At 65.0% G+C, this 50,293-nt stretch carries 49 protein-coding genes and 1 pseudogene; 25 read left to right on the top strand and 25 right to left on the bottom strand.

From position 1 onward, the window contains the following. Positions 1 to 137: carboxylesterase family protein (locus CH256_RS27985; protein WP_179272017.1), on the bottom strand; the 137-nt coding region annotated here is incomplete at its 3' end. A 51-nt stretch (positions 138 to 188) separates the two neighbouring features. Then, complete coding sequence (locus CH256_RS06315) at positions 189 to 1,193, bottom strand: aldo/keto reductase family protein (protein ID WP_094669121.1); 1,005 nt, start codon at positions 1,191 to 1,193, stop codon at positions 189 to 191. Between the two features lie 143 nt (positions 1,194 to 1,336). On the opposite strand from CH256_RS06315, the gene CH256_RS06310 reads away from it, so the two are divergent. After that, positions 1,337 to 1,858 (top strand): dihydrofolate reductase family protein, encoded by a 522-nt coding sequence (locus CH256_RS06310; RefSeq protein WP_256989384.1) that lies wholly within the window; start codon positions 1,337 to 1,339, stop codon positions 1,856 to 1,858. On the opposite strand, the gene CH256_RS06305 is transcribed toward CH256_RS06310, so the two are convergent. The 3 genes from CH256_RS06305 to CH256_RS06295 are packed head-to-tail and all read right to left on the bottom strand — an operon-like array spanning position 1,840 to position 4,143. Continuing rightward, entirely contained in the window at positions 1,840 to 3,075 is a 1,236-nt protein-coding gene (locus tag CH256_RS06305) for a hypothetical protein (RefSeq protein WP_094669120.1), read from the bottom strand. The two genes, CH256_RS06310 and CH256_RS06305, sit on opposite strands and share 19 nt — an antisense overlap. A 7-nt stretch (positions 3,076 to 3,082) precedes the next feature. Then, positions 3,083 to 3,547, bottom strand: a complete 465-nt coding sequence (locus tag CH256_RS06300; RefSeq protein ID WP_068053555.1) for a MarR family winged helix-turn-helix transcriptional regulator — start codon at positions 3,545 to 3,547, stop codon at positions 3,083 to 3,085. Next, positions 3,544 to 4,143 carry a DJ-1/PfpI family protein gene (locus tag CH256_RS06295; protein WP_094669119.1) on the bottom strand — a complete coding sequence of 200 codons (600 nt, stop codon included), beginning with the start codon at positions 4,141 to 4,143 and terminating at the stop codon, positions 3,544 to 3,546. Before CH256_RS06295 ends, CH256_RS06300 begins: the two co-directional genes overlap by 4 nt. Before the next feature lie 141 nt (positions 4,144 to 4,284). On the opposite strand from CH256_RS06295, the gene CH256_RS06290 reads away from it, so the two are divergent. Together CH256_RS06290 and CH256_RS06285 are read left to right on the top strand one after the other, a co-directional pair. Further along, positions 4,285 to 5,904, top strand: a complete 1,620-nt coding sequence (locus tag CH256_RS06290; protein ID WP_231893972.1) for a sigma-54-dependent Fis family transcriptional regulator — start codon at positions 4,285 to 4,287, stop codon at positions 5,902 to 5,904. A gap of 142 nt (positions 5,905 to 6,046) precedes the next feature. Continuing rightward, positions 6,047 to 7,156: an NDMA-dependent alcohol dehydrogenase gene (locus tag CH256_RS06285; protein ID WP_094669118.1), complete on the top strand. Its 1,110-nt coding sequence runs from the start codon at positions 6,047 to 6,049 to the stop codon at positions 7,154 to 7,156. An 87-nt stretch (positions 7,157 to 7,243) separates the two neighbouring features. Here the strand turns inward: CH256_RS06285 and CH256_RS06280 are convergent, their stop codons facing one another. Then, the gene (locus tag CH256_RS06280) at positions 7,244 to 7,873 is read right to left on the bottom strand and encodes a hypothetical protein (protein WP_094669117.1); all 630 of its coding nucleotides are present in this window, start codon (positions 7,871 to 7,873) and stop codon (positions 7,244 to 7,246) included. Positions 7,874 to 7,967: 94 nt separating this feature from the next. Here CH256_RS06280 and CH256_RS06275 point away from each other — a divergent pair, with 94 nt between their 5' ends. Both CH256_RS06275 and CH256_RS28850 read left to right on the top strand, forming a co-directional pair. Then, the gene (locus tag CH256_RS06275) at positions 7,968 to 8,327 is read left to right on the top strand and encodes an ArsR/SmtB family transcription factor (protein ID WP_094640883.1); all 360 of its coding nucleotides are present in this window, start codon (positions 7,968 to 7,970) and stop codon (positions 8,325 to 8,327) included. Continuing rightward, a complete protein-coding gene (locus CH256_RS28850) occupies positions 8,324 to 9,361 on the top strand; it encodes an SRPBCC domain-containing protein (protein WP_094669116.1) in 1,038 nt (345 codons plus the stop codon). Before CH256_RS06275 ends, CH256_RS28850 begins: the two co-directional genes overlap by 4 nt. A gap of 7 nt (positions 9,362 to 9,368) precedes the next feature. On the opposite strand, the gene CH256_RS06265 is transcribed toward CH256_RS28850, so the two are convergent. The 3 genes from CH256_RS06265 to CH256_RS06255 form a co-directional block, all read right to left on the bottom strand. Continuing rightward, positions 9,369 to 10,514: an acyl-CoA dehydrogenase family protein gene (locus CH256_RS06265; RefSeq protein WP_373454783.1), complete on the bottom strand. Its 1,146-nt coding sequence runs from the start codon at positions 10,512 to 10,514 to the stop codon at positions 9,369 to 9,371. Between the two features lie 69 nt (positions 10,515 to 10,583). Next, complete coding sequence (locus CH256_RS06260) at positions 10,584 to 11,405, bottom strand: SDR family oxidoreductase (protein ID WP_094669115.1); 822 nt, start codon at positions 11,403 to 11,405, stop codon at positions 10,584 to 10,586. A 72-nt stretch (positions 11,406 to 11,477) separates the two neighbouring features. Next, complete coding sequence (locus CH256_RS06255) at positions 11,478 to 12,299, bottom strand: sulfurtransferase (RefSeq protein WP_094669114.1); 822 nt, start codon at positions 12,297 to 12,299, stop codon at positions 11,478 to 11,480. Between the two features lie 65 nt (positions 12,300 to 12,364). Here CH256_RS06255 and CH256_RS06250 point away from each other — a divergent pair, with 65 nt between their 5' ends. Next, a complete protein-coding gene (locus CH256_RS06250) occupies positions 12,365 to 13,510 on the top strand; it encodes an NADH:flavin oxidoreductase (protein WP_179272016.1) in 1,146 nt (381 codons plus the stop codon). A 33-nt stretch (positions 13,511 to 13,543) separates the two neighbouring features. Here CH256_RS06250 and CH256_RS06245 read toward each other — a convergent pair whose 3' ends face one another. After that, positions 13,544 to 16,033, bottom strand: coding sequence for an HNH endonuclease signature motif containing protein (locus CH256_RS06245; protein ID WP_094669113.1), 2,490 nt, complete (start codon positions 16,031 to 16,033; stop codon positions 13,544 to 13,546). Between the two features lie 142 nt (positions 16,034 to 16,175). Between CH256_RS06245 and CH256_RS06240 the strand changes: the two genes are divergently transcribed. After that, positions 16,176 to 16,445, top strand: coding sequence for a hypothetical protein (locus tag CH256_RS06240; RefSeq protein ID WP_094669112.1), 270 nt, complete (start codon positions 16,176 to 16,178; stop codon positions 16,443 to 16,445). Here CH256_RS06240 and CH256_RS06235 read toward each other — a convergent pair. Next, positions 16,442 to 17,215, bottom strand: a complete 774-nt coding sequence (locus CH256_RS06235; protein WP_176460168.1) for an IclR family transcriptional regulator — start codon at positions 17,213 to 17,215, stop codon at positions 16,442 to 16,444. The two genes, CH256_RS06240 and CH256_RS06235, sit on opposite strands and share 4 nt — an antisense overlap. A gap of 143 nt (positions 17,216 to 17,358) precedes the next feature. Here CH256_RS06235 and CH256_RS06230 point away from each other — a divergent pair, with 143 nt between their 5' ends. Beyond that, positions 17,359 to 18,120: a CoA transferase subunit A gene (locus CH256_RS06230; protein WP_094669111.1), complete on the top strand. Its 762-nt coding sequence runs from the start codon at positions 17,359 to 17,361 to the stop codon at positions 18,118 to 18,120. After that, on the top strand, positions 18,117 to 18,755 hold the full coding sequence (locus tag CH256_RS06225) for a 3-oxoacid CoA-transferase subunit B (protein WP_094669110.1): 639 nt from the start codon (positions 18,117 to 18,119) through the stop codon (positions 18,753 to 18,755). Before CH256_RS06230 ends, CH256_RS06225 begins: the two co-directional genes overlap by 4 nt. Positions 18,756 to 18,811: 56 nt before the next feature. On the opposite strand, the gene CH256_RS06220 is transcribed toward CH256_RS06225, so the two are convergent. Then, on the bottom strand, positions 18,812 to 19,660 hold the full coding sequence (locus tag CH256_RS06220; protein ID WP_068054275.1) for an aldo/keto reductase: 849 nt from the start codon (positions 19,658 to 19,660) through the stop codon (positions 18,812 to 18,814). A 54-nt stretch (positions 19,661 to 19,714) separates the two neighbouring features. Here CH256_RS06220 and CH256_RS06215 point away from each other — a divergent pair, with 54 nt between their 5' ends. The 5 genes from CH256_RS06215 (at position 19,715) to CH256_RS06195 (ending at position 24,611) form a co-directional block, all read left to right on the top strand. Continuing rightward, the gene (locus CH256_RS06215; protein ID WP_094669109.1) at positions 19,715 to 21,388 is read left to right on the top strand and encodes a phospholipase D family protein; all 1,674 of its coding nucleotides are present in this window, start codon (positions 19,715 to 19,717) and stop codon (positions 21,386 to 21,388) included. Positions 21,389 to 21,443: 55 nt separating this feature from the next. Next, positions 21,444 to 22,397, top strand: a complete 954-nt coding sequence (locus CH256_RS06210) for a 1-phosphofructokinase family hexose kinase (protein ID WP_068054270.1) — start codon at positions 21,444 to 21,446, stop codon at positions 22,395 to 22,397. Beyond that, positions 22,394 to 23,143, top strand: a complete 750-nt coding sequence (gene surE, locus CH256_RS06205; RefSeq protein ID WP_094669108.1) for a 5'/3'-nucleotidase SurE — start codon at positions 22,394 to 22,396, stop codon at positions 23,141 to 23,143. The genes CH256_RS06210 and surE overlap by 4 nt, the downstream gene beginning before the upstream one ends. Before the next feature lie 87 nt (positions 23,144 to 23,230). Next, on the top strand, positions 23,231 to 24,319 hold the full coding sequence (locus CH256_RS06200; RefSeq protein WP_068054264.1) for a M4 family metallopeptidase: 1,089 nt from the start codon (positions 23,231 to 23,233) through the stop codon (positions 24,317 to 24,319). A 10-nt stretch (positions 24,320 to 24,329) separates the two neighbouring features. Continuing rightward, entirely contained in the window at positions 24,330 to 24,611 is a 282-nt protein-coding gene (locus CH256_RS06195; protein WP_082899002.1) for a protealysin inhibitor emfourin, read from the top strand. 31 nt (positions 24,612 to 24,642) lie between these two features. Here the strand turns inward: CH256_RS06195 and CH256_RS06190 are convergent, their stop codons facing one another. The 3 genes from CH256_RS06190 to CH256_RS06180 are packed head-to-tail and all read right to left on the bottom strand — an operon-like array spanning position 24,643 to position 27,725. Beyond that, on the bottom strand, positions 24,643 to 25,302 hold the full coding sequence (locus CH256_RS06190; RefSeq protein WP_094669107.1) for an NADPH-dependent F420 reductase: 660 nt from the start codon (positions 25,300 to 25,302) through the stop codon (positions 24,643 to 24,645). Positions 25,303 to 25,341: 39 nt separating this feature from the next. Beyond that, the gene (locus tag CH256_RS06185; protein ID WP_094669106.1) at positions 25,342 to 26,832 is read right to left on the bottom strand and encodes a flavin-containing monooxygenase; all 1,491 of its coding nucleotides are present in this window, start codon (positions 26,830 to 26,832) and stop codon (positions 25,342 to 25,344) included. A gap of 26 nt (positions 26,833 to 26,858) precedes the next feature. Next, positions 26,859 to 27,725 carry an SDR family oxidoreductase gene (locus tag CH256_RS06180; protein WP_094638655.1) on the bottom strand — a complete coding sequence of 289 codons (867 nt, stop codon included), beginning with the start codon at positions 27,723 to 27,725 and terminating at the stop codon, positions 26,859 to 26,861. 73 nt (positions 27,726 to 27,798) lie between these two features. On the opposite strand from CH256_RS06180, the gene CH256_RS06175 reads away from it, so the two are divergent. Then, positions 27,799 to 28,443 (top strand): TetR/AcrR family transcriptional regulator, encoded by a 645-nt coding sequence (locus tag CH256_RS06175; protein ID WP_068054255.1) that lies wholly within the window; start codon positions 27,799 to 27,801, stop codon positions 28,441 to 28,443. Between the two features lie 23 nt (positions 28,444 to 28,466). Here the strand turns inward: CH256_RS06175 and CH256_RS06170 are convergent, their stop codons facing one another. Next, a complete protein-coding gene (locus tag CH256_RS06170) occupies positions 28,467 to 29,468 on the bottom strand; it encodes an EamA family transporter (protein WP_094669105.1) in 1,002 nt (333 codons plus the stop codon). 39 nt (positions 29,469 to 29,507) lie between these two features. On the opposite strand from CH256_RS06170, the gene CH256_RS06165 reads away from it, so the two are divergent. Then, positions 29,508 to 30,041 carry a CGNR zinc finger domain-containing protein gene (locus CH256_RS06165; RefSeq protein ID WP_068054245.1) on the top strand — a complete coding sequence of 178 codons (534 nt, stop codon included), beginning with the start codon at positions 29,508 to 29,510 and terminating at the stop codon, positions 30,039 to 30,041. Between the two features lie 83 nt (positions 30,042 to 30,124). After that, the gene (locus CH256_RS06160; protein ID WP_068284000.1) at positions 30,125 to 30,436 is read left to right on the top strand and encodes a hypothetical protein; all 312 of its coding nucleotides are present in this window, start codon (positions 30,125 to 30,127) and stop codon (positions 30,434 to 30,436) included. Between the two features lie 44 nt (positions 30,437 to 30,480). On the opposite strand, the gene CH256_RS06155 is transcribed toward CH256_RS06160, so the two are convergent. From CH256_RS06155 to CH256_RS06140, 4 genes are read right to left on the bottom strand one after another with little or no spacing between them, the layout of a single operon-like run. Beyond that, positions 30,481 to 31,932 carry an aldehyde dehydrogenase family protein gene (locus CH256_RS06155; RefSeq protein ID WP_094669104.1) on the bottom strand — a complete coding sequence of 484 codons (1,452 nt, stop codon included), beginning with the start codon at positions 31,930 to 31,932 and terminating at the stop codon, positions 30,481 to 30,483. Between the two features lie 39 nt (positions 31,933 to 31,971). Continuing rightward, the gene (locus CH256_RS06150) at positions 31,972 to 33,495 is read right to left on the bottom strand and encodes a carotenoid oxygenase family protein (RefSeq protein ID WP_094669103.1); all 1,524 of its coding nucleotides are present in this window, start codon (positions 33,493 to 33,495) and stop codon (positions 31,972 to 31,974) included. Then, on the bottom strand, positions 33,488 to 35,119 hold the full coding sequence (locus tag CH256_RS06145) for an FAD-dependent monooxygenase (protein WP_256989383.1): 1,632 nt from the start codon (positions 35,117 to 35,119) through the stop codon (positions 33,488 to 33,490). The genes CH256_RS06150 and CH256_RS06145 overlap by 8 nt, the downstream gene beginning before the upstream one ends. A 59-nt stretch (positions 35,120 to 35,178) precedes the next feature. Then, complete coding sequence (locus tag CH256_RS06140) at positions 35,179 to 35,964, bottom strand: IclR family transcriptional regulator (RefSeq protein WP_094638652.1); 786 nt, start codon at positions 35,962 to 35,964, stop codon at positions 35,179 to 35,181. A 147-nt stretch (positions 35,965 to 36,111) separates the two neighbouring features. Here CH256_RS06140 and CH256_RS06135 point away from each other — a divergent pair, with 147 nt between their 5' ends. Genes CH256_RS06135 through CH256_RS06120 form a run of 4 tightly spaced genes read left to right on the top strand, consistent with a single transcriptional unit; the run spans position 36,112 to position 39,968 of the window. Continuing rightward, positions 36,112 to 37,698: an MFS transporter gene (locus CH256_RS06135; RefSeq protein ID WP_094669102.1), complete on the top strand. Its 1,587-nt coding sequence runs from the start codon at positions 36,112 to 36,114 to the stop codon at positions 37,696 to 37,698. Position 37,699: 1 nt separating this feature from the next. Next, positions 37,700 to 38,203, top strand: a complete 504-nt coding sequence (locus tag CH256_RS06130; protein WP_179272015.1) for a DUF3237 domain-containing protein — start codon at positions 37,700 to 37,702, stop codon at positions 38,201 to 38,203. A gap of 1 nt (position 38,204) precedes the next feature. Then, entirely contained in the window at positions 38,205 to 39,137 is a 933-nt protein-coding gene (locus CH256_RS06125; RefSeq protein ID WP_094638649.1) for a VOC family protein, read from the top strand. 3 nt (positions 39,138 to 39,140) lie between these two features. Further along, positions 39,141 to 39,968 carry a fumarylacetoacetate hydrolase family protein gene (locus CH256_RS06120; RefSeq protein ID WP_094669100.1) on the top strand — a complete coding sequence of 276 codons (828 nt, stop codon included), beginning with the start codon at positions 39,141 to 39,143 and terminating at the stop codon, positions 39,966 to 39,968. A gap of 30 nt (positions 39,969 to 39,998) precedes the next feature. Here the strand turns inward: CH256_RS06120 and CH256_RS06115 are convergent, their stop codons facing one another. The 3 genes from CH256_RS06115 to CH256_RS06105 all read right to left on the bottom strand — a co-directional run bounded on the left by CH256_RS06115 (position 39,999) and on the right by CH256_RS06105 (position 42,303). Then, entirely contained in the window at positions 39,999 to 41,225 is a 1,227-nt protein-coding gene (locus tag CH256_RS06115; protein WP_094669099.1) for an AGE family epimerase/isomerase, read from the bottom strand. 40 nt (positions 41,226 to 41,265) lie between these two features. After that, positions 41,266 to 41,823: a dihydrofolate reductase family protein gene (locus tag CH256_RS06110; RefSeq protein ID WP_068054217.1), complete on the bottom strand. Its 558-nt coding sequence runs from the start codon at positions 41,821 to 41,823 to the stop codon at positions 41,266 to 41,268. 69 nt (positions 41,824 to 41,892) lie between these two features. Next, entirely contained in the window at positions 41,893 to 42,303 is a 411-nt protein-coding gene (locus CH256_RS06105) for a RidA family protein (RefSeq protein ID WP_094669098.1), read from the bottom strand. Between the two features lie 81 nt (positions 42,304 to 42,384). Between CH256_RS06105 and CH256_RS06100 the strand changes: the two genes are divergently transcribed. From CH256_RS06100 to CH256_RS06090, 3 genes and pseudogenes are all read left to right on the top strand, one after another. After that, positions 42,385 to 42,753, top strand: a complete 369-nt coding sequence (locus CH256_RS06100) for a winged helix-turn-helix transcriptional regulator (RefSeq protein ID WP_094669097.1) — start codon at positions 42,385 to 42,387, stop codon at positions 42,751 to 42,753. 59 nt (positions 42,754 to 42,812) lie between these two features. Further along, positions 42,813 to 43,844, top strand: a complete 1,032-nt coding sequence (locus CH256_RS06095) for a DUF2087 domain-containing protein (RefSeq protein WP_094669096.1) — start codon at positions 42,813 to 42,815, stop codon at positions 43,842 to 43,844. Between the two features lie 110 nt (positions 43,845 to 43,954). Next, positions 43,955 to 44,905, top strand: a pseudogene (locus tag CH256_RS06090) (manganese catalase family protein). Positions 44,906 to 44,957: 52 nt separating this feature from the next. On the opposite strand, the gene CH256_RS06085 reads toward CH256_RS06090, so the two are convergent. Together CH256_RS06085 and CH256_RS06080 are read right to left on the bottom strand one after the other, a co-directional pair. Next, positions 44,958 to 46,049 (bottom strand): spore photoproduct lyase family protein, encoded by a 1,092-nt coding sequence (locus tag CH256_RS06085; protein WP_094669095.1) that lies wholly within the window; start codon positions 46,047 to 46,049, stop codon positions 44,958 to 44,960. Positions 46,050 to 46,096: 47 nt separating this feature from the next. Beyond that, entirely contained in the window at positions 46,097 to 48,622 is a 2,526-nt protein-coding gene (locus CH256_RS06080; protein ID WP_094669094.1) for a putative bifunctional diguanylate cyclase/phosphodiesterase, read from the bottom strand. A 313-nt stretch (positions 48,623 to 48,935) separates the two neighbouring features. Here CH256_RS06080 and CH256_RS06075 point away from each other — a divergent pair, with 313 nt between their 5' ends. After that, complete coding sequence (locus CH256_RS06075; protein ID WP_256989382.1) at positions 48,936 to 50,219, top strand: DNA alkylation repair protein; 1,284 nt, start codon at positions 48,936 to 48,938, stop codon at positions 50,217 to 50,219. The last annotated feature ends 74 nt before the right edge of the window (positions 50,220 to 50,293 follow it).

Genomic DNA, 50,293 nt, shown 5'->3' with positions numbered 1-50,293 from the left:
CAGGTGGGCGGCCGCGACGGTGCCTGGAATCGACGGGGGCCGAACGGGGCCTCGGCATACGGCACCCCGAGGAACGAGGAGACGCCGGCGTCGGTCCGACCGCGAACCTGGCCCTGAGGTGTATCGACGGTGATCATGTCCATACGTCCTTATTACCCTGTTCGCCTCGGACCGACGCCGGCAGGCGGTCAGACCAGACGTGCTTCCGGCGAGCCCGTCTTCCCCGCGTCACGCTCGACCGAATCGCCGAGCGCATCGTCGATCTTCGCGAGCACGTCGCCGTCGAGGGTGACCTCGGAGGCCTTGATGTTCTCGGCGATCTGCTCGGGGCGGGAGGCACCGACGAGTGCGGCGGCGATGTTGTCGTTGGCCAGCACCCACGCAACAGCCAACTGCGCCATGGTGATTCCCAGATCGTCGGCGATCGGCTTGAGCTGCTGCACGCGGGTCAGCGTCTGGTCGTCGAGGTAGCGCGCGATCATCTTGTCGCCGCCCTTGTCGTCCTTGGCGCGCGAGCCGTCGGGCAGAGCTTGGCCGGGGAGGTACTTGCCGGTGAGCACTCCCTGGGCGATGGGCGACCAGACGATCTGCGAGATACCCAGTTCCTTCGACGTCGGGATCACCTGATCCTCGATGACGCGCCACAGGGCCGAGTACTGCGGCTGGTTCGAGATGATCGAGAAGCCGTTCTGACGGGCGAGTTCCTGCCCGGCACGCAGTTGATCGGCGGTCCACTCGGAGACGCCGATGTACAGCGCCTTGCCCTGGCGGACGACGTCACCGAACGCGGCGATGGTCTCTTCGAGTGGAGTCTCGACGTCGTAGCGATGGGCCTGGTAGAGGTCGACGTAGTCCGTGCCGAGCCGACGCAGCGACGCGTCGATGCCTTCGAGGATGTGCTTGCGCGAGAGTCCGGTGTCGTTGGGGCCCTTGGGTCCGACCGGGAAGTAGACCTTGGTGAAGATCTCCAGCGATTCCCGACGCTCGCCTTTCAGCGCGTCACCCAGCACCGTCTCGGCTGCTCCGTTGGCGTAGACGTCGGCCGTGTCGAACGTGGTGATGCCGGCATCGAGGGCCGCGCGTACGCACTGGGTGGCGATGTCGTTCTCCACCTGCGATCCATGGGTCAACCAGTTGCCGTAGGTGATCTCCGAAATCTTCAGTCCGCTGTTTCCGAGGTATCTGTAAGCCATGAAGAAAACGGTACTCCGGTGACTTCGCGGTTCGCTGCTGGTCTACTCGGGTATGACACTTGCGTACACAATCTGTCGTTCTCGCTCGACGGTTTCGCCGCCGGTCCCGATCAGAGCCCGGACAACCCCTGGGCGTCGGCGGCATGGCGCTGCACCAGTGGGTGTTCGCCGATCACTCCGACACCGAACACCCCGGTGCCGATCAGCGGATGCTCGACCTCGGTACCGAGAACATCGGCGCAACCATCATGGGCCGCAACATGTTCGGTCCGGTTCGCGACGAGTGGCCCAACTACGACTGGCGCGGCTGGTGGGGAGAGGAGCCGCCGTACCATCACCCGGTGTTCGTACTGACCCATCACCCGCGGCCACCTCTGGAGGTGGTCGGCACCACGTTCCACTTCACCGACGACCCCATCGAGGCCGTGCTCGATCGCGCCCACGAGGCGGCGTCGGGCAAAGACGTGCGCCTCGGCGGCGGGGCATCGACGGTTCGGCAGTATCTGAAGGCAGGGCTCGTCGATCACCTCCATCTTGCGGTCTCGCCGGTGATTCTCGGAGCGGAAGAACCGATCTACGACGGTTGGGATCCGGCAGCGTTCGAGCGGACGGAGACGGTGGGATCGGATCAGGTGCTACACGTCGTCTACAGCAGAGTCCGGTAGCGGTTCAGAGCCCACATCCCGAGACCTGCGAGCACGACGGCGACACATGCACCGCCCGTCGAGAGCCAGAGTTCGACGCGGGGCCAGGACGTGTCCGTCAGTGCAGAGGTCAACGGCGTGTACGACGTCCATCCGTAGGTGACGACCATCGGCACCGTGATCGCCGCCGGGATTGCGAGGCCGAGGGTCGACGGCGTCGGTGCGGCCGGTGTGCACGCCACGTACAGGTACGCTGCGGCGGCCGGAAAGACGATCAGGGTCGCGACGTAGTGAACGTTGTCCAGCGGCGGCTGCTCGAACAGTGCCGTCACGCAGACCACCGCCAGAACTGCGACGCCGATCAACGGACGCCCCCAACGCAATCCGAGCGCGGCACCGGCGGCCACCGCGATTGCGGTGACAGCTACCAGTCCCAGTGTCCAGGCCCGGGCCGAGACACTGATACCCACCCCGGCCGTGGTGGTCGAGGTGAGCAACACCGCCGTTCCGGCGAGAACCATGACGCCGCCGCGGCCCGGTAGCAGGCCGGCCGCCGCGAACAACACGGGTACGACGAAGAGTCCGTAGTACCAGCGGCCGCCGAACCCGTACAGGCTCTGGAACATGCTGAACACGAACACCATATTGAGCAGCAGCCCACCGATCGCCACCAGCAGTATTGCCGCGACTGTGCGGATGTCGCGATCGGTGGCCGGGCTTTCGCCCTGTTCGGCGCGCGCTGCCCACGCCGCAGCCACCATCACGAGCACACAGAGCACCGGCACGACCACCGGTGTGCCTATGTCGGATTCGGTGAGGTAGTCGGCGTAGCGCCGGGGAATTGCGCTGTGCTGTAACGCCTCTACTGCACCCACACTGAGCAGCCCTAGCAGAAACGATGCCGTCAGCAGCGCCTGCCGAACCCGCGTGCCGTTCGCCTGCACTGCACTGCATCCCAACAGGACTCCGCCTGCCATCACCTCGGCGAAATCGGACGAGAACAGCATTGCCGATCCCCCGATGACAACTGCAGCGGCGATGGACAGTCCGGCCAGAACGCTGCGACGACGAACGACCATCGCCGTACCCGACGCAAGGATCAGCGCGACCGCGACTCCCCCACCGCCGCTGGAGAGCAGCAGCCCGCCGACGCTGGTGTCGCCGAGGATGTCGATGCCGTCCGATTGCATCGACAACCCGGCCAGCAATCCGGTCAGCAGTACCCCGAGCGTAACCATGCCCGAATTATGCACTGCCGCCGCGATAGTCCCTGGATGCCCTAAGGATCTTCTCCAGGGTTGCCGCAAAGGCCTGCAGCTCGCCCTCTCCCACAGCGGCTCCCACGGCATCGGACCATGCATGTTGCGCATCCCGCAGCTCGGCAACGGTGTCGCGGCCCTTGGCGGTGGGTTCCAACAGCTTCGCGCGCTTGTGGTTCGGGTTGTCGACGTACACGGCCCACCCTTTGTCCACCAACAGATTTGCGGTGCGTTGCACACTCTGACGCGCTAACCCCAGCCCGACGCGTCGCGCGATGTCGGCTACCGAGAGCGGCTCGTCCAAGGTGGCTCCGAGAACCTGCCACCACGCCGGAGTCAGACCCGTCGGCTCGGTGATGTCCTGTGCGGCGGCGAGGAATTCACCGTTGAGCTCGAAGACGGGCAGAACCAGCGCAGTCAGCGCATCTCCCTCGGGAGTGCGCTGCTTCATGCGCCGGCCAGCTGGTCGTAGTACTTGCGTTCCCCCGTCGTGTAGAGGCCGTACCAGGCGTCGACCACAGGTTGCGGAAACACGTTCAACCGCTCGAACACGAGCTTCGCGAATTCCAACGGGCTCACGCCGCCTGCGGTGATCACGGTGCCGTCGGACACTGCCTTCTCGTCGCGGTAGTACTCCGAACCATGGTATTCGGTTGCCTGCGTGAGGAACTCGGCGGCATTGGAGGTATGTGGCCGGTCGTCGAGCAGTCCGGTTCGGGCCAAACCCAACGTTGCGCCGCAGATCGCCGCGACCGGCGTTCCCGCCGCAACGAGTTCGACTGCGAGCCTCAGCACCGCGTCGTGACCGGAGTCCCAACTGGGCGCGCCGGGCAGAATCAACGCATCGAGAGTGGGAAGGTCTGCCACCGCGACATCGGGAGTGATTCGCAGACCTCCCATCGTCGTGACGACGTCTTCTGTCTCGGATGCAACGATCAGCCGATTGGCGTCGGGGTCTTGTTCACGAGCCATGGCCAACCCGGCGGTGAGGTATCCGTACTCCCAGTCGGCCATGGTGTCGGTGGCGTACAGAGCGATCGTTGTCATCTCGAACCTCCAGAATTTCGACAGTGTGCTGTCATTTTGCGCACATGACAGCACGCTGTCAATACACCACTGCCCGATCGGGCAGGTTCCGTCGAAACGTGCGTCGAGCGGAGCAGTCGGCGATACCGTCGTATGACGACCATGCGCCGGCCGACGGAGGTGCGCGAGATGCCCAGCGGTGCCGAGAAGCTCCGAGATTCCATTGCCAAGTCCTGGCAACGGTCGGCGCAGAGCGGTCTCGCACCGGCGGACACCCTGGAGCAGGCGAGCCTGCGTGACGTCGACCGTCGTAGCCGCCTCCTCGCCGCGGCAAATCCCATCCTCGATCGGATGGAGAGCGTGCTCCACGGCTCCGGGTACTGCGTCCTGCTCGCGGACCGTGACGCCCGGCTGGTCGATCTCCGTTTCGGAACCCATTCGCTACGAGATGCGGTGTCCTCCATGGGCGCGGTCGTCGGCCGCTCGTTCACCGAACAGGCGTCGGGCACCAATTCGATCTCGACAAGCTTCGAGATGCGCGCCCCGTGCGCTGTGCACGCCGAGGAGCACTACATCGAGTCGATGAAAACCTTCGGCTGCTACGGCCACCCCCTCATCCACCCCGTCACCCGCCGCATCGAGGGCGTCCTCGACATCACCTTCCTGGCCTCCGACGACAACCCGCTGCTCCAACCGATGCTCGTCCATGCCGCACAGGACATCCAGGGCAGGCTCCTCGAAGAGACGCGTTCGGGCGAACAACGACTCTTCCAGGCTTTTCAGTACGCATCCTCACAGCGCCGCGGTGCACCCGTCATCGCGATAGCCGACGAAATCCTGCTCGAAAACACCAGCGCTGCAACAATAGTGGACACAGTCGATCACTCCGCACTACGTTCGCTCACCGACGATGCGGTCCGGCGCAGCGGCGTCGTACAGGATGTGATTCTCAATTCCGGACTGCATGCAACCGTGCGCTGGGAACGTCCGGTGTCGGCCGCGGGCATCGTCATCGAGATCGATCCGCACGACACCGTGCGTACACCACCACCGGCACCGAAGACGCGAAAGCCGTTGTGCGTCAACGGTGAACCCGGCACCGGAAAATCCACCACTCTGGCCCGATGGACAGCAACGACGTCACCACGCTGGTTCGACGCGTCGGATCTGGTGACGACGACTGCGGCCGAGTGGTTGGCAGGCGTCGAGCATCAGATCCGGGCGGCACACGATGTCGTGGTCGAGAACGTGCATTTCCTCACCGGCCCGGTGGCGAGCCGGCTGCATTCGATTCTGTCGTCCGCTCCCGGGTGGTACGCGCTGTCGAGTTCGGCCACCGACTCGGCCGAACTCGAACATCGCCAACTTCTGTCCCTGTGCGCCGAGACCATCGAGTTGGCCCCGTTGCGCTCTCGCCGACACGAGATTCCGGACCTGGTCCGCGCCATCATGGCCGAGCTCGAGTCCCGCGCGCACTTCACCCCGGCAGCGTTGTCGGCGTTGATCGACTACGACTGGCCGGGCAACATCGGCGAACTCCGAGCCGAGGTCACCGAGGCCGCGTCGCGCAGATCCGTCGGAGATATCACCGAACGGGAACTGGTCCGGCCGCGCAAGAAAGCGTCGACCACACGGATGAGCACCCTCGACACCGCGATGCGCGACGCCATCGTGCACGAGTTGGCGCGGCAGGGCGGGAACAAACGCACGACGGCGGAGAGCCTGGGAATCAGTCGAACCACGCTGTACAAGCGGATGCGCGAGTTCGGCATCCTCGGCTGAGGTTGTCCACTTTCTGAACACTCTCCACCCGTGATCGGGGTCACAATTCCATGCATGGATGCGCGCCCGGCATTACGAGAGCAGCGGCACCGTCGGACACGCCACATCCATCGACCGCTGAATCGACGTCAGGAGAATCTCCGTGAAGACCAAAGCAGCAGTACTGTTCGAGCCACACAAGCCGTTCGAGATCATCGAACTGGACATGGACGGCCCCGGCCCCGGTGAAGTCCTGATCAAGTACGTGGCCGCAGGGCTGTGCCATTCGGATCTACATCTGCTCGACGGTGACCTGCCACCGCGCTTCCCCATCGTCGGCGGCCACGAGGGGTCCGGCATCATCGAAGAAGTCGGTCCCGGCGTCACCAAGGTCAAGCCCGGCGACCATGTCGTCTGCTCCTTCATCCCGAACTGCGGCACCTGCCGCTACTGCTCCACCGGCCGACAGAACCTGTGCGACATGGGCGCAACGATCCTCGAGGGCTGCATGCCCGACGGCACGTTCCGTCGCCGCGACAGCAAGGGCACCGAATTCGGAGCGATGTGCATGCTCGGCACCTTCTCCGAACGCGCCACCATCTCGCAGCACTCCGTCGTCAAGATCGACGACTGGTTGCCCTTGGAGACAGCAGTTCTCGTGGGCTGCGGCGTTCCGTCCGGCTGGGGTACCGCCGTTTACGCGGGCGGTGTACGCGCAGGTGACTCCGTGATCATCTACGGCATCGGCGGCCTCGGCATCAATGCCGTTCAGGGAGCGGTGCATTCGGGCGCGAAGCATGTCCTCGTCGTCGATCCGCTCGAGTTCAAGCGTAACCAGGCGCTGAAGTTCGGGGCGACTCACGCGTTCGCGGACTACGCGTCGGCGCAGGAGAAGTTGACCGAACTCACGTGGGGTCAGGGAGCGGACCAGGCTCTGATTCTGGTCGGAACCGTCGACGAGGAGGTCGTGCAAGCCGCAACCTCGGCCATCGGCAAGGGCGGCACCGTCGTCATCACCGGGCTCGCCGATCCCGAGAAGCTGACTGTGCACGTGTCCGGCACGGATCTGACGTTGAATCAGAAGACGATCAAGGGCACGCTCTTCGGGTCCGCGAATCCGCAGTACGACATCGTGCGCCTGCTACGCCTCTACGACGCCGGGCAACTCAAGCTCGACGAACTCATCACCTCGACCTACTCCTTGGAGCAGGTCAACGAGGGCTACCAGGACCTACGCGACGGCAAGAACATGCGCGGGGTGATTCACTTCTGAAACACGCTGCGGCAGTGGTGCGGTCGAGTGCGCTGGGTGGCACTCGACCGCACCGCTGTGAGCATCCGAATGCACGAACGATGGTGGTCATCTCCAGTCGATCGGCAACACTCGCGTTGCCCGAGCACGCGGGTCCACCTCGTCCAGATAGATCCGGCATGCTGCGTGATAGCGCTGGTCGAAGGCGCGACCTGCCGCCTCCGTGCCACCGAGCGCCTCCGCATCCCTGGCGATACCGCGAGCCCGTGCGACGTCCATGGGGGTATCGACGAAGACTGTGTAGTCCCAGTACTCGGGCAGCGGCGGCCGATGCAAGAACGTTCCGTCCACCACGACGATCGCGCCGGCCGGCACCGGCTCGAGCGGATCGTCCACCGGCTCATCCGTCGCCAGATCGATGACCCGACGCCGAATGGCCCCGCTTCCGTTCGGCCCCAACGGGATCAGCACGTGTGCCGCAAACGCGTCGAAGTCGTACGCGTCCCGGTAGTAGCCGAGAGCCGACGCCCGACCCTGCCGATACCGGTGGGCGCGCCGATGATGAAAGCCGTCCATCGTCACGTGCACGGACGGACGCCCCTGTGCCGCAACAGCATCGACCAGCCATCGCGCGCAGGTGGATTTGCCCGAAGCCGTCACCCCGTCGATCGCCACCCGTAGCGGGTGTCCCGGGGCCCGGGAGAGCACATCCTGCACCAGGTCATCACCGACGCTCATGGCTCGAGGGTAGGCGATCAACTTAGTCAACCAAGTGGTTGACTACGTCGAGCGGGCGGCTTACCCTCAGGAACAACGCACAGCGAGGAACCCCATGGACGATCGAACAGAGCAGCTCAACAGGACGTTCGCGGCATTGGCCGATCCCACTCGACGTGACATGGTTGCCCGGCTGGCCAGCGGTGACGCGAATGTCAGCGAACTGGCCGAGCCGTACGAGATGAGCCTGCAAGCGGTCTCGAAACACGTGAAGGTGCTCGAGGAGGCCGGATTGGTCACGCGCAGCAGGGATGCCCAGCGTCGTCCGGTGCATCTCGATGCCGAGGTGTTCGGCCTGTTGACGAAATGGATCGAGCGTTATCGCCAGGAAGCAGAACAGCGGTACCGACGCCTCGACGCCCTGCTGGACAGCATCGCAGACGACGAGACCACCGAGTCGAAAGAAGTGTCATGACTGCAAACGAAACCGAAATCGTTGCGGACGAGAAAGTCCCCACGATCGAGATCGTCCGAGAGTTCGACGCGACGCCGGAGCAGGTGTTTCGCGCTCACATCGACCCCGAGCTGTATCGGCGGTGGGTGGGGCCGCGATCGTTGACGACCCGAATCCTGAAGTGGGAGGGGCACACCGGAGGCGCTTGGGCCTTCGCCAACGACCGGGACGGTGAAGAGATCGCTGCCTTCTTCGGCAGCTTTCACGAGGTGCGTGCGAGCGAGCGAATCGTGTGGACCTTCACCTGGAAGGGTGCACCCGATTCGGTCGCGCTCGAAACGCTCACTTTCGAGAGCCGAGGCGATGGCGGTACACGTCTGAAGGTATTGAGTGTGATGTCGGACTTCGCGACGCGCGACGGCATGCTGTCCAGTGGCATGGACGTCGGCGTGAAGGAGGGCTACGACAAGCTGGACGAACTGCTCGGGCACAGGACCGGCCCGGCCCAGCAACACCTGCAGGACGCGGCCATGTTCACTGCGCTGGTGGAGTCCGCATCACCGGCGGACTGGTCTCGGCCGAGCCCGGTATCGGGTTGGGCTGCAATCGATGTGGTGCGGCACCTGGTCGAGTGGTCCCGCGGCTTTCTCGCCGGCGGGGCCGGTATCGAACTACCGGCACTGGACGTCGGAGCCGACCCGGCCGCAGCCTGGACCCAGCACGTCGCCGATATCCAAGCAATTCTCGACGACCCCGCCGGCCGGGTGCTGAGCAACCCGCACACCGGAGACATGCCGGTGGACGAGGCAATCGACATGTTCTACACCGCCGACGTCTGGATGCACTCCTGGGACCTGGCGAAAGCCATTGGCCGAGAGCCTGATCTGGGCCGAGAACGCTGCGCTGCAGCGCTCGAGGCCATGCGACCGATGGAGCAGGTGCTACGGGACAGCGGGCAGTACGGCCCCGCCGCCCCCGTTGCCGACGACGCTTCCTCGCAGGACAAGCTGATGGCCTTCATCGGCCGCGACCCGGCCTGGCAGCCGGGTCGATAACCTCCGTTCAGAGGTACTTCTTCAGCTCCATTTTCGCGATCGACATCTTGTGCACCTCGTCGGGACCGTCCGCGAGCCGCAGCGTGCGAATGTGCGCGTACATCATGGCCAGCGGGAAGTCGTTGGACACTCCGCCTCCGCCGTGGACCTGGATCGCCCGGTCGATGATTTTCAGCGCCATCTCCGGTGCCGCAACCTTGATCGCTGCGATCTCCGTGCGCGCTTCCTTGTTCCCGACGGTGTCCATCAGGTACGCCGCCTTGAACGTGAGCAACCTGGTCTTCTCGATCTCGATGCGCGCCTCGGCGATCCAGTCCTGAATGTTCGAGCGCATCGCCACCGGCTTGCCGAACGTCACTCGGGATACCGCACGGCGACAGAGCAATTCGAGTGCGCGTTCTGCCACGCCGATGGTGCGCATCGCGTGGTGGATACGACCAGGTCCCAAGCGAGCCTGGCTGATGGCGAATCCCTCGCCGGGCCCCTTCAGCACGTCCTTCGCCGGTACCCGTACATTCTCGAAGAGCACCTCGGCGTGACCTTCGCGGTCGATGTAGCCGAACACCGGCAGATTGCGCAGGACGGTGACTCCGGGTGCGTCGATGGGCACCACGAGCATCGACTGCTGACGGTGCGTGGCCGCCTCGGGATCGGTCTTGCCCATGACGATGAGAACCTTGCAGTTCTTGTGCATCGCATTGGACGTCCACCACTTGCGCCCGTTGAGGATGAAGTCGTCGCCGTCGCGATCCATCTTCATGGCGATGTTGGTGGCGTCGGAGCTGGCGACATCGGGTTCGGTCATCGCAAAGGCAGAGCGAATGGTGCCGTCCAGCAACGGCTTCAGGTACTTCTCCTTGTGCTCGTCGGTGCCGAAGAGCGTGAACACCTCCATGTTGCCGGTGTCCGGTGCGTTGCAGTTGCATGCCTCGGGCGCGAGCAGGCTGCGTCCCATGATCTCGGCCAACGGTGCGTATTCGAGGTTGGTCAGACCGGGGCCCCACTCGGGATGCGGGTGGAACAGATTCCACAGTCCGCGCGAGCGCGCTTCCTTCTTCAGATCCTCGATGATCGGCGGTTGGAAGTGCGGGTCACCGGATTCGAGCATCTGCTGCTCGTACACTGCCTCGGCCGGGTAGATGTGAGAGTCCATGAACTCCAACAGATCCGACTCGTACTTCTTCGCACGGTCGGAGGTCTCGAAAAATGCCACGGTGGGCCCCTATCGGTTGTTGTCGAGCAAGCTGTCCTGGTAGCGACGCATGCCGCGCAACCACCGGTCGTAGTCGGCACCCTTGTTGCGGTACATGTCCAGCACGTTCTCGTGCGGCAGGATCAGGAACTGCTCGCGGTCCATTGCGTCGAGCACCACGTCGGCGACATCGAGCGGTTCGAGTACGGCACCGGCACTGAGAACCGCGGCAGTTGCGGCCGCTCCCAACGCATCTCCGGATTCGCGTCCCTCGTACAGCAGTTTGGTGTTGACACCCATCGGGCACAGGCAGCTGACGCGGATACCGCGGTTGCCGTAGGTGACGTTCATCCACTCGGCGAATCCGACCGCGGCGTGCTTGGTGGTCGCGTATGTCGCCGAGCCGATCTGGGTGAGCAAGCCGGCCGCCGAGGCGGTGCTGACGAAATAGCCTTCACCGCGCTCGAGCCAACCCGGCACCAACAGCTGCGCGGCGCGAATGTGTGCGCGGACGTTGACATCGAACGAGAGGTCCCAGTCCTTGTCGGTGGCGTCCAGTCCGGGTGCGCCGCTGATTCCTGCGTTGGCGAAGTAGAGATCGACAGGTCCGAACGAGTCCTCGGCCAGTGCGATCAGCCGTTGGATGTCCTCGGTGTTCGACGCGTCCGCCGCGGTGGCGACGGCCGTCCCCGGCCGGTCGCGTTCGATGGCGTCGGCCACGGATCGGGCCGTGGTTTCGTCGAGATCGGAGACGACGACGCGTGCGCCGTGCTCGGAGAGTCGAGCGGCGATGGCCCCGCCGATTCCGCCACCACCGCCGGTGACGATGCCAACTTTGCCTTCTACCTTCATGCCCCAGGTATAGTTGAAGTCGGATTCAAGTTCAACCCTGGTTGCATGAAGATGCTGGTCAGAGCGCGGAATCTAGGCCCGAGGACGCGTCGGATCGGTGATCCACCCCGACCACGAGCCCGGATACAACGCAGCATCGAAGCCCGCCAACTCGAGCGCCAGAATCTGATGGGCGGCGGTCACGCCGGATCCGCAGTAGACGGCGACGGCCTTTCCCTCGGGCACAAGTCCACCGAATGTGCCATTGAGTACCCCGGGGTCCAGAAACTTGCCGTCCGAATCGACGTTGTCTGTGGTCGGTCGATTGATTGCGCCGGGGATATGTCCGGCCACCGGATCCACCGGCTCCACCTCGCCGCGGAATCGCTCGGGTGCTCGGGCGTCGAGCAGGACGTTGCTCTGGGCGAACTCGAGTACATCGCCGACGTCGAGGACTCGTGCCAGGGACGGCCGGGCGCTGAAAGATCCGGCTGCGACGATCGACGGCTCGGTGCCGGTGGCAAACCCTTCGGCCACCCACTGAGCCAGACCGCCGTCGAGGACTCGCACGTCTGCATGGCCGTAGTAGCGCAACAGCCACCATGCGCGCGCCGCGGCAGTTGCGGGTCCTGCGTCGTAGACCACCACGGAGGAATCGTCACTCACCCCGGCGCTACGCATCGCTGCGACGAAGGTCTCCTCGTCGGGCAATGGGTGGCGGCCGCCTGAACCCGGGACCCCGGCAAGCTCTGCATCGAGGTCCACGAACTGCGCGTTCGGGATGTGGCCGGCCTCGTAACCTGCTCTGTCGCTGCCGGTCTGGAGCGCCCAACGAACGTCGAGGACGACCGGCGCCCGTCCCATCTCGAAGAGGTCGTGCAGTTCGGCGGCAGAAATCAGCGGCGAAGGGCTCATAAGGCTCCGACGCTAACAGCCCTGCGCCGGGAATAGCTCGGGTTGCATGCCGGTTGTGCGCAGGCGTGATCGAAACTGCATCCACAACTCAGCATCTGTCCACCGCCGGGCTCTTCGAGCCGTTCGAGGTCAAGTCGCTGAAGCTGCGCAATCGCTTCGCCATGGCCCCGATGACGCGCGCCTTTTCTCCCGACGGCATCCCCGGCCCGGATGTCGCCGAGTACTACCGCAAGCGCGCGGCCGGCGGCACCGGCCTCATCATCACCGAGGGCACCTACATTCCCGATCCCGCAGCCGGCCCGCACACCCGCGTCCCGCGGATCTACGGTGACGCCAGCCTCGAGGGCTGGAAGGGCGTCGTCGACGCCGTCCACGCCGAGGGCAGCGCGATCATCCCGCAGCTGTGGCACCTCGGCGTCGAGCGTGGCACCGAGCCTCGCCTGTTTCCGGACGTCACCACCGTCAGCCCGTCCGGCATTGCACTCGACGGTTCTTCGGTGGGTCGCGCATTCACCGACGCCGACCTCGACGAACTCACCTCGCAATGGGTGCAGGCCGCGGTCAATGCGAAGAACACCGGATTCGACGGTCTCGAGCTGCACGGCGCGCATGGATACCTGCTCGACGAATTCCTCTGGGCCACAACCAATGTGCGCGACGACGAATTCGGTGGCTCCCTCGAAGCTCGGACTCGCTTCCCCGCGCAGGTCGTTGCGGCGATCCGTGCTGCGGTGGGCGAGGACTTCGCCATCGTCTACCGGTTCTCGCAGTGGAAGAGCAATCACTTCGACGCCCGGATCGCCCAGAACCCTGAGGAACTCGGACGTGTCTTGACTCCCCTGGTCGACGCCGGAGTGGACATCCTGCACGCCTCGACCCGTCGCCACTGGGATCCGGCGTTCCCGGAGCTGGACGGCAACGACGGCAAGCTGGGCTTGGCTGGGTGGACCCGCAAGCTCACCGGCGTCCCGACGATCACCGTCGGATCCGTGGGCCTCGACTCCGTGTTCACCTCGGCGTGGTCGGAGGACGCCGCATCCGGTGTCACCGGACTCGATGCACTGGTCGGCCAGTTCGAGGACCACGAATTCGATCTGGTTGCCGTCGGACGTGCACTGTTGTCCGACCCGGATTGGGTGAACAAGGTCGGAGACGGACGCGTCGACGAGCGCATCGAATTCACCCGCGACCACATTCAGCACTTGGTCTGACGGATCGGGCACCGGAATCCACGGCAGCATCGCCTAGAACGGCGGTGCTGCCGTTTCGTCTGTCTCGGGCGGTTGATTGTCGGGTGGGTTGGGGTAGGCGATGTGGCCGGATCGTTTCTGTCGGGTGGGGATGTGTGGCCTGAGGTCGTTTCCGAGGATGGGTACGGCTGTGCCGTTGGTGGGCAGGGTGATTCGGGTGGTCTTGGAGGTCGATGTCCACAGGATCGCCCCGCCGGGGAGCATGACGGCCTTCCAGTAGCCGGCTGTTTTGACGGAGTGGTGGTAGTCGCAGAGGCATTGGAGGTTGTTGACGGTGGTCCAGCCGCCGCCGCGAGGGTTGGCGTGGTCGAAGGCCACTATGTGGTCGAGTTGGCAGCGTGCGGCGGGTCGGTGGCAGCCGGGGAATCGGCAGTGTTTGTCGCGCAGGCGGACCGCGGCTGTGGTGAGGGCGTCGGGTCGGTAGATCAGGGCGCGGTCGGTGAGCGGGTCGCGGGGTACTGATCTTCCGAGGGTGGGGTCGGCGGCGATGGCGGCTTCGAGCGCTGCGGCGAGGGTGGCGTTGCCGAGGTAGAGGCCTGAGGGTGTGTGGCCTGCAGTGGGGATCGTTCGGTTGTCCAGCCGGATTGCCGAGCGGAGGTCGAGTGCTCTCATGTTGCGGGCGGGATGTCTGATGTCGTCCAGATCGAGGGCAGAGCTGTGCCGTGTGCCCCGGCCGACGGGGGTGTGGGTGCAGAACAGGGCTGCAGCGGACGTCAGTGATTGGGTCCGTCGTGGTCTGTCTTCTCCTCCGCCGAGGTCAGGTGGAGCTGAGTCTGCCGCTGGATGGGCAGGGGTGTCCCCTGCGTGGCCCTGCGTCAGATCCGGTGATGTCGTTGCCCCCGCTTCCGGCGTGCGAGCTGTTCCTCGCTCGAGATTTGTTTTCGGTGTTGGTCCAGGTGCCGGTGTGACTGGCCTGATTTCCTCGGGTTCATTTGAAGCAGTCCGGGTTTCGGTTCGATCGGATGCACTGCTGGGCTCCGGCATCGGGTCAGGGTCCGGCTCCGGCACAGGTGCTTGTGCTGCGTCCGATGTTCGAGGTGATTCGCCGGTCGGGGCGGGTGTCGAACTCGATGTGCCGACCGGACCTCGGGCCGATGCTGCATGCGGTGGTTGTGCTGGATCGGAGCCACGGCCGGGATCTGTTTCCTTGCCGGCGGCAGAGTCCGCTGCTGTCGCCGGTGCCGGCGCAGTGGCCGTTGCGGTTGCGCCGGTCGGCGAGGGCGCGGAGGCGGGTGATGGTGCCGTGGATGATTCAGTGGCTGCGGTGGCGGTGGCCGTGTCGGTGGCGGTGGCCGTGTCGGTGTCGGTCGCCGCGTCGGTGGCCGTGTCGGTGTCGGCGTCGGTCGCCGTGTCGGTGTCGGTCTCGGCATCGGTGGAAGTGCCTGTACTCGTGCATGATTCGGATTCGGTCACCGTTTTCGAGTCATTACCGATCCAGCTGCGAGTCTCGGTAGCGTTTGTTCCCGAAGCAGCGTTCGTCTCAGATTTCATGTCCGGGTCGTTCGCCGGATCCGACGCTGAGTCCGACTCCTGCTTGTGATTTTTCGGGGTTCGTTCCCATTCCCCGGTGTCCGGGTTCTGCACGGCGAGTCCGAGTTTCTCGGCAAGTGTCACTGCTTCGGTGAGCAGGATCTGCCAGTGACTGTTGCGTGCCAACTCGCGCGCGAGGTCGGGGTCGATGGATCCGTGCCCGGCGAGGTAGGCGGGGTTGGCGAGTAGTCCGATGAGGGTGGCGATGTCGACGGTGATCATCGTGAGCGGCACCCGTCGATCCGGCAACGCTGTGTCTTTCTTCGGGCAATCGGTGCGTTGGCACAGGCATGCCAGTCGGGGTTCGCCGTGCATGCGGGCCATGAATGCATCGCACAGGCGTTCTTTCTTCCCGCGCGGATCTTTCGGGCAGAGGGTGTCGGCCATCTCTTCGAGGAGTTGCCATGCGGCGGCGGCTTCGGGGGCGGTCAGCTCGGCTCGGATGCGGGCGAGTTCGCCGGCGGGACTGTAGGTGACGGTCCGGAATTTCTTCGCGAACTCCCGCAACGCGGCGGCTTCCTCGGGTGCGACGCGCAGCAGGATGTCCCAGATCGCCTGTTCGAGCGGGCCCGGGGACGATCTCCGCGCCGCCTCGACGACCTCGGCTTCGACGCGGGTGACGATGTCGTCGGAGAGGTTGTCGAGGATCCGGCATACCGTCCGCACGCGGGGGAGGTCGATCTCACTGGTCTCGAACGCTGCCCGTAGCAGCGGCATTCGGGTGTGCAGGGCGACGCCGACGGAGACGTACGCTTCGGCGACGGTCGCCGAGCAGCCCAACGCCACTGCCATTTCGGTGCGTCCGTATCGGCTGTAGTGCTTGTGTTCGGTGTCGCGGGTGATCCAGTCGCAGTGCACGCGGTAGCAGGCGGTGATCTTGCGGGCCGCCTGTCGATTCTCCTCGCGCGCGGCAGCGGTCAACGCCTCCAGTGACACGGTCGGTATTGCACCCATTTTTTCAACCCCCGGTGAGCCGAAACAAGAACGCCTGTTCGAACAAGATGAAGACTATCCCGACCCACCGACAAGAACGCTCGAGCCGAAAAAGCACCGGCTGACCTGCCGCTATCCACGGAATCGTTCTACACTGCACTCCATGAGCGAGCCCGATTCGAAGTCGGAACCGATCGAATTACGCCGGCGTGCGGCCGGCGGCGATCAGGATGCCATCGACCAGTTGGTCGAACTCGCAGGCGAGCGCAACGACCTCGGAGAACTCCACTCTCTCGCCGGCGCAGGCAGCAGCGATGCCGTCGACATTCTCGTCGAGCTCGCCGGTGAACGTGGCGACCGCGCCGAGCTGCAGAGATTGGCCGCCGCAGGCAGCCGAGACGCCGCGGACATTCTGGAGGAACTAGACAGCTAAGCGGGCCGCTCCCCCAGTTGCACGGTGAGTCGGTGTGCCGCGTCGAGCAGCATCTTGCCCAATTCCCGGCGTCGGTCGTCGCGGAATCGCGTCTCGACGCCCGTCAGACTCAGTGCCCACGCAGGACCTCCGGCGCGGTCGAACACAGCAGCACCCAGACCCCAGCTGCCTTCCACGAGCAAACCTGGATTGACGGCGAAACCTGTTGTCCGAGTGTGGCCGACGCGGTGCCGAATCGCTGGGGCGGAATGAGTCTCGCCCCACTCCGGCACCAGGTCGACGTCGCCGAGGTACTCGTCGACCTCCCGATCGGGCAGGTGTGCGAGAATGGCCAAACCGGCGGACGCCACCCCGAGCGGTAGCCGAATGCCCTCGTACAACACGTGCGAGCGCAACGGAAAGCTCCCTTCCACCCGAAGCAGGCACACGGTCTCCGCACCGCGCCGGGCCGAGAGGAACGCGCTCTCTCCACTCTCGGTGGCCAACGCCTGCACTATCTTTCGAGCCTGGTCGGTGATGTCGTACCGCAATGCCGCCATCGATCCGAGCAGATAGATCTCCGGGCCCAGTGACCAGTTGCCGGTCGCGTCGCGGTCGACGAATCCTTGGTCGGCCAGCGACGCCAGTAGGCGATGTGCGGTCGGTCGCGCGATACCGGTCGCCCGCGCGAGCGCGGTGGTCGAGGCACCCGACGGCTCCTCGCTCCCCGCTGCGCGCAGCAACGAACAGATCTTGTCGATCACACTTGCGTTGGCATCCGGTGTCGTCACCCGGCCATCGTACGTCCACTCACCGGACGCCTAGTCCACATCCGTTCACCGAACGAGCAGATACCAGCATTCGCTTCACCGAAATACACAGCTCAGGTTCACTGACTACAACGTTTGCTCAACGAACACATCAGGAGCTGCAAGTGACTGGAAAGACCTACCCGTCCGCCGCCGACGCGGTTGCGGACATCGGCCGAGGAGCGACCCTCGCGGTCGGCGGCTTCGGATTGTGCGGCATCCCCGACGCCCTCATCGAGGCCATCGCCAACACCGACGCCACCGAGCTCGAAGTATTCTCCAACAACTGCGGCGTCGACGGCTACGGACTCGGAATCCTGCTGGCCGCCGGACGAATCCGCCGCGTCACCGCCTCCTACGTCGGCGAGAACAAAGAGTTCGCCCGGCAGTACCTCGCCGGCGAACTCGAAGTGGAACTGACCCCGCAGGGAACACTCGCCGAACGACTCCGCGCCGGAGGCACCGGAATTCCCGCATTCTTCACCCCCGCAGGAGTCGGCAGCCCCATCGCCGACGGCGGAATGCCCTGGCGCTACGACCCCGACGGCTCCGTCTCGATCGCCTCCCCACCCAAGGAGACCCGAGTGTTCGGCGACAAACGGTACGTACTCGAAGAGTCGATCAACGCCGACTTCGCACTGGTGCACGCCGAAATCGGCGACACCGCAGGCAATCTCGTGTTCGACAAAACTGCGATGAACTTCAACCCCCTCGCCGCGATGGCAGGAAAGATCACCATCGCCCAGGTCGAGAACCTCGTGGAACCGGGCGAAATCGACCCGGCCCACGTACACCTTCCCGGCGTGTTCGTCCAACGCGTCGTACACACCGGCCCACAGGACAGGCGCATCGAAAAGCGCACCGTCAGTTCAGGAGTTCGAGCATGAGCACAGGATGGACCCGCGATCAGATTGCCGAACGCGCCGCAGCGGAGATGGTCGACGGCGAATACGTCAACCTCGGCATCGGACTACCGACCTTGATCCCGCGATACCTGACCGACGCGGTCAAGGTCACCCTGCACTCGGAGAACGGTATCCTCGGCACCGGGCCCTACCCCACCGAGGACGAAGTCGACGCCAACCTCATCAACGCAGGCAAAGAGACCGTCACCGTCAATCCCGGTGCCGCATACTTCGATTCGTCACTGAGCTTCGGCATGATCCGCGGCGGCCACATCGACACCGCCGTACTCGGCGGCATGCAGGTCTCCCGCACCGGCGACCTCGCCAACTGGATGGTGCCCGGCAAGATGGTCAAAGGCATGGGCGGCGCGATGGACCTCGTACACGGCGCCCGGCGCGTCATCGTCGTCATGGAGCACACCGACCGCGACGGTAACCCGAAAATCCTCGACGCCTGCACCCTGCCGCTGACCGGCCAAGGCGTCGTCGATCGCATCATCACCAACCTCGCTGTCATCGACGTCGTCGGCGACGGCACCCTCGAACTGGTCGAACTCGCGCCGGGCGTGACCACCGAGCAGGTCACCGCGGCAACAGGATCGGCCCTGAAGCACTGATCGAACGACTGTGGGCTCGAACATCCGAAGATGTTCGAGCCCACAGGGTTACGTGATCAGTCGGGGATCATGTCGAAGGTGTCCGGATTCGGTCCGGTACGACCCTGCTCACCCTTGTCCAGAGCCGTGATGGCATCCACATCTGCCGAGCTGAGCTCGAAGTCGAAGATGTCGAAATTGGCTTTCACTCGCTCCGGCGTGACCGACTTCGGGAAGATGATGTTTCCGCGCTGGATGTGCCAGCGGAGCACCACCTGTGCGACGGATTTGCCTGCCGCGTCGGCGATTCGCTTCAATTCCGCGTCGTCGAGAACATTGCCCTGGGCGATCGGAGACCACGCCTCGGTGGGGATCGCATGCTCGCGGCCGTAGGCCCAGACGTCGTTGTTGACGAAGTACGGGTGCACTTCGATCTGGTTCACCGCGGGGACCGTCTCGGTCTCCTCCGCCAGGCGATCGAGGTGGGCGGGCTGAAAGTTGGAGACGCCGATGCTGCGTGCACGGCCGTCTGCGGCGAACTCCTCCAGCGTCTTCCAGGTGGAGACGAAGTCGCCGTCGTAGCGGGTGGGCAGCGGCCAGTGGATGAGGAAAAGATCCACGTGGTCGGTACCGAGGTCACTGAGCGTCTTGTCGAACGCCTTGCGCGCGTCGTCGGGCTTGTGGAAGCCGTTGTTGAGCTTGCTGGTGACGAACACCGAGTCGCGGTCGATACCCGAGTTCCGAATACCTTCGCCGACCTGCTTCTCGTTGCCGTACATCTCGGCGGTGTCGATGTGGCGGTAGCCGATCTCGAGGGCCGTCTCGACGGCCTGCGCAGTCTTCTCGGGATCGATCTGGAACACGCCGAAGCCGAGCTGCGGGATCTGCTTGCCGTTTCTGAGCGTGACGTTGGGTACCTGAGTCATATCGCTCGGGTGCCCGCCCTCCCCGCGCTTCAAACCGGATGAAATGATGCCAACGTGATAGTGCAGCGCATCCGGCGCGTCGTCGACGGTGTCGCCGAGAGCCTCGGCAGATCCACCTCCGCCCTCATCGCACCGGAGCGACACTTCGATCCGGCGCACCCGTGGTTCCTCACTGCCGTCGAGCGCGGCAACGACGACACCCGAATCACCGCCTGGACCGAGGGCAACCGCGTCGAGAACCTGGTGCACGGCAAGACCTATTTCGCCGCACTCGCCCGAGCCCTCGACCGCACCGAGCGCGACGACCTGGTGCTGTTCACCGATTGGCGCGGAGATCCGGAACAGCTGCTCACCGACGACGGCGTGACCGTCGAGGACGCGCTCACGGCCGTCGCGCACCGCGGTGGCGTCGTGAAGGGCATGGTGTGGCGCTCGCACATGGAGACGCTCGGATTCACCGGCCCGAAGAATCGCAAGCTCGCCATGAAGCTCGAAGAGGCAGGCGGCGAGGTGATCCTCGACCAGCGCGTGCTGGTCACCGGAAGCCACCACCAGAAGTTCGTGGTGGTGCGGTACGGCAGGAAAGATCTGCCCGACGTCGCGTTCGTGGGCGGCATCGACCTGGCCCGTGCTCGACGCGACGACGCCGATCATTTCGGCGATCCGGTCTCCCGTCCCTTCCCTCCCGAGTACGGCGAGATCGCGGCCTGGCACGACGTGCAGGTCCAGTTGGAGGGACCCGCGGTGCGGGACGTCGAGGACGTCTTCCGCGAGCGCTGGGAGGATCCCGCAGCCCTGTCCCGCCTCCCCTGGCACGCCATCCCCGACATGCTGCGCGGAGTGACTCGGGAGCCGTCGGAACTGCCGCCTGCGGCTGCACCGCCGGAACCGCAGGGCACGTGCTCGGTGCAGTTGTTGCGCACCTACCCGCGTCGACGCCCCGCCTACCCGTTCGCCACCAAGGGCGAGCGCAGCGCGGCACGGGCATACGCCAAGGCGCTCAACCGGGCAACCGAGCTGATCTACATCGAGGACCAGTACCTGTGGTCGGTGGATGTCGCACGCGTCTTCGCCGCGGCACTGCGCCGTAAGCCGAACCTGCGCTTGGTGGTGGTGGTTCCCAAGCATCTCGACGACGACAGTGCACTCACCATTCCGTCTGCGCTGCTCGGACACTCGGCTGCGTTGGAGGTCATCCGCGCCGCCGGTGGCGATCGCGTGTTGGTTCTCGACATCGAAAACGACCGCGGCATACCGGTATACGTGCATTCGAAGGTCTGCATCATCGACGACGTGTGGACCGCGGTGGGCTCGGACAACTTCAATCGTCGATCCTGGACTCACGATTCGGAGCTGACGGCGGCGATCGTCGACGAAGAACGCGACGAACGGGAACCTCTCGACCCCGCCGGATTGGGCGACGGTGCCCGAACCCACGCCCGCAACCTGCGCCTGGAACTGATTCGCGAACACCTCGGCCGGGCCGACGGTGACGACGCCGATCTGGTGGACCCGCAGGCATTCTTCGACGCCATCTCGGCAAGTGCAACCGCGCTCGACGAGTGGCACCACAACCCGTCCTCGGGCCCGCGCCCTGCCGGCAGGCTTCGCCGACACGAGATCTCCGTGCCACCGGTGTGGCAACAGCGACTCGCCGCATTCGCCTATCGCCTGTTCGTGGATCCCGACGGCCGCCCGATCGGAATGCGTCTGCGTCGTCGCTTCTGAGGCTATCGCCGAGCACCAGCCGTTTCGGTCCTGACATATCGGGCATTCGCAGTCGATGCCTCCCTCCTCCGAATCCCTCAGTGCCCTCGTCTTCGCTCCGTCTCCGCTGTTGACGGTGACCCTCGACAAAGCTCCCAACGGCAACACCGAACTGCACGTGCACGCGGGTGGTCAGGGCCACTGGATCGCCCGGATGGCCACGGTGCTCGGTCTCGACGTCACACTGACGGGAGTGTTCGGCGGCGAGATCGGGGGCATTCTGCGCGACATCGTCGAGCGGGAGGGCATCTCCGTCGTCTCGGTCGACATCGGCCAGGAGAGCGGCTCGTACGTGCACGATCGCCGTAGCGGTGAGCGTGAAATCCTTGCCACGGTCGACCCGCCGCCCCTGGCCAGGCATGCGCTCGACGACCTGTTCAGCGCGGCACTCGCAGCCGGTGCCCGCAGCGACGTCGCCATCCTCGGCGGACCGCACGAAGAGGACATCGTCCCGCCCGAGGTGTACGAGCGGCTGTGCGCGGACCTCACCGCCCTGGGCAAGACGGTGGTGGCCGACCTGTCCGGGCCGACCATGATCGCTGCGCTCGCCGGCGGCCTCACGGTGCTCAAGGTCAGCCACGAGGACCTCATCGCCGACGGCCGGGCCGAGTCCGAGGACCCGGCGCACCTCATCGACTCGATGCGGAAGATGCACGACGACGGCGCGGAGATCGTCGTGATCTCGCGGGCCGGAGATCCAGCCCTGGCATTGGTGGACGGCGACGTGCTCGAAATTGTCACGCCGGGTCTACGCATGGTCGATCACCACGGAGCAGGCGATTCGATGAGTGCCGGCATCGCCGCAGGGCTCGCGCAGGGATTGTCGGTACCGGAGGCGTTGCGTCTCGGCGGCGGCGCGGGCACGGCCAACGTCACCCGACGCGGCCTCGGCAGCGGGCGACGCGACCTGGTTCTCGGCCTGACCGAATCGGTGGAGGTTCGTCCGTACAAGAAGGCAGGCAAGAAATGAGAGCCCTGATCACCAACGACGACGGCGTGCACAGCGCGGGCGTCGCCCTGCTCGCGCGAGTGGCTGTCGCTGCCGGTCTCGATGTCGTCGTCGCCGCGCCCCACGAGGAGCGCAGCGGGGCCAGCGCATCGTTGACCGGCATGGGCGTCGACGATCATCTGGGCGTCGCAGCGGTGGAGATCGACGGTCTGCCCGATGTCCCGGCGTACGCGGTGCAGGCGTCGCCCGCTCTGATCGCGTTCGTCGCCACCCGAGGAGCCTTCGGCGACGTGCCGGACCTGGTGCTCTCGGGCATCAACCACGGCCCCAATACCGGTGCAGCCGTTCTGCATTCGGGCACCGTCGGGGCCGCATTGACTGCGCTGACCCATGGAGTTCCGGCCATGGCCCTGTCGTCGATCGCCACCGAGCCTGCTCACTGGGACACCGCCGAGCACGTCGCACACCTCGCGGTGACGTGGATGGTGTCGCACGGACCGTCCGACGCCGTCGTCAACGTCAACATCCCGGACGTTCCGCTGGCGGATCTGGCGGGGATCGTGCCGGCATCGCTCGCCCGCTACGGCGCGGTACAGGCCGAGATAGGCGATCGCGGGGAGGATTTCGTCACCGTTCGCTTCGACGAGATCCGAGCCGAGGACGACGATTCCGACGCCTCCCTGCTGGCCCGACACTGGGCGACCGTCACTGCGCTTCGTCCGCCGAGCGAGGTGGACGGCGTCGACCTGTCCACGATGGGCGCGTGATCTCACCGACGAGACCGACTGTGTCGGTGCCCTCGGGCACACTGAAACCATCACCGCACATGCCACGGACCTAGGGGGTCACCGAGTATGACGTCAGTTCTCGATTCCGGATCATCGCGCAGCCAGCACTTCCACGGGGTTGTTCCACCGTTCCTGCTCGAAAGGCTCCAGGGTGCGGGCGCTCGCGCCACACTGCTCGCCGATCGTGAAATGCGTGCGGGACGCGAGGTGGTGCAGGCGCGCACCGCCATCGCTCCGCGCACCGGCGGCACGCTCGAACGCACGATCTCCGACGCGAAGTCCACCAGGGATCTCCCCGGCCAGCAGGTGCGCGCCGAGGGCGAGGAAGCAACCGGCGACGCTGCGACCGACGAGGCGTACGACGGTCTCGGGGCCACGTACGCATTCTTCGACGAGGTCTACGGCTACTCGAGTCTCGACGGCAGCGGCCTGCCCCTCGACGCGACGGTGCACTACGGGCAGGACTACGACAACGCGTTCTGGGACGGCTCGCGCATGGTGTTCGGCGACGGTGACGGCGAGGTGTTCGCTCGATTCACCGTCTCGCTCGGCGTCATCGCACACGAACTCGCGCACGGGTTCACGCAGTACACCACCCCGCTCGAATACAAGGACCAGGCCGGCGCGCTGAACGAGTCGATCTCCGATGTGTTCGGCGCACTGGTCGAGCAGTACACCGCCGGGCAGAACGCCGAGGACGCGTCCTGGCTGATCGGCGAAGGGCTGTTCCTTCCGGCCGTTCAGGGGAAAGCGTTGCGTTCTCTGCTCGAGCCCGGCACCGCGTACGACGACGACGTGCTCGGTAAGGATCCGCAGCCGGCCAGCATGGACGATTTCGTCGTCACCACCGAGGACGAGGGCGGTGTGCACATCAATTCGGGTATCCCGAACCGCGCGTTCGCCGTCGCCGCCACCACGCTGGGCGGTCCGGCCTGGGATCGCGTCGGGCAGGTGTGGTTCGACACGATGACGGTCGGCGGACTGTCTCCTACGGTCGATTTCGCCGGCTTCGCGGCCGCCACGCTCGCCGCGGCGAACGAGCGGTACGGAGCCGGTTCCGACGTTGCCGAGGCTGTGTCGACCGGGTGGTCTACCGTGGGAGTTCGGACAACAGGGATCGAGTCCATACCGAAGCCGAGCGACGATCGGGTGTGATCGAGGGCAAATGAGCCTGCGCATCGAGGTACTGCGAACCGGCGGTGTCGCCGGCATGTCCAAGCGCGGAGTAGTCGAGACCGACGAGCCGGAATGGCAGTCGTTGGTCGAGGCCGCGCAGCCGTACATCGCCGATCAGCAGGCCACCGACTCGGCCGACTCGAATGCCCGCGACACGTTCGTCTGGAACGTGTCGGTGGGTGAGCACTCGTGCCGCGTCGGCGATTCGAACCTGACCGGACCACTACGCGACCTCGCGGAGCGCACTCTCCGCGAGGGCCGCGTCAAGTAGCTGCCGCGTCAGGTAGCAGGAGGAACCGAGCTCAGGCCTTCCACTCCGCACTGCGTTCGTTGGTCGCCTGCCCCAGCGCCTCGACGAGGGCGTCGACTCCGAAGTCCTTGCCGTACGAGGGCGTTCCCGGCTGCTGACGCCACGACTGGGCGAGGGTGCCGCCGTCGACGGGGTCGAATCCGAGCTCGTCGATCACCGAGAACACGAGCTTCTTGGAATCCTCGTCGTCGCCTGAGATCGGCAGTGCGATACGACCGCTGGTACCGCTGGGCACACCCTTTTCCAACAGGTGCTTCCAGTAGATTCCGTTGAACGCCTTGATCACCGGCTCGCCGAGTTGCTGAGACACCCACACACTTTCGGGTGTACCACCCTCGATCTCCTCGATCAGCCCGTCCCGCTGCTGCGGGTAGTAGTTGTTGGTCTCGATGATCGGTGCCCCGGGCTTACGGGCACCGGCAATTCCCGGTGCCAGATCCGGCACGTTCTTCTGCGGAATGCTCAGAATCACCAGGTCTGCGTCCTGAGCCGCGTCGGCGGCCCACACTGCCGTCGCCCCGGTGTCGGCCGCCAGGTCTGCCAGGGTCTCCGGGTCACGTGAGTTGGAGAACCGAACCTCGTGACCGAGTGCCGTCAGGCGACGGACGAGAGTACCGCCGATGAATCCGCTTCCGATGATTCCAATTTTCATACTCGGAACCAACGCACGCCCGACCCCGAACAATTCCCGTCAGGATCCGACGGAGACCTTGGACCGGGGACGACCGAACTTCATGGCCTTGTCCACCACCTTGCCGTAGCGCAGCACCGGCAGGTCGCGGAAGTAGTTCATGCGCAGCTTCCACGGGGTCTCGCTGCCCTGTCTCGGGAAGTTGTCCACCGCCCGCAGCACGTACCCCGCCGCGAAATCGAGGAACGGTTCCTCGTCGATCGACGGGTCGCGTTCGAGCTCGACTGTGCTGTAGCCCTTCTCGTCCATGTGCGCCAGCAGTCGCATCACGTAGTTCGAGACCATGTCGGCCTTGAGCGTCCACGAGGCGTTGGTGTAACCGACGACGAAGGCGAAGTTGGGGATACCGGTGAGCATCATGCCCTTGTAGGCCATGGTGCTGGGCAGGTCGACATCCTTGCCGTCGACCCGGAACTGCGCACCGCCGAGAGCGGAAAGGTTCAATCCCGTTGCGGTGACGACGATATCGGCGTCGAGGTGCTGGCCCGACTTCAGCTTCAGGCCGGTCTCGGTGAACGTGTCGATGTGATCGGTGACGATCGAGACTTCGTCCTTGCGAATCGAACGGAACAGATCGTTGTCGGGCACCAGGCACAGGCGCTGATCCCACGGGTTGTAGGACGGGGTGAAGTGGGTGTCGAGGTCGTATCCCTTCGGCAACCACCCCTCCTGCATCGTCCGGATCCGCTTCTTCATGAACTCCGGGTACTTCTGGCTCAGCGTGTAGATCAACATGGCCATCGACACGTTCTTGAGCCGAGTGACGCTGTACGCCAACTTCTTCGGCAGCCGCTTACGTAGCGTCTGCGCAATCGGATCCTGTGACGGAAGCGAGAGGACGTAGCTGGGCGAGCGCTGCAGCAGCGTGACGTGCTCGGCGTCGCGAGCCAGGTTGGGAGCCAACGTGATTGCCGTTGCACCGCTACCGATCACGACGATCTTCTTGCCGGAGTAGTCCAGATCCTCGGGCCAGTGCTGCGGGTGGATCACCTGGCCGCCGAAATTCTCCTGCCCGGCGAACTCGGGGGTGAATCCCTTGTCGTAGTTGTAGTAGCCACTGCAGGAGAACACGAACGACGCGGTGATCGTGACTGTTTCGTCGGTATCGGTACGGTGCGCGGTCACCGTCCAGAACTGCTGTTCGGACGACCACTCGAGCGCGACGACCTTGTGATGGAACCGGATGTGCTTGTCGACACCCGCTTCCTGCGCGGTTTCGACGATGTAGTTCCGGATGTCGGTGCCGTCGGCGATGGATTTCTCACCCATCCACGGCTTGAAGCTGTATCCGAGGGTGTACATGTCGGAGTCGGAGCGAATCCCGGGGTAGCGGAACAGATCCCACGTTCCCCCGATCGCGCCGCGACTTTCGAGGATGGCGTAGGTCTTACCGGGCAGATCGTGCCCGAGGTGGCGCGCGGCCCCGATCCCGGACAGGCCGGCACCGATGATGAGAACGTCGACCTCGGGAGAGGGCAGTACGGCAGTCATGTCAGCGATTCCTTCGATGTCCGGTGTCAGCTGGTCTTGTTGCGAGCGCTCTCGGACCTGCCGAGGCGGGCTACTTCTTCGTCCATCTTCGGCAGGATCGTCGGCACGTGCTCGAGCATGCTGCGATCACCGACCCGCGAGGTGATGACGGCCTTGAACCACGACGCTGCGCCCACCCACCGCGGCACGTAGACGCGCCGCTTGCGCTTGGCCAGGCCGTCGACGAACGCGTCGACGCACTGCTCGACGGTCATCGTCTTACCCAGCGGGCCGGGCAGCACCGCGAGCAGATCCTGGAATGCGGTGAGATCGGACTTGGCGTCCTGCACCATCGGTGTGTCGATCCATGCCATGTGCGCAGAGCCGACATCGACACCTCGATAGTTGACCTCGAGCCGGAGGGCGTTCGCAAAGTGTTCTGCCGCAGCCTTACTGGCGTTGTACGCGGCCAGGCCGGGGCACGGGGTGAACGCCGCGAGCGAGGAGACGACGAGTACGTAGCCGTTGCGCTCGATGAGCGAAGGTAGGGCCGCGCGGACGGTGTTGAACACGCCCATCACGTTGATGTCCATGACGCGTTGGAACGTGGCGGGATCGACCTGCATGATCGATCCGTAGCTGGCGATGCCTGCGTTCGCCAGCACCAGATCGATGCCGCCGTACGCCTCGATTCCCCCGTCGACGGCGCGCTGCATGTCGTCGAGATTCCGCACGTCGGCAACGAATGCCGCTGCTTTCAGCTGGGTTGCGAGTTCCAGGAGGGGTGCCTCGTCGACGTCGACGAGAACCAGCTGGGCACCTCGGCCCGCCAGCGCACGTGCCGTTGCGGCACCGATTCCCCGTGCCGCTCCGGTGATCAGAACGACCTTGTTCCGCAGCGTCGACGCCGCCATCTGCTCCCCCTCGATCGGAATGCTTGTCTGCGAACACTTTGCATCTGATACCGAGCGGTGTCAAGATCTGTCTGTGACTACCCATCACAGCGAACCCGGCCGTACCTACCGAGGCGCCGACCCGCAGCAGCGGCAGCAGGAGCGTCGAATTCGCCTGCTCGACGCCGCCGTGAAGGTCTTCGGCACCACCGGCTACCGGACGGCAACCGTCGAGAAGGTGTGCAGCGAGGCCGGGCTGACCAAGCGCTACTTCTACGAGTCCTTCTCCAACAGCGAGGACTTGCTCATGGCCGCCTACGGCCGAGCGACCGACGCCATGCGCGAGAACATCCTGGCCGGTGCGCAGGCCGAGGCCGACTCCACCGAGCAGGTTCTCCGGGGAGCTCTCACCGGCTTCTTCACGTTCGTCGCCGAGAATCCTGAATCCGCGCGCATCGCCTTCGTCGAGATTCTCGGAGTCTCGCCCACCGTCGACGCGCTCTACCGCAAGACGACGACCTCGTTCTCCGAGACGGTGCTGCAGGTGGCCGAGGCCGCCGGATCCAGCCGCGGGCTCGCCGGGCCCAACCGTCGAACACTGGCGATGGGCCTGGTGGGCGCGGTCCTCACCATCGCCCAACAATGGCTGCTCTCTCCCGAACGCGAACCGCTGGACTCGGTGATCGCCAGCGCCCACACCATCCTCGCCGCCGTGGTGTTCGGACGCGTCGACAGCTGAGCTGCGATGTAGGACCTACAGGCTCACGGCCTACTCTGCAACGGCTCCACCGGCTCCTCCGCAGTGGCGCGTTCTCCTGATTTGACGACGACCACGCCGAGCAGAACCAGTGCGCCACCGGCCAATTGGACCGGTGCCGGTGCCTGCCCGAGCAGCAGCCACGCGAACACCAAGGCCGCAACGACCTCCATCAGACCCATGAACGACGCCAACCGCGACCCGAGGCGTCGGCCTGCCGCGATGCCGAGAACGTAGGCCAGCGCGGCGGTCACGACACCGAGGCCGATGATCGGCACCCACCACGGAACGACCGCATCGACGAAGGTGACGTCGGTGAGCGGAGCAGCGAACGGGACGATCCCGATGAGACCGGCGACCAGCAGGATGAGCCCACCCGTCAGCAGACCGGCTCCGGCGAGCACGATCGGCGGGAGGCCGTTGCTCTCGTCCGCCGACAGCACCCAGTACACGGCCGCACCGACCATCGAGCCCAGCGCCCACAGCACGCCGACCGAGTCCACGTCCGCACCGGAGATCAGATCGAGCACGAGCACGAGACCCATCGCGGCCAGCAGTGCGCCCACCACGGTCAGGCGACCGGGACGCTGCTGGTGCCGGAACCACATCCACCCGATGACGGCCACGGGCGAGGTGAACTCGATCAGCAGCGCGACACCCACCTCCATGCGTCCGACGGCGTTGAAGAAGGCGAGCTGGCACCCTGCCACCGCGAAGGCACCGTAGGCGAGGAGCAGCTTCCAGTTCTTCGCCAGCAGGTTCCACCGCCCGCGCAACGCGAGGATCGACGGAATCAGCAGGACGGCTGCGGCGAGCAGAATTCGCGCGGTCACCGCGGCCCCGGCCGTCCAGCCTGCGTCGAGCAGGCCCGTGGCGAGTGAGCCGGAAAGCCCGAAGGACGCCGCGGAGAGCAGCGCGAAACCGAGTCCCGAGAGTCGACGCGACCGCGCGGCAGCATCGTGGGTGGCCGCGAGATCCGCATTCGCGTCATGAGTGTAAGCCGTCATGACATGTGACAGTAGGGACCGACTTGGTAAGGTGTCAACATGCTTTTTGCTCATGACGCGGAACTGTCACTGTTGGCGGCCGTGGCGTTGATCAATTCCGCCGAGGAGCCGGACACGCTGACCACCCGAGAGCAGCTCGCCGAGTTCTTCACCGAACAGGGCTACTCCGGCCGCTTCGACGGCGACGACGCCGAGCTCGAGGCCGTGAGAGCACTGCGCCCGACCCTGCGCGCGCTGCTCACCAGCAGCCGAGACGACGCCGTGGTCGAGGTGAACCGTCTGCTCGCCGAATCCTCGGCCCTGCCCAGACTGGTTCGTCACGGAGATCTCGACTGGCACATCCATGCCGTCGCCGACGACAGTCCGCTCGCGACCCGCATCGTCGTCGAGACCGCGATGTCCATGATCGACGTCATCCGAGCGGACGAGCTCTCGCGCTTCGACGTCTGCGCGGATCCGGACTGCAACGGCCTGGTCCTCGACCTCTCGCGCAACCGATCCCGCCGGTTCTGCAGCACTACCTGCGGGAACCGAGCGGCCGTTGCCGCATACCGCGCGCGCAAGGCTCAGTGACGACGGCCACTGGGCAGTGCGGGGCTTAATCGGTCGGCTTTCGGGTATCCCCCGCTCCGAGCTGATCGAAAGGAATTGCCCCTATGGTCGAGAAAAGGCCTACCAAAACGAGCTGGGCCAGAGCTGTCGAGAACATGCTGGCCGTCATCTTGATCTTCGCCGGTATCGCCGCCGCAGGCGGTCTGATCGCCGCATTGGCGGGCGGCTTCGAGGGTTGGGCGATCGTCGCCGGAATCGCCGTGATCGTGTTGTTCGGTGCCGGATTCCTCGCGATTCGCGACGGCGCTCGACGACGAGCCCTCGAAACGAACACCGTCGTCTACGCCCCGGACAACACCGACCAGCTGTTCGACGTCGACCCGAACACCGGTGAGCGAACCCCGCACCGCGAGTAGCGCACTCGATGCGGGGCCGCTGCAGGTTCAGAAGGGCTGTGACTTCAGAACGGATACTTCTGAATGTCCGACTGCATCGTGACCCACTGCAGATCGCAGAACGTATCGAGGTTGACGGTGGTGCCGAAGTGTCCACCGGAACCCGAGGCCTTGACGCCGCCGAACGGCGCGACGGCCTCGTCGTCGATCGTCTGATCGTTGATGTGCACTGCGCCGGAACGAATTCGATCCGCCAGCTCGTACGCCGCGAACGGATTTGCGGTGACGATCGCAACGGACAGACCGTATTCCGAGGAATTGACGATGTCGATGGCCTCGTCCACGGTGCGGTACGTGGTGATGGGTGCGACCGGACCGAAGATCTCGTCGGTGAACGCGGGTGAGTCCTTCGGCACGTTACCGAGCACGGTCGGTCGGTAGTAGAGCCCGTCGAAGGTTCCGCCTGCAGCCAGTTCGGCACCGGCCGTCACCGTGGCCTGCACGATGCTGTCGACTCGCTTCAGCTGGTTCTCGTCGATGATGGGCCCCAACGCATTCGACGGGTCGGTCGGATCTCCGACGGTGATGCGCGCGGCGATCTTCGCGAGTTCCGCCGTGTACTGCTCGGCGAGATGCTCGGGAACGAGGTGCCGACCCGACGCCATGCAGATCTGACCCTGGTGCAGGAACGATCCCCACGCACCCGCCGACGCGGCGGCCTCGATGTCTGCATCGGGCAGCACGAGGAATGCGTTGTTCCCGCCGAGCTCGAGGTGGACCTTCTTGAGCAACGGCGCAGCGGCTTCCGCGATTCGGCGGCCGGCCGCGGTGGATCCGGTGAAGGAGATGCACGGCACGTCGAGGTGCGAGACGAGCGCCGCTCCCACGTCGGCACCCGAGGGCAGTACGTGCAACAGACCGTCCGGCAGGCCGGCCTCGGCGAGAATCTCGGCCAGGACCAGCCCACCCGAAATCGGAGTTCGTGGATCGGGTTTGAGCACTACGGCATTGCCGACGGCCAGAGCTGGCGCGACCGACCGCATCGACAATACCGCCGGGAAGTTGAACGGACTGATCACGCCGATGACGCCCATCGGAACGTATCGCCCTACCGAGAACCGGGACTTCGCGCTGCGCAGGACCTGCCCGTAGGGCTGGGACGCCAACGTGGCCGCCTCGGTCAGTTCGGCAAGGACCAAGCCGACTTCGGCCCCTGCCTTGCCGTGGCTGGATCCCGATTCGGGAATCAGCCACCGCGTCAGACGCTCGGGGTTCTGCTCGAGAATCGCCGCAGCCCTAGTCATGACCGATGCTCGCTCCGGGTAGGGCTTGGCGGCCCATTCTTGCTGCACACGTGCAGCTTTCGCGACAGCTCGATCGAGGTCCGCGACGTCCGCAGCACCGACGGTGGCCACGAGGGCCCCGTCGGCAGGAGCCGTCACGTCGAGGGTTCCACCGCCGCCGTCCAGCCATCCGCCGTCGAATATCTTCGCCGTCCACGCCAGTGTGTTCGCCATGTCAGTCCTGCTCTTTCATTCTCGGTGTTCTTTTCTTCGTTACCGCTGGGCTGCGATCGCTGCGTCGAGCACCTCGGCCTCGGCCCAGGATCCGTGGAACGCGAACGGAACTCGGACGGGAAGCTTCACCCGTGCGAGAGGTTCGCGGGTGAACGCGTCGGCCTCGTGCACCAGCAGCTCGGAGAGTCCGGTCGCCGGATTCCACCACAGGGTCAGCAGATATCCGTCGTTCTCGCCGCTCGCTCCTCGACGCTGGACGAAGACCGGTTCGCTGGGGCTGGTCAATCCGTCGGGCCCTTCGAGCACGACCGTCTGGCCGGTGGAGAAGTCATGGCGCGCAAGCCCATCCGTCAGAGTCAGCGGAGACAGATCTCGGGTGGTGGCGAAGTAGCCGAAGCGATTCTCCTTGCCCAGCCACGCGTCGTTGATCTTCGGGAATTCACCCGCGATCCCGCTGTGCATGTGCTGGGTGGTCGTCCCGGTCGCGGTATCGAGCACGAACCGCCAGGCCATCGCGGGTGGAAACCAGGAGTGCGAGTCGATCGGCTCGTCCGAGTCGTCGGCCGGATTGCCCAGACGCGCGATGACGTGCAGATCCACCACGATTCCTGTGGCGGTTTCGTGCGCGTTGAAGAAGTGCGTCGGGGCCAGCATCAGGCCGGTGTCGTACCAGCTCACCTCATGGGTGCGACGGTCGAGCACGGCGAACCTACTGCCGTTCGGCGTCGCCGATTCGTCCCAGAGCACGCCGGGTCGCCCCTCCATGATGCGGTCGAGGCGAAACTGGTTGGGCGAGATGAGGAAGATCGCGAGGTGTTCGCTCACGATGTAATCGTGAACCATTGCCGGGCACCCCATGTCGAAACCGAAGGAATCGACGACGGTGCCGCTGGTATCGGCCTCGTACCACGTCAGTCTCGGCCCGATGGCCGAGTAGAACAGCATGTTTCCGGTCGACGGTTCGATCTTGTAGTGCGCCGTGCACAGGATGTCGAGTGCACCACCGAAGTTGTACGTGCCCTGCGTATCGAGAGTTTCGGGGTGCATCGATTGCGGAAGTCCGCCTTCGTAGTACACCAGCAGATGGTCGGCGAACAGCCCGACGTTGGTATTGGCGACGCTCTTGGACAGCGGCGCGCCCGCGGGCAGATCTCGCTTGGCCTTGCCGGAGCCGTTGACGAAACCGCTGTACAGCGCTTCCCCGGCCTCCACCTCGATCTTCATGGTGTCGGTGTGCACCCACTTCATCCGGAACGACGCCTTACCGTCGCGGATGTAGGTGCCCGCGACGCCGCCATCGCCCTCCCACCAGTGGTAGCGGTCGGTGTCGGGTGGCTCGAAGCGTGGATTGTCGGCCACTCGGAACAGCGCGCCGGCGAGATCGTCGGGGAGTTTCCCGATGACCTCGAGGTCGAACGCCTCGGTCTCCTCGTGCCACGGCGCGAACGGCCCGTTGAGAAACTTGTTGGACGTGTTCCAGTCGACGTCCGCCTCGTGCCGCGGAGTCGGGGGCGCGGTGCGGCGGACCACTGTCGTCGGCAGCGGGGTGGGAAGTTCACGCATAGCTGATGCCTTTCGTCTCGATGTAGGACAGTTCGGAAGGACTCGCCGAAGTTCCGATCCACGACGCCACCGCGGCTCTCACTGCAGCTCGAACGTCGTCACCGTCGTGCGGATGCCACGCGGCCGCAACGAAGCGGTCGGGCCGGATGAGCACGAATCTTCCGGTGTACGTCCGCATCTCGTCGTCCAGACCGCCGTCGACGTCGAGTAGAACGTTGATGCCGTCGATTCTCGGCACCGTGCGATCGGTGGGCACGGCGACCTCGACGGCGTGTAGGCCGCGCCCGATATCACGTGCGTGCGCCCATTCCGCCGTGTCGTGCACGTCGACTCCCACCAGCGCCCAACCGGTTCCGAGTATCTCGTCGAGCAGGCGGATGGTTCGGGTCGCCGAGTCGAAGGCCCGGGGCTGCCCGATGACGCTCCCGGTGTCGTCACCCGGGAGCACGAGCCCGTCGGCGAATCGGTACGGCGGACGATAGGCCATGGTCTCGAACCAGCGTCGCCCGTTCTCGGTGGCCAGTGCGGCCCGGACCAACTCGTCGCGCCTGGCCGCGATGCGAGGGTTGGTCGTCATCACCACGCGACCCAACCGCTCGGAGGCGCGAACAACCGCGGCGGCGTGCGGGCCGCGCTCGGATTGGTATGTGGCCAGCACACTTTCATGCAGGCAACCGTCGAGCGCGCCGGCCAACTTCCACGTCAGGTTCGCGGCGTCACGAATGCCGGAGTTCAGACCCTGACCGGCGAACGGCGGCATCATGTGTGCGGCGTCGCCGAGCAGGAAGCAGCGCCCCAATTGCCATCGATCGGCTACGAGGCCGTGGAATCGATAGTTGACGGCTCGTTCGACCTGGGCGGGTGTGATCGGCCGGTAGCGCGAGACGAGTTTCTCGATGAGCTCGAACGGCGGCGCGTCGGTGGCCGTGCCCTCCCCCTCGAACAGGCGGAATTCGTATCGACAGCGGCCACCGAGACCCGGCACCACCACGTGCGGCCTGCTCGGATCGGCGTGGTGCATGCCGTAGCGCTCTATGTGCGGGTCGCCGAGCGTGTCGACCACCAACCACAATTCCGGGTAGCTGCGTCCGATCATCCCGATACCGAGCAGGTTTCGGACGGTCGATCGTCCGCCGTCGCAACCGAGGAGGTAGCGGGCTCGCACCGTGCGTCCGCCCGCTTCGATGGCCACGGCGTCCGCGTCCTGCACGATCGACGTGACCTCGGTGTCGAACCGAACGGTGACATTGCGCGCCGTGTGCAGCGCTTCGGCCAGCACACGCTCGAGGTCCGGTTGCGCGAACGGGTTCTTGAACGGGTAGCCCAATCGGTAGGCGCTCTCCGCGCCGCCGTGGAACAGCGGTTCGTCGTCGAGTCCGTAGTAGCGGGTTCCGGTGCCGGGCACGACGATCGGCAGGATTCTGTCGATCACACCTGCCTGCTGATAGGTGCGCAGCGCCTCGTCGTCGATGCTGATCGCTTTGGGTTCGTCGCTCGTCGTCGAGCGCCGCTCGAGAACGACGACACGGAGCCCTCGTGCAGCGAGCAGCAGGCCCGCGGTCATCCCGACCGGACCGGCGCCGCAGATCGCTACGTCGTAGAGGGTGTCGAATCTCGTATCCACACCACCAACGTAGCGTGCATCACGTTAAATAGGAATGCTGTCCCATAAAATAGGACACGCTACGAACTGACGACGGCCAATCTCGTCGACAGCGTCTGCGCCGCGGCCCGCACTGCGGTGACGAGCACGTCGGTCCGGTCCTCCGGGACTCGACGCCTGATCGCGACGATGCTCAATGCCGCTGCCACCGAACCGGACTCGTCGAAGATCGGTGCGGCGATTCCCATCGCATCCGGATCCACCTCGGCGACAGTCAGGCCGTAGCCGGTGGTGCGGATCCGCTCGAGGCGATCGACGAGGCGATCGACGTCGGTCAACGTTCGATCGGTGAAGCGTTGCAGCTCGTGACGACCCAGAATCGAGCGGATTTCCTTCTCCGGCAACCAGGCCAACAGAGTCAGCGCCGACGCGCCGGCATTGATGGGCAGTCGACTCCCCCGCTCGTAGCTCAGGCGCACCAGTTGCTTGGCTCCCTCACACCGCTCGATGCACACTGCCGTGTCGTCGACGAGCCTGGTGAGCAACACCGTTTCGCCCACCTCGTCCGCCAATTCCCGCATCACCGGCTGGGCAATCGTCGTCAATCCGTAACCGCGCCGGGCCAATCGAGCAAGTTCGAGTACCGCGACACCCAACCGAAAGCCGCCGTTGGGGGCTTCCTCGAGAAACGATGCGCCGACCAACGTCTGCAGATATCGATATGCCGTGGAGCGGGCACTGCCGAGAGCCTCGGCAACATCGTTCGCGCTGATCTGCAGCCGATCCTCGGTGAACATGCCCAGGATGATCAGCGCGCGGTCGGCCGTGCTGTTGCGTTCTCTGTATCCACTAGTTTCCGAAGCCATGTCGCCATCATAGTTCTGATTATCAGGACTGCAGTGTCATCAAACGAACCAACACCCTTGACAGCTGTGATCCAGGCCATGAACACTGTCCTGTATTAAACAACAGCAGTCCTGCTTTACAGGACACGGCTTCCGGACGAGGAACACATGAAACCCACCCAACACACGCTGGATCGCGGCACGCTCATCGCCTGCTGCCTCGCGATCGGCGTCGCCCAGATGGGCGTCTCGCTCGCAGCGCCCATTCTCGGCGTGATCCAACGCGACCTCGGAGCGAGCGCTGCGGCGCTGGCCTGGATCCCGGCCGCGTTCATCCTTCCCACCGCCATCCTCGAGCTCAACTTCGGCGTGCTGGGCGACATGTTCGGCCGCAAGAGGCTGCTCGTCTGGGGCGGCGTGCTCGTCTTCGTCGGAGACGTCGTCGCCGGAACGTCGGGAACTCTGACGCAGCTGATCGCCGGGCAGGCCATCGCCGGACTCGGCGCTGCCGCAATCTTTCCCACGTCACTGGCCATGCTGGTCTCGGCAACCCCGGAACGTCAGGAACGAGCCCGCGCCCTGTCTCTCTGGGCGGTCAGCCTGGCGTTCGGTGCCATGATCGCCCCGCTGATCAGCGGCTTCGCCGCCGAACACTTCAGCTGGGGCTGGTCGTTCGCCATTCCCGCCGTGCTGGGTCTCGTCACCGCAGCCGTCAGCGCCGCGGTGATCGTCGACTCGCGTCATCCCGCCGGACGCGGACTCGACTGGCCCGGCCAGATCACCATCGCCGTCGCTTTGCTTGCGCTGCTGTACGCGGTGATCCAGGGCTCCGTGGACGGCTACTCGAGCCCCGTCATCGTGGGCACTTTCGTTCTCGCCGTAGCGTCGTTCGTCGCGTTCGTCATCAGCGAGCAGCGAGCCCGCACCCCGATGCTGAACCTCGCGCTCTTCCGTACGCCCGCCTTCGCGGCGGCCGCCCTGATCGGTTTGCTCGCGATGTTCGGGTTCATCGGAACCGCCTACGCACTCAGCGTGAAACTCGAAGCGATCCTGCACGTCAGCCCGCTGCAGGCAGCTCTACCGTTCGCCCTCATCCAAGCCGTACCGCTGCTCCTCACTCCGTTGCTCCCGCGCCTGTTGATGCGCGTCGCGGCCCGCACCCTGTTGGTCACCGGGCTTTCGGCACTGGCCATCGGTCAGATATGGATGGCTCAGCTACCGGGCGACTCCACCTCACTGCTCGCCATGACCGGCCCGATCCTGCTGCTCGGCACCGGATTCATCACCATGTTCACCGCACTGACGGCCGTCGCCGTCGGAGCCGTCGCCATCGACTACGCCGGAATGGCAAGCGCGGTCACCAGTCTCGTTCGCGAAACCGGCCAGAGCCTCGGCCCCGCGATCGTCAGCGCCGTGGCCTTCGGAGTTGCCGGAGCCACCCTCACCTCCAACCTGTCCGACGGTTCCCTCCCTCCCGAGGCGGTGGGCGTGGCCTCCGGCGTCGCCGAGCAGGGCGGACCGTTGGCGGTGGCCAACGCCGATCTCGGCCCGATCTCGGATCTCGTTGCACCGCTTGCCCGTACGGCCCTCGAAACCGGACTCGACATGGGAATCTACGTCTGTGCCGGGGCCACCGTCCTGGCTGCGCTCATCGCCCTCCTCATCCCCGGCGGAGCCCCGAAGGGCCTCGATGCGGCCCCAATCGATGCGGCAGCGTCACCTGCGGCCGGGCGACTGCTGCCGGCAGGTGAGTGAGATGTCCATGCCCACAATGAATCACGTCTTCACCCTCGATGTCGAGCTGGCTCCTCCGGTGGTCATCGGGCCGACCCCGCACGGAATGCGCCGGGTCATCCCGATCACCGGCGGCCGATTCCAGGGACCGGCCGGATCCGGAACGATCCTGCCCGGCGGTGCGGACTGGAACCTCGTACGCGCCGACGGCGTCACCCATCTGTGGGCTCGCTACACGATCGTCACCGACGACAACGTGCCCATCATGGTCACCAACGAGGGCTGGGGCACCCAGGACGACGCCACCATGGACCGCATCTTCGCCGGCGGCGGTGCCGACGTCGACCGCTGGTACTGCTCGACCAACCCTCGATTCGAAGTGGCCGACCAAGAGTGGAACTGGTTGAACCACAGCGTGTTCGTCGGACACCTCTTGCCCCCGAGCCGCGGCGACCGGGTTCGGATCACCGTCTACACCGACGCCCCCGTTCCCACCCCATCGACGCCCCGAAAGGCGGATCACTGACATGACCACTCCGACCAGGAACACACTGCAGGAAGGTGGTGCTGTGGGCACGCTGCGACAGACCGCCGTCTCGCACATCGGTTTCACCGTTCCCGACGTCGCCGCCACCGCCGACTTCTACGGCCGCACCGTCGGTCTGACGGTGCAGGAGGAACTCGCGAGCGGCGGCCTGCGCCTCGGCTGGGGCCTCGGACACCATGTTCTCGATCTGACCGAAGGTCCGAAAGGACTGTCTCACTACGGCTTCGAAGTCCGCGACTCCGACGGTATCGCCGGAATCACCGCGCGACTGAAGGACGCAGGCCACGATGTCGCGGATCTGGATCCGTCCGTGATCGACCATGCCGTCGGCGTACCGTCGGGCATCTCGGTGACCGACCCCGACGGCACGACGGTGCATTTCCACGGGCCGGTCGCGCGCCAGGGTGAGAACGCTGCCGATCCGGGACGACGCCCGATCAAGTTCCAGCACACCACTCTCGGCACCGACAACGTGGCGCAGATGGTCTCGTTCTTCGTCGACACCGTCGGGTTCCGCATCTCCGATCAGCTCGAGGACGGCAAGTTCGCGTGGTTACGCAGCGACCGCGATCACCACACCCTGGCCGTCGTCGAGAACGGCAACCCCGGCAATCTCGACCACTACTCCTACGACCTCGCCGAGTGGGAGGACTTCAAGTCCTGGTGCGATCGCCTCACCGAGATCGGCGTCGACGTCGTCTGGGGCCCGGGCCGTCACGGCCCCGGCAACAACCTGTTCGTCTTCTTCGACGATCCCGCCGGCAACCACATCGAGCTCTCGGCCGAGATGGAGAAGTTCCACGACGACCGAGCCACGTACGTGACGCGGCAGTGGCGTCCGGTACCCGCGTCGGTGAATCTGTGGGGCGGACAACTGGCGAGCTGGCGCAAGACGAGTGAGAGCGAGATCTGACCGATGGCCTACATCAGTTACGAGCACAACGACATTCGCGGAGTCGGCGAGGTCGACGGCGACACTCTGATTCCGCTGCAGGGCATCGACGCGATCGGACGGACCAGCTCGCTCGAGGCACTCGCCGGCGCGGATCGGCTGACCCAGGAGCGCCTGCCGATCTCGGACGTGCGGGTGCTCCCGGCGGTCACCGACCCGGCCCGAGTGATCTGTGTCGGCCTGAACTACCGCGACCACATCGCCGAAACCGGACGCGAGTTCCCCACGTATCCGGTGATGTTTCCCAAGTACGCCTCCAGTCTCATCGGGGCCTACGACGACATCGCCGTACCGCCGGAGAGTGCAGAGGTGGACTACGAGGGCGAGATGGCGGTGATCATCGGACGCTCCGGCCGGCGCATCACCGAGGAGAACGCGCTCGACCACGTTCTGGGCTACACCGTCGCCAACGACATCACGATGCGTGACTTCCAGTACAGGACGCACCAGTGGATGCAGGGAAAGGCATGGGACGCAAGCACTCCCCTCGGCCCCCGCATCGTCTGCCCCGGCGAGGTGGACCTCGCGAGCTGCGGCATCCGCACCGTCGTCAACGGCGAGAAGGTACAGGAATCGGATCTGTCGCAGTTGCTGTTCACGGTGCCGAACTTGATCGCGACCATCTCCACGTTCACCGCCCTCGAGCCCGGTGACGTCATTCTCACCGGCACCCCCGGTGGCGTCGGATATCGCCGGAAGCCGCAGCTGTTGCTGAAGCCGGGCGATCACGTGAGCGTGGAGATCGACGGTGTCGGATCGGTCAGCAACAGACTGGTGGCGGAAGTGCTCTGAGGCTTGGTGCTCGGCTGTCTTTGATGGACGTCAGTGCGAATTGCGCTGCAGCACAGCCACCATGCTCGAACCCGGTTCGTATCGACTGATCCACGTCGCCTGGACGGCGTGGTAGAGATCGGGCTTGCCGCTCCACACCGTCGCGGCCGTACGATTGCTGCTGTCGAGTTCGTGATGCCAGGAGCCGTCGGCGCGGTCGAGGAAGTATTCGGCGGCGACATCCCACCAGGTGCGGTAGTCCTGCTCGTAGCGGTCTTCTCGGGTGTGGCGCGCGAGTGTCGCCGCCGCACCGATCGCCTCGCACAGCACCCAGTGCAGACGTTCGGTCACGACCGGCTCCCCCGACCAGTCCGTGGTGTAGACGAATCCGGGCGTTGGCCCGAGTTGCCAGCCGTCGACCGCTGCGCGGTGGTAGAGCGCTCGGGCGGCGGCGATACGGTCGTGCCCGCTCGCATCGAGGCTTGCCTGCACGAGAAGCCGGGCCCACTCGAATCCATGGCCGACTGTGGCTCCGTAGGGCTTGAACTGGTTGGCGGTGTCGTCGCTGTTGTACTCGAGCTGCGGGATCCACTCGGCGGTGAAATGCTCCGGAACACGCCAGTCGTTCGCTTCGGCCCAGCGACATACGTTGTCGCAGATGCGCAGTGCCCGCTCGCGCCAGATCCGCGGTGCGCCGGCATCTGCAGCGGCCAGCAGTGCCTCGACCATGTGCATGTTGGCATTGATCCCGCGGTAGTCGTCGAGCACGGACCAGTCCGCAGTCCATGTTTCCGAACACATCCCGTGATGATCGTCCCAGAAACGACGTTCGACGGTATCGAGTGCCTCCTCGAGAAGCTGTCGGCCATGGGGGTGCCCCACTGCGGTAGCAGCCGACGCGGCAAGTACCACGAAGGCATGCGTGTAGGCCGATTTCACTGCTTCGGGCGAGAACGCGTCGGCACTGGACTCGAACCAACCACCGTTCGTGCTGTCTCGCAACGTCGTCAGTAATCCCTCGAACACCCGATCGGCTTTCCTCCGAGACCCCGGCCGTCCCAGCATCGAGGCGAGAAAGTGCACATGCGCCATCCGCGCGGTGATGTACGTATGGGCCGGATGATCGAGGTCGGGGTTCCCTCGGCCGTCCAACCACGCGGCACCACCGGCCGGGTGGTCGAGTGTGGTTCCGAAATCGAGAAGCCTCGACGATTCGGTGTCGAGCCACAACTGATGCGAGGGCAGCGTCAGCCAGCTGCGACCATCTCCGGTATCCATGTGTTCATTGTGCGCCCGACGAGAAAGCACCCGACGCCGGTCAGCGAGAGACGCTGTAGCGCAGGTACATCCATCCCGATACCGGGAAGAGCTTCTGTTCGGCGAGAACGAGGTCGAGGTGATGTCCCACCGGAAAGTAGGGCTTGCCACTGCCCAGGATCGTCGGCAGCAGGATGACCTCGAATTGATCGATCAGGTCGACCAGTGAGGCTGCCAAGGCTGCTCCTCCCACAGCCAGCGTTCCCTCGGTCTCCCGCTTGAGCCGCTCCACCTCGGCGATCGCGTCTGCGCTGCGCACCAGGCGGCAGCCGTCGGGAACGGAGTCGAGGGTGTCGGAGAAGACGATCCGGGGAGTGGCCTTGTACAGCTCGGCGAACTCCGCCTCTACTTCGTCGCCGTCGAGGCGTTCCGGATCTGTCCAGAAGTCTTCCATGGCCTCGTACAGTCGGCGTCCGAACAGAAACGCAGCGGTCGCTTCGGTCTGCCGATTGGAGAATCGATGTGACTCCGCGTCGGGCACCGAGAAGTCGAGACTGCCCGCCGAGTCTTCGATGTAGCCGTCGAGGGAAACATGCATGTTGTAGGTCAGTATGGCCATGTCACTCCTGGGGTCGGTTGGATTCGAGAGTATGACTTCGACGGCCCCCGGAATTCACCGGCCAGCAGGTCAGTCCAGGATCGCGGTGGCCTCCACCTCGACGAGAACGTCGGGCTCGAACAGGTAGTCCACGCCGATCAGCGACGCAGGTGGCATCGGAGTAGGTAGTCCGATCTCCTCGACGACGCGGGTGACGCCGTCCATGAACTCACCGATCCGCTCCGGAGCCCAGTGCGTGACGTAGAACGTCAGCCGCAGGACGTCCTCGAATGTTGCTCCTGCACCGGCCAATCCGATCGCGGTGTTGCGCAGCGCCTGCGCCACCTGCCCGGCGAGGTCGTTCTCGGCGATCGCCGACCCGTCCTCGTTGCGCGCAATCTGACCGCTGACGTGGATATGTCGAGCCCCCTGGCCCACTGCTACGTGGTGATACGGGGTGGGTTGCATCATGCCGGACGGGGTGAATCGAGTGACGCTCATGGAGTTCCTTTCGTGGTGACCGAATCGCGGTATAGCATTGATACTTGGTACACAAAGGACACTTCAAGGGAACCTGGTTTCATGACCGATACCGCCGATGCCGCTACAGAACTGACGATCAGTGCCCCTCACCGTGAGCTGTTGGATCAGGTACTGGACAAATGGTCACTTCAGGTGCTCAACGAACTGTGCGAGCGCCCCTGCCGATTCAACGATCTGCGCCGTGCAATTCCGGCGGTGACTCAGAAATCCCTCACCGCAACGCTGCGGAAGCTCGAACGCAACGGAATCATCGAACGCACGGTTCTCAGTACTCGCCCGGTGGCGGTGGAGTATCGAATGACGCAACTGGGCAAAACTCTTCGGGCACCCGTCGACGTGCTGTTGGCCTGGGCGGCCGCTCACATGCACGAAATCGACAGTGCACGAGAGCGATTCGACGCTCTCTGATCCGCTCACCGCAGCAGCGTGCTGCCCGAACGTTCGAGATCTCGGAGGAGAGGTACACCATGGCGAGCAATCCACAGCACTCCACCGCGCGCGCTGACGCGTTGCTGTCCGGCCTGGTTGCGATGCTGCAACCGAAGAAAGTGGTCACCGTGGGTGCCGGCAGCGCCGGAACCGCATTGTCGCGGGCTCTCGAATCGGCGGCACCCGAAGTCTCGCCCCAACTCTGGAACTTCGTCGCTAGTCCCAGCGAGTCGGTCACCGAGTCCTTGTTCGACTTGCCCCCTCGGGATCTGCACGACATGGGCCCATTCGACCTGGTCTGGATCGACGATGAATCCCTGGTGTCGAACGCACGGATCCTCCGTACTCTGTGGCCACACGTTGCGAAGGGAGGCGTTGCCGCCGTACAGAACTCGTTCTCTCCGGCCGGGTCGAATCCTCTGTGGAATGCCATTCTGCGTTTCGGTGCCGACGACATCGAGACCCTGACGCTTCCGGGAATCGGCCTTCTGAAGAAGCGATCGGAGCCCGTTCGCGAGGTCGATTTCACCGACGAGATGGTGTCCGCCACCGGGGTTCCGCTGCGGTTCGAGTCCATCGGCGTGCACGACGATGCGCCGCTGCTGGACCACGCGACCGGCGTGCTTCATGCTCTCGCGGATTCGGATCTTCGGGCGGTCCTCTTCGCGATCGGCAGTGGAGTCTCGACACTGGCTGCGCTGCAATCCCACACGTCACTGTCGGTCCGTGCGACACACAAAGCGATCGCACGCCTGCTGACCCTGTCGGTGGTGACCCGGGTGGACGATCGACTCGTTGTGGACGAGAACACGGTGAAGAGTTTTCGGAATCTTCCGCGCACGACGCCCCCACCGACCGACATGTCTCGGTACAGCCGGGACCGACCCGAATTTCTGAAGGCAATCGCACGCCAGCTGAGTACGACGGGATGGTCCTCGGAGCATCAGGTCAACGAATTGTGCAGCTTCTTCGGCGACGACTACGCGACATTGCGACGCGAGCTCGTCGACACCGGGTTTCTCGAGCGAAACAGCGCAGGTTCGATGTACCGGGCGCAGAGCAACGACTAGATCGCCTGGCCCACGGCCATGCGGAGGGGGCCCAGGATTCGGACGACGGCGTTGCGGGCAACCACAGGGTGAGGGCAGCAAACTTTGCTGGTCGCCATTCGGAGGTTTCCATGTACCTGCACGTTCAGTCACTCATTCACGACATTGCCACCGACGAGCCCGATCCGGCCGCCGCGAACGCCCTTCAGGAGGGCCTCGGTGGACAGTTCGGCGAGATGCGCACGATGATGCAGTAACTGTTCCAGGCCATGAACTTTCGTGGGGCTGCGGCCAAGCCGTACCGCGATCTGATCCAGGGAATCGGCACCGAGGAGATCAGTCACGTCGAGCTCATCGGCACCACCATCTCACGGTTGCTGGACGGCTCGCCGCAGTACCAGGGCAAGCTGGAAGACCCGCTGGACACGCCCGGTGCGGGCGGAGCCACTCCGTTGAATCTCGCTCTGTCACAGGGCAATATCCACCACTACCTCGTCGGAGCACAGGGCGCACTACCGGTCGACTCCGTCGGCAACCCGTGGAGCGGTAGCTACGTCTACAACTCCGGCAATCTGGTTCTCGACCTCATGTACAACCTGATGCTCGAGTCGACCGGCCGCCTCCAGAAATGCCGGATGTACGAGATGACCGCCAACAAGGCTGCGCGATCGACTATTTCGTACCTGATCGTGCGCGACCAGGCGCACGAGAACGGCTACGCGAAGGCCCTCGAAACCCTCGGCGTCGAGTGGAAGAAGACGCTGCCGATTCCGAAGACCAACGCCGAGAAGTTCCCGGAGGTCCAGAAATTGGTCGAACTCGGCCTGCAGAGCAAGCAGTACAGCTTCGACCTCACCGGGGCGTCCGAGGCCGGACGCATTTACCAGGGCATGTCGCCGTCCAAGGACGGCACCGACCTCGATGCCAGTGAGCAGGCCCCCGCCGGCGCTCCGATGAAGATCTCACCCGAGCGACTCGAGGAGCTCGCGCCCGGACTCGACACCGACCTCATGGAGCTCATTCAGCAGACGGCCGAGATGGAGATGGCAGATATCGACGCCACGTTCGGAAAGATGAAGTAACTCCGATACTTTTGTAGCCCGACCTCCATCGCACGACGGAGGTCGGGCTTCGTCACGTCCAGTACAGCAGCTGCGCTTCGGGTAGGACTGATTCGAGTTCTTCCACGAACCACGTCCGCATTTCCGACATCGTGTCCTTCGGGTAGACGTACTTCACGCCACCGAACTTGTTTCTCTTTGCTGTGCGGGCACTTTCGTCCATCTCGAGCTTCGTCCCCGGGTACCAGCTCAACAGCACGTCCTTGCTCGACGGCGTGAACCGATGAGTGATGATCTCGGCAGTCAGGTCCAGATCGGGAACGTCACCCAACGCCTCGGCGACATTCGAGAGAAGTCGGCCGTACTGCTCTCGCCACCCCGGGATGGGCATGATCGGAGCGATGGTGAGCCCCACTCGATATCCGGCCAGCGCAAGCTGCCGTAGCGCCTCGATTCGAGCAGGCATCCGCGCAGTTCCGCCCTCGAACCGATGCGCGATGTCATCGGCATTGACCGACAAGCGAACTCGGGTACGGCGTCGGTGGTCCAACGTCACCAACTCGGTGACGTCGTCGAATTTGGTCGTGAAGCGCAACGACACGTCATCGCCGTAATCCCCCGCGCCCACTCGACGAACGGCCTCGGCGAGGGATCCCGTCACATGCTCGATACCCAACGGATCCGTATAGCAGGACAACTCGAAGGTGGTTCCCTCGTGCCCACGTTCCTCGGTGCCGGAGGTGATCGTGCCGCGGCCTGCGTGGGTACCGATGCCGGACAGTACGTCGTCGATGTTGGCGAACACCCTGGTGATCGGCGGCCCGGACAACGACCCCGCCAGATAGCAGTACTGACAGTGGGCCGGGCATCCCTTCGCCAGATCGATACGCCAGTCGGCGCTCGGCGGAATCGGTTGTGGTTTCAGCACACTCGGTGGTGCGACCACCACGGCCATCGTCGTCTTGGCTCGCGCGTAGGTCTCTCGCTCGGTCTCGCCCCGTAGACCCGTCAGGCGGTCACCGGGCAGCACGTCGATCTCGGTCACACCGGCCGCTTCGCACCGTCGAACTATCTCCGCAGTGTGGGGAAGCTCCGATGCAGACCGCGTGATCAGGACGCGCGACGGCGTCCAGAGTCGAGTGGGTGCAGAGAGGGTGTCGTCCATTATCTGGAGTCAACGCCCGCACACGGTGGATCCTTCCCGTTTCGGGGTTACGAGATCCAGGTGTTCGACGGTACCTCGGCGGGCCTACCCAACAGATAGCCCTGTCCTTGAACGAAACTCGGCAAGGCGTCGAGCTGGTCGGGGGTTTCGATGCCTTCGACCACGCACCCCAGATGTAGATCTCGGGCGAGGTTGATGATCGCCCGAACGATACTGCTGCTCGTCTCGTCGCTGGTCATCGTGGCGGTGAACGACCGATCGATCTTCACTGCGCTCACGGGCAGTGTGGCCAGATAACGCAAGCTCGCGAATCCGGTGCCGAAGTCGTCGATGGCGATGCCGACACCCAACTCACGCAGTTCACCGAGCTGACGCAGCATCGAGGAGCCGGACTCGAGCAGCACCGACTCGGTGAGTTCGAGAATCAGGTCCGCCGGAGCCATTCGGTGCCGTCCCAGAGCCGCGCTCACCACAGCAGCCATGTCCACGTGTTGAGCCTGCCGGGCACTGAGATTGACGGCAATCGTGACGGGGACACCCGAGTCCGAATCGAGCGGGTTCGCCGTACGCCATCGCACCAGAGTTCCCAGTGCGTCGTCCAGCACACGCTCCCCGAGCTCGGAGATCAGACCGGTGTCCTCGGCCACCGGGATGAATCGGTCCGGCGTAATTCCTGCGCCCTCGTCGTCACGCAAGCGCGCGAGTGCCTCGAAGCTCGTGAGCGCTCTGCTGTCCAGGTCGTAGACCGGCTGATAGACGACGTTCAGCCTCGCAGCTCCGCGGTGTTCGGGATCGAGGGCACTCCGCAAGGTCCGCTCGATGTAAGCACGCTCGAGGGCGTTCGCGCGCAGCGCGTCGTCGAACAATTCGATCCGGTCCTTACCGAGTTGCTTGGCCCGGTACATCGCGGAATCCGCGTCCCGCAGTACCTCCTGCGCGCTGGCACCCTTGCGAACCAACACCATGCCCACGCTGGCCGACACCACGTACTGGCTGCCCTGATACACGATCGGCGCGGCGAGAACCGCTCGGATGCGCTCGGCGACGCGTTCCGCCAACCCGGCACCGGCACGCTTGTCGGCACCGCGCTCGGCCGGCAACGCATCGACGACGAGGACGAACTCGTCACCGCCGACACGGGCAATCGAATCGTTGGCTCGCAGCACCGACCGCAGCCGTCGCGCAACCTCGACGAGAACCGCATCACCGGCAGCATGCCCGCCGGTGTCGTTCACTCGTTTGAATCCGTCGAGATCGCAGAACAGCACCGCAGCAGCGGCTCCCGTGCTCTCACCGCGTGCGATCGCCGAGCCGATACGGTCGAGCAGCAGCATCCGATTGGGCAGCCCGGTCAGCGGATCCTGCAGGGCCGCTCGCTCGAGCGCGAGTTCTGCCTCGACGACGTCGGTCACTTCCCGCACCACCGAGAGGACCTCCGACACCTCACCCGACGGCCCACGTCGAAAGGGCGTGGTGCGTCGAGACAACCACCGCAGCGAGCCGTCGGCCGCGAGTACCCGATACCGGATACTGACGCTCTCGCCCTCCGGAAGCGATGCCGCGGTTCGGTCCGCCGCTCGGACGACCTCGACATCTTGTTCCACCACCCCGTCCAATCGATCCTCGCCGTCAGTGGAGTCGTCGGACCGACCGAGTCCGAGCCACGGCACCCGACCGTCCTCGACCGCTCCATCCGAAGTCGGTCCGGTCAGTAGCGACCGCAGGCTGCGAGAAGCCCACGTCACCCGGCCGGTATCGACGGCGGTGACGGTCGTGATGTCCGGTGAAGCAGTCAACACCGCGTCACGAAAGGCCCGGGCCTGCTCGAGTTCGGCTCGCGCCGCCCGCTCGGCGGAGACGTCCTCGGAGAGCACCATGGCACCGACTATCCGGCCCGAATCATCCCGCAACGGCCTCGCTTCGACCTGAAAGATTGCGCCCGTTCGGGGGCTGACGGTATCGAACGAAATCTCCTCACCCGCCACGGCCGCCAGGTAATGCGGCTCGAGCATCGCGAAGGCTTCCGGCGACACCGTGTCTCGGAGCAGCTGCCCCTCCATCCGCCGCGGGTCGTAGCCCTCGGCCACCAGACCGGCACCCTCGACGAGGACGAATCGTAGATCGCAGTCCACGACCAGAACGGACGTGTGCGGCAGGTTGGCTGCCAGCTGCCGGTATCGAGCCTCGCTCGCATCGTCGAACATCGAAGGCGAGCGGAGCAACGGACCGTAGAAGCGACGCATCCCCAGATAGATCACACCGGCAAGTGCCGTCGATGCCGTTACCGCGACGTCGAGGGTGCCGCCCATCGACTCCCGCATCGCGTCGAGCATCCCCCCGCCTGAACCTGCAGCGAGATGCGAGGCGTGGCCGTCGAATCCTGTCCACAAGTGCACCGCGTGCACCAGGTGATGCGCGGCGCAGGTCAGGAAGATCGCTGCTGTGGCCACCGCCAACCTGTTGTTGCGCAGCTGTCCGGTCCGCATCAGCCCACGGACGATGAACAGCACGATCCCCAGATACGCGGCAGCGGTGATCCCGTTGAGGACCACCACCCACACCCAGCCGCTCACAGTGCGTGCTCACCGAATCGAGTCCGACAACAGTGGCTCTGGTTCCACTCGACACAGACGACGGGCATGACGCGACCCCCAGGGTTGTAGCCCACCGCGCAGAAAGACCGGTCCGGCCGGAAAATCCGAGTCGACCAGCCGCTCAGCACTTTGATATTCGACGAAGGTTATCCCACTCCGATTACCACAGCCGCCATTGGCGCAGCCCGAAAAATAGGTGTCGGCCTGGTGATTTCACCCTCCCGCGCAGCCCTCGACACAGCGTCGAACCCCGCCGACCCCGTGGAGCCGAGTCGTCGGGTAAGAAGCTCTCATGCCTTTCGCCGACGAACTCCTCGGCCCGGACGCGGCCGGCACGCTGTTTCGGACCATGCGCACCGCCGCTCCGGGCGCAGACCTGTCGGTACTCGAAGGATCGATCGATCGGCTGGGTCCACTCGCGCTTCGAGCCCGCGCAGATCTGTTGCGTGACGGCCTGCTCTCGGCACTGCCCGGCACCTACACGGAGTTCGCCCGCATCATCCGACGTGCCGCCACCGATCCCGACTTCCAGGGCTGGTCGATCTGGCCGGTCACGAGCGCTGTCGCATCGAAGGCCGTCGAGGAGAACACCTCGAGCGCATTCGACGACGGAATGGCCTTGCTCGCCGAGCTCACCGGCCGACTCAGCTCGGAATTCGCCATCCGCTCGTTTCTTCGAGCCGACCTGGATCGGTCGCTCGCAATCGCGTCGGACTGGACGACATCCTCGGACGAGCATGTGCGGCGTCTGGCGTCTGAGGGCACCCGCCCGTATCTTCCGTGGTCGGTGCGCGTCCCCGAAATACTCGCGCGCCCGGGCGTCACGGTGCCGATCCTGGACCGGCTCTACCGAGACGACAGTGATTACGTTCGACGTTCTGTCGCGAACCATCTCAACGATGTCAGCCGAGACGTCCCGGACTTGGTCGTCGGGACCACCACCCGGTGGCTCGACAGCCCGGACGCACACACCGAAAAGCTTGTGCGACATGCACTTCGGACGGTGATCAAGAAGGGAAACCAGGACGCGCTCGAGCTGCTCGGGTTCGCTCCGGCCGACCTCGATGTGGACGGCCCCACCCTCGACGTCACGGAGCTGCCCATGGGCGGAGAAGTGGAGTTCACGGCCTCGATCCGCAACGTCGGCACCGAACCGGCCAAGGTTGCGATCGACTACATCGTGCATCACACCAAAGCCAACGGTGGGGTGACGGGGAAGACGTTCAAGCTGACGACCGGAACGATCACGCCCGGCGACAGCATCGATGTGCGGCGGCAGCATTCGTTCAAGCCGCTGACCACACGGAAGTACTACCCCGGCCCACACTCCATCGAGCTCCAGATCAACGGTGTGAGTTACGGTCGCGCCGATGTCGGACGGGTCGACGGGCAAGCGCGAGATCACCGAGGGAGTTGCGACGAGCACGGCGATGCCGAGCACCACCGCCAGCCACCGCCACTTCTTGCGCACCTCTTCGACCGTACGGACGTACCCGAGGTGCTGCATGTGAGCTGCACGACGCTCGCCGCTAGCCCCCGAGCGAGAACTCCGCGCGACCGTAACTCACACCGTTGATCTGGAGCTCGATGGAGTGTGGGCCGGGGTAGTACTTCCGTGTGGTCAGCGGCTTGAACGAATGCTGCCGCCGC

The organism is Rhodococcus sp. 05-2254-6, assembly GCF_002258565.1.
GTDB lineage: Bacteria > Actinomycetota > Actinomycetes > Mycobacteriales > Mycobacteriaceae > Rhodococcoides.
The sequence above is the reverse complement of the archived record's forward strand: the minus strand, read 5'-3'. Positions and strand labels throughout refer to the sequence as shown.

Bases quoted from the DNA above. Each gene is read 5' to 3' on its own strand.
- CH256_RS06125 (WP_094638649.1), top strand. From the start codon at position 38,205: ATGACCACTCCGACCAGGAACACACTGCAGGAAGGTGGTGCTGTGGGC.
- CH256_RS06245 (WP_094669113.1), bottom strand. From the start codon at position 16,033: ATGGGTGCAATACCGACCGTGTCACTGGAGGCGTTGACCGCTGCCGCG.
- CH256_RS06315 (WP_094669121.1), bottom strand. From the start codon at position 1,193: ATGGCTTACAGATACCTCGGAAACAGCGGACTGAAGATTTCGGAGATC.
- surE (WP_094669108.1), top strand. From the start codon at position 22,394: ATGAGAGCCCTGATCACCAACGACGACGGCGTGCACAGCGCGGGCGTC.
- CH256_RS06105 (WP_094669098.1), bottom strand. From the start codon at position 42,303: ATGAGCGTCACTCGATTCACCCCGTCCGGCATGATGCAACCCACCCCG.
- CH256_RS06275 (WP_094640883.1), top strand. From the start codon at position 7,968: ATGGACGATCGAACAGAGCAGCTCAACAGGACGTTCGCGGCATTGGCC.
- CH256_RS06155 (WP_094669104.1), bottom strand. From the start codon at position 31,932: ATGGCGAACACACTGGCGTGGACGGCGAAGATATTCGACGGCGGATGG.
- CH256_RS06300 (WP_068053555.1), bottom strand. From the start codon at position 3,547: ATGAAGCAGCGCACTCCCGAGGGAGATGCGCTGACTGCGCTGGTTCTG.
- CH256_RS06265 (WP_373454783.1), bottom strand. From the start codon at position 10,514: ATGGACTCTCACATCTACCCGGCCGAGGCAGTGTACGAGCAGCAGATG.
- CH256_RS06135 (WP_094669102.1), top strand. From the start codon at position 36,112: ATGAAACCCACCCAACACACGCTGGATCGCGGCACGCTCATCGCCTGC.
- CH256_RS06150 (WP_094669103.1), bottom strand. From the start codon at position 33,495: ATGCGTGAACTTCCCACCCCGCTGCCGACGACAGTGGTCCGCCGCACC.
- CH256_RS06240 (WP_094669112.1), top strand. From the start codon at position 16,176: ATGAGCGAGCCCGATTCGAAGTCGGAACCGATCGAATTACGCCGGCGT.
- CH256_RS06130 (WP_179272015.1), top strand. From the start codon at position 37,700: ATGTCCATGCCCACAATGAATCACGTCTTCACCCTCGATGTCGAGCTG.
- CH256_RS06180 (WP_094638655.1), bottom strand. From the start codon at position 27,725: ATGGCGGCGTCGACGCTGCGGAACAAGGTCGTTCTGATCACCGGAGCG.
- CH256_RS06220 (WP_068054275.1), bottom strand. From the start codon at position 19,660: ATGACTCAGGTACCCAACGTCACGCTCAGAAACGGCAAGCAGATCCCG.
- CH256_RS06305 (WP_094669120.1), bottom strand. From the start codon at position 3,075: ATGGTTACGCTCGGGGTACTGCTGACCGGATTGCTGGCCGGGTTGTCG.
- CH256_RS06085 (WP_094669095.1), bottom strand. From the start codon at position 46,049: ATGGACGACACCCTCTCTGCACCCACTCGACTCTGGACGCCGTCGCGC.
- CH256_RS06185 (WP_094669106.1), bottom strand. From the start codon at position 26,832: ATGACTGCCGTACTGCCCTCTCCCGAGGTCGACGTTCTCATCATCGGT.
- CH256_RS06095 (WP_094669096.1), top strand. From the start codon at position 42,813: ATGGCGAGCAATCCACAGCACTCCACCGCGCGCGCTGACGCGTTGCTG.
- CH256_RS06260 (WP_094669115.1), bottom strand. From the start codon at position 11,405: ATGAAGGTAGAAGGCAAAGTTGGCATCGTCACCGGCGGTGGTGGCGGA.
- CH256_RS06160 (WP_068284000.1), top strand. From the start codon at position 30,125: ATGGTCGAGAAAAGGCCTACCAAAACGAGCTGGGCCAGAGCTGTCGAG.
- CH256_RS06195 (WP_082899002.1), top strand. From the start codon at position 24,330: ATGAGCCTGCGCATCGAGGTACTGCGAACCGGCGGTGTCGCCGGCATG.
- CH256_RS06120 (WP_094669100.1), top strand. From the start codon at position 39,141: ATGGCCTACATCAGTTACGAGCACAACGACATTCGCGGAGTCGGCGAG.
- CH256_RS06295 (WP_094669119.1), bottom strand. From the start codon at position 4,143: ATGACAACGATCGCTCTGTACGCCACCGACACCATGGCCGACTGGGAG.
- CH256_RS06310 (WP_256989384.1), top strand. From the start codon at position 1,337: ATGGCGCTGCACCAGTGGGTGTTCGCCGATCACTCCGACACCGAACAC.
- CH256_RS06210 (WP_068054270.1), top strand. From the start codon at position 21,444: ATGCCTCCCTCCTCCGAATCCCTCAGTGCCCTCGTCTTCGCTCCGTCT.
- CH256_RS06190 (WP_094669107.1), bottom strand. From the start codon at position 25,302: ATGAAAATTGGAATCATCGGAAGCGGATTCATCGGCGGTACTCTCGTC.
- CH256_RS28850 (WP_094669116.1), top strand. From the start codon at position 8,324: ATGACTGCAAACGAAACCGAAATCGTTGCGGACGAGAAAGTCCCCACG.
- CH256_RS06255 (WP_094669114.1), bottom strand. From the start codon at position 12,299: ATGAGCCCTTCGCCGCTGATTTCTGCCGCCGAACTGCACGACCTCTTC.
- CH256_RS06290 (WP_231893972.1), top strand. From the start codon at position 4,285: ATGCGCCGGCCGACGGAGGTGCGCGAGATGCCCAGCGGTGCCGAGAAG.
- CH256_RS06280 (WP_094669117.1), bottom strand. From the start codon at position 7,873: ATGAGCGTCGGTGATGACCTGGTGCAGGATGTGCTCTCCCGGGCCCCG.
- CH256_RS06100 (WP_094669097.1), top strand. From the start codon at position 42,385: ATGACCGATACCGCCGATGCCGCTACAGAACTGACGATCAGTGCCCCT.
- CH256_RS06200 (WP_068054264.1), top strand. From the start codon at position 23,231: ATGACGTCAGTTCTCGATTCCGGATCATCGCGCAGCCAGCACTTCCAC.
- CH256_RS06165 (WP_068054245.1), top strand. From the start codon at position 29,508: ATGCTTTTTGCTCATGACGCGGAACTGTCACTGTTGGCGGCCGTGGCG.
- CH256_RS06115 (WP_094669099.1), bottom strand. From the start codon at position 41,225: ATGGATACCGGAGATGGTCGCAGCTGGCTGACGCTGCCCTCGCATCAG.
- CH256_RS06170 (WP_094669105.1), bottom strand. From the start codon at position 29,468: ATGACGGCTTACACTCATGACGCGAATGCGGATCTCGCGGCCACCCAC.
- CH256_RS06110 (WP_068054217.1), bottom strand. From the start codon at position 41,823: ATGGCCATACTGACCTACAACATGCATGTTTCCCTCGACGGCTACATC.
- CH256_RS06225 (WP_094669110.1), top strand. From the start codon at position 18,117: ATGAGCACAGGATGGACCCGCGATCAGATTGCCGAACGCGCCGCAGCG.
- CH256_RS06140 (WP_094638652.1), bottom strand. From the start codon at position 35,964: ATGGCTTCGGAAACTAGTGGATACAGAGAACGCAACAGCACGGCCGAC.
- CH256_RS06075 (WP_256989382.1), top strand. From the start codon at position 48,936: ATGCCTTTCGCCGACGAACTCCTCGGCCCGGACGCGGCCGGCACGCTG.